Raw genomic sequence first — 57671 nt, forward strand, 5'->3', positions numbered from 1 at the left:
CGTAAAAAGCCGCCAAGACAGCAATGTCATGGAACGCTATATCATCAACACAACTGATGCAAAAATCTTGTGTGAAGGCCGCTCAATTGGTCAACGCATTGGTGCGGGTAAAGTACGTATCGTTAGCAACCTAAACGAGATGGACAAAGTACAAGACGGCGACGTCCTCGTATCAGACATGACCGATCCAGATTGGGAACCAGTCATGAAGCGTGCCTCTGCCATCATCACTAACCGTGGTGGTCGTACCTGTCATGCAGCTATTATCGCCCGTGAGCTTGGTGTACCGGCTATCGTCGGTTGTGGTAATGCCACTGAGCTATTGGTTGATGGTCAAGACGTCACTGTTTCTTGTGCCGAAGGTGATACTGGTTTCATTTATGAAAGCCAAATTGACTTTGAAATACAGACCAACTCTGTTGAATCTATGCCAGATCTTGCCTTCAAGATTATGATGAACGTTGGTAATCCAGATCGCGCCTTCTCTTTCACCCAAATGCCGAACGAAGGTATTGGTCTTGCGCGTCTTGAATTCATCATCAACCGTATGATTGGTGTGCATCCAAAAGCCTTGCTAAACATGAACAGCTTGCCACGTGAGATATCACAAGCAATCCAAGAGCGTATCGCTGGTTATGCTTCACCTGTTGACTTTTATGTTGATAAATTGGTCGAAGGCATCTCAACACTAGCAGTTGCCTTTATGGATCAGCCAGTTATCGTTCGTATGTCAGATTTTAAATCAAACGAATACGCTAACTTGCTTGGTGGTAAGTTATACGAGCCGTCAGAAGAAAACCCAATGTTGGGCTTCCGTGGTGCCAGTCGTTATGTCTCTGATAATTTCCGTGATTGCTTTGAGCTTGAGTGTAAAGCCCTAAAGCGCGTACGTGATGAGATGGGTCTGACCAACGTCGAAATTATGATTCCATTCGTCCGTACCGTTGACGAAGCAGCCCAAGTTATTGAGCTACTCGAGAAAAACGGTCTAAAACGTGGTGAGAACGGCCTACGCATCATTATGATGTGTGAGCTACCAACCAACGCGTTATTAGCAGAAGAGTTCTTAGAACACTTCGATGGCTTCTCTATCGGCTCTAACGATTTGACTCAGCTAACGCTTGGTCTTGACCGTGACTCAGGTATCGTCTCGCATCTATTTGATGAGCGTGACCCTGCTGTTAAGAAGTTACTGTCTATGGCGATTGATGCTTGCCGCAAAGCGGGTAAGTATGTCGGTATCTGTGGTCAAGGTCCATCAGACCATCCAGATCTTGCGTTCTGGCTCATGGAGCAAGGTATCAGCTCAGTGTCATTGAACCCTGATTCAGTACTAGATACTTGGTTCTTCTTAGCTGGTGAAGAAGCAAAGTAAGCCGTAATTTAAGTCACAGCGGTAATTCACACAGTCATTGAAGATACAACCATTAGGGTCTATTTGAAAAATCTTGAATAGACCCTAATACTATGTCTTACAGTAGCGACTTAATATATGACTAACTATGCAGGCAATTATGCAGATTTTCTTAGCTCGAAATAACGTACAAGCCGGTCCATATAATTTGGATCAGCTCAATATTATGCTGGCGTCTGGTGAAGTTTTACTGGATGATTTGATTTGGCACGAAGGCTTAGACCAATGGCAGCGAGTTGGTAACTTGACGAACAATCAAGGGGTTTATCAACCTACTAACATCAGCAGCCCTGAGGTTAATGACTCTATCGTCAATAATGTCACCGTGTTTCCCGAAGATACTGAAACCAGTAGCACTAAAGACGGAAAAAGCGTGTCGTTAGACAGACTATATGGTAAGCCTGAACGTCCAAAAGACAATTCCAAAGCAGATATGACCAGCAACCGTCATCACACACCGCATAATAATGTGTCATTAAATAAAACGGCTGCTAATAAGAATATCACAGCCAAAGATAAAGTCGTTGGCGATGTAGTACTAGCCCCGATCATGTCACGCATATTGGCAACTGCGCTCAATGGCTTATTGTACTTGCTAGCCATCTTTCCACTTGGATTAGCGTTAACCAAAATGGATGTAGACTATAGCAAGTTTCAAAATATCCAAGACATGGATGCCGCTTATCAATATTCAATGACGCTGATGGAGAGCCTTCCTAGCAGCACATTGATGATATCGCAAGTCATGGTTTTTGGCTTGTTTGCTTTACAGTTAGTATTTATCACCATGCGTGGTCAATCACTGGGCAAGCTGATTACAGGTATTCGCGTCGTGGATCAAACCACGCATCGTCTGCCTTCTTTTATCAAGCTCATCGGCACACGTACTTTGCTATTATTCATTATTTACAACTTACTGTTTTCATTCACCAGCTTTTTAGGTTTTGTGATTGTCGCCATTCATTATTATATGGCCTCAAAAAGCCCTGAAAATATCGGCTGGCATGACAAGCTTGCCAAGACGTTGGTGGTAAAAGCAGATAGCAGTCAATTGGTAAAACAGCCCAAAGTAAAATAGCAACGTTTTGAGCGTTTTATCAAAACTAAGTCTTAGATGATGTTAAAAAAGTAGCGTTTCATCGTGGCTTTTTATTAATACAGATCATTGATACAGAGAAATTTACTGTTTTCATGTTTTTATTGGCAGCTACGCAACGATTAACCTTTGTGTTAATCGTTGCGTACTGTTATAATACGGCGCTTTATAAACTAAGCTTTTTTCCTATTATATTTTGTTATATTTGATGGGAATACAGCTTACCTTATAAATCTCCTTGCTATTAACATAGGGTTAATAGCTACTAATCCGTAAGGAGTCATAATGCGACATTACGAACTGGTGTTAATTGTACACCCAGACCAAAGCGACCAAGTGGTCGGCATGGTTGAACGCTATATCAAGTTAGTTCAAGACAACAACGGTGTTATCCATCGTTTAGAAGATTGGGGCCGTCGTCAACTGGCTTACCCAATCAACAAGATTCACAAAGCTCATTACGTTCTTTTCAACATTGAAACTGACGGTGAGACTTTAGCTGAGCTTGAAGAATTATTCCGTTATAACGACGCGATCATTCGTAGTCTAGTTATGCGCCGTGACGACGCTGTCACTGAAGAGTCGCAGTTAGCCAAGAATGCCGATGAAAAACGCGCACGCAAAGCAACTACTCGTCGTCCAGACAGTCGTGAAAACGATAATGACGACAACGACAACAGTGAAGACTAATTAAAGGAGAATACTCATGGCACGTTTCTATCGCCGTCGCAAATTCTGCCGTTTCACTGCTGAAGGCATCACTCACATCGATTATAAAGATGTTGAATTGCTAAAACAGTATATCAGTGATAATGGTAAAATCGTACCAAGCCGCATTACCGGTACATCTACTAAATATCAGCGTCAACTAGCTACTGCTATCAAGCAAGCTCGTTACTTATCGCTACTTCCATACACTGATAACCATCAGGGTTAACCGTTAACTAGGAATGACTCATGCAAATTATTTTGTTACAGCGTATCGTCAACCTTGGTAAACTCGGTGAAACTGTCGATGTAAAACCAGGTTACGGACGTAACTTTCTTATCCCATTGGGCAAAGCTCTACCTGCTAATAAAGCTAACATTGAAAAGTTCGAAACACGTCGTGCCGAACTCGAAGCTGAAGAAGCGAAAGAAGTAGCTGTTGCTCAAGAACGTGCTGATGCATTGACTGACGTTAATGTTATCATGCGTGCTAAATCAGGTGACGAAGGCAAGCTATTCGGCTCTATCGGTACTCGCGATATCGCTGAAGCATTGACTAACTCAGGTCTAGAAGTAGACCGTGCTGAAATCAAGCTACCTGAAGGCACACTACGTCAAGTGGGCGAATATAATGTTGATATTCAACTACATCATGACGTTACTGCTAGCATCTTAGTCACTATCCTATCTGAAGATGGCGATGACCAAGATACAGCTGAAGAAGCTACAGACGAGAATGACAACTATTCTGAAGAGTAATCTTTGAAATAGTTAGACTCAGTCTATAAAAAGCCAGCAACCTTGTGTTGCTGGCTTTTTTTATGTCAATTCATTCAGCGCACACATCGGCTGAATCTCTTAATCCAATGACTCAGCCAACACTTCATAGATCCTAGCATCTGATGCTTGTGCGACATTGAAACGCATAAAATGTTCAGCGTTCTGAGCTTGACTAAAGACATTGCCCGGAGCCAATAACACGCCCTTTGCTAAGCAAGCGTTAGCCAATTTAGCCGCGTTGTTGCCATCAGGTAGCTGACACCAAAGGAACATGCCAGCTTGTGGTAATACACAGGGCACTATACCCAATTTAGCCAATCGCGGTAACGTTTGTGAGCGTGCTTTTGCCAAGCGTAGATGCATAGCATTCATATGTTTGCGGTAACCACTATCTGTCAATGCAGATAAAACCACTGCTGCCGCCAGCTGCCCACCACCAAAACCTGTGGCTATTTTTAAGTCTAATAGACTCTCTACCCAAGCAGTTGGTGCTGCAATATAACCGCAGCGCAATGATGCAGATAAGGTTTTAGAAAAGCTACCGATATAGAATACTTGCGATAAACCATCTAATGCTGCCAACCTAGTTGCTGGAGTAACCTCAAAGTCCGCAAAAATGTCATCTTCAATGATATATAACCCAGCAGATTGTGCCAGTTGCAACACTTTATAGGCTGTGGCTGGTGACAACGTAGCGCCCGTAGGGTTATGTATCGCGGCATTGGTTATATAAAGGCGCGGCTTATGCTCATCTAATACTGCAGCGAATACATCAACATCCGGCCCAGTAGAGGTGTAAGGTACTCCTACCACCTTTACCCGATGTGCTTTTAATAACGCATGAAAATTAAAGTAACAAGGATCATCTACGACTACGGTATCACCTGGTGTCAATAAAAAACGACAAATCAAATCTATGGCCTGTGTACCAGACTCAGTCAACATGACCTGCGACGGTTCCGCGTTTATCCCCAAACCTACCATACGCCTAGTAAGTAGTTGGCGCAATTCTAATAATCCCAATGGCGTGGCATACTCGCTCATCACACTCGCACTGCCCTTCGCCACACTACGCAATCCGCGACGCATACCTTCTTCATATAGCCAGTCAGGCGGTAACCAGCCACATCCTGGCTTTAAAGCATTATCAGAAGTTTCAAGCGATTGCCTCGACACCCATAACGGATCTACGGCTCGATCAAGCTTTGGAGCAATATCTGCCAAGGATAGTGGTGGCGTAGACTCGGCAACGTAAAAGCCAGCACCTGGACGCGAGTATATAATCCCATCAGCTTGCAGCCGCTCATAAGATTCTACGACTGTCGACGGTGAAAAACCGTGATTTTTAGCAGCAGCGCGTACTGAGGGTAAACGTGTACCGGGCATGTAGATGACAGTAGCAATCTTTGCTTTTACATCCGCTATTACCATCTCAATACGAGTTGATCCAATTTTCATATCTCTATTCTCTACCATGCCATTATTTATGCTTTACCAAGTCATGCTTCGCCGAAAAATTTATTATGCTTGGCTACCGTGAGTTGGCTCAAAGTCAGATAAATCTAAAATAGCATTTATCTGGTTTCAATGATCAAACATAGTGATACCAGCCTACCTTTAGTAAATACGCTTAATACTGTATGGGTCATTGACACCAAACAGTTCGGCATAATTGTACTGTATTGTACGTAGATAACCTACCAAACATTTGCTTTAATCAACGTATCAAAAATACAGTGGTAGGTTTATGAAAAACACAACTCAAGGTTGGATGAATGGATTTATCGGTGTCGTTATCTTTGCAGGCTCTTTGCCAGCTACTCGCTTAGCAGTAATGGGGTTTGATCCTCTATTTTTGACTGGAACGCGTGCGACGTTAGCCGCGTTGCTCGCTATCGCCGTCTTAATAATATTCAAACAGCACCCACCCACCAAGGCTGACCTACCCTCTCTAAGTGTTGTCGCTCTAGGTGTGGTCATTGGTTTTCCTTTACTAAGCGCACTGGCTTTACAGCATGTCACCTCGGCACACGCCATTGTATTCTTAGGAATATTACCGCTATTCACTGCTATATTTGCCGTTTGGCGCGGTGATGAACGCCCACCCGCTTTATTTTGGTTATTTGCCCTGTTAGGTAGCACCTTTGTCGCTGGTTACGCGGCTATGAGCAGTAGTCATACGCCTTTGTTGGGAGGCTTGCTAATGCTAGGCGCTGTCATCGCTTGTGCTCTAGGTTATGCAGAAGGCGCACGGTTATCACGCACTCTTGGCAGCTGGCAGGTGATTAGTTGGGCTTTGGTTTTATCATTACCAATGCTACTTCCCGTCACGTGGCTAACGTGGCCAAAGACATTCACAGACATCAACATTACCGCTTGGGCAGGATTATTCTATGTGTCTTTGTTCAGTATGTTTATCGGCTTTTTGTTTTGGTATCGTGGATTGGCATTAGGGGGTATTGCTGCTGTTGGGCAATTACAGTTGCTACAGCCTTTTATGGGTCTTATGCTGGCGGCAGGATTACTACATGAGACCGTTAGTCTTGGCATGGTAATAAGTACATTGGGGGCATTAGCTTGTGTGCTCGGCGCGAAAAAATTTGCGATGTAGGCAGCTTTTATTTATGAAAACCAATCGTTCACTGTTAAAAATCAGATAACATAGAGACCCCTATATGCTTAAGTTTGTATGCTCAATCACTTACTATTGCACCCACTTTTATAATGATATGTTTCAGCAACAAATAAGCTAAAAAACATATACTTAACAATAAGATACTCCTTATTAAAGCCTCTTTATTATTACTAATTATGTTGGTATTATTATTTTATCTTTTTATAAATGAGATAGAACTATATGATAAGCACTGACGATAAATTAATCTGCACACAAGGTAATGACTTTTATTTAGAAGGCGAAGTCTATACTGTAGGTAGAATCGTTAACAATAAGTATTTTCAGTTGCTAACCGGTAGCAACGATGATCATTGGTATGCCACTTTAGGTGACCAAGGGATTTATGTAAGCTTCGACTCTATGACTGCTCAAAGCAGCAAGGCTTGGTTTGATAAAATAGCTTAGTAAAATCCTTATTCCCGTATTTATATATTTTGCCTAAGAAAATTTGTATACGCCTGTCATGCCTTTATAGCCATTTTTTTACTTCCTCAATGACTGTATTCACTCTGTTAGAGAGCGCATGCTGCCGTCTTAACGCAAGGTATAGCGTCTCGCTAACGGCAACTGGCAGATAATGACTGTTGATAAGCTCAGGCTTTGGATAAGCTGCCACTGCATGCGCTGGTAAAACAGTAAAGCCAATTCCCTTACTGACCGGCTCTAAAATTAGACCAATTTGATTAGAAAAGCCTTTTTTCTCAAAATCATTGATATGCTGGAATTGCTCATAATTGGCAGTCAGTAGCATGCCTGCATGATGGGCACCGTCTGGATGATCGATAAAGCCAAGCTCAGTGAGCTGCTCCCAGCTAGGCCCTACCGTGCTCGCTGGCGTCACCAGTATCAACGCTTCTTGCGCCATAGGCTGGCAACTGACTGTCTCATCATCTGAGATATCCGTCATAAAACCAATATCAATCTCGTGATTGGCAAGTGCTCGTTCGATATCAGAATTGGGTGCAAAGCGATAATCAATCACCAATTTTGGATGCTGCTGCTGTAGCGTCAACAGCTTTGGATATAGCTTAAGTCCGACACTTCCCGGTGACATCAACCGTACCAATCCTTCATAAGGTGGATCCTCGCCAATTCGCTGCTCCAGATTGGATAAGCGCTGCAATATATACCCTGCCTCCCCATAGAGCTGCTCACCTGCATTGGTCAATGAGAACTGCTTTCCTTGACGAATCAACAAGTCCGTATCCAACTGCTCCTCTAACTTACGTATGTGCTGGCTCACACCAGACTGCGTCATATATAGACGTTCAGCCGTACGCGTAAAGTGACCAACTTCTGCGAGCGTACAGAAAGTACGCAACCATGTGGTATTAATCATTACATTTCATACTTATTTATATAATATTTGATAATTTTACATAATGACGGTGCGTTTGTATACTGGCCTCACGTTAAACAAGAGTACAGCAAACAGGAGCACAAGCTATGAACAACGTTTATCCAAGAAGCTTTTCGCACATCGGTCTGTCAGTCCCTGATTTGGACGCTGCCGTAAAATTCTATACTGAAGTGATGGGTTGGTACACCATCATGGAACCAACTGAGATTGTCGAAGATGACAGTCCGATTGGTGAAATGTGTACTGAAGTATTCGGTTCTGGTTGGGGTAGCTTCCGTATTGCGCACCTATCTACTGGTGACCGTATCGGTGTTGAGATTTTTGAATTTAAAAGTCAAGAAGATCCTGAAAACAATTTTGAATACTGGAAAACAGGTATTTTTCACTTCTGTGTTCAAGATCCAAATGTTGAAGAGCTGGCTGAGCGTATGGTTGCAGCAGGTGGCAAAAAGCGTATGGAAAAACCACGCTACTACTACCCTGGCGAAAAACCTTACCGCATGATTTATATGGAAGATCCGTTCGGCAACATCGTCGAGATATACAGCCATAGCTACGAGCTTATCTATAGCGAAGGCGCATACTAAGTTCAGTATAAATTTGGCTTATATCCGACTGAAAAACCAATAGCGTACTCATGACCTGAGTGCGCTATTTTTATTTGCGTGCGTTGTCTATCAGTAATCTACTTATGCTCAGTTGCCTTGCGCTCACTTTAAACTATAGTCAAAATACCTCAAAAACGCTACGATACTGCTGATATATCGATATTACTTTTCACTGACTATACTTTAACCGTGTAGCACTGAAGCAATCGTTTACGTAAAAGATGAATGCAGATGATGGCTTTCCACTTATTGAAAATATAAAAATACATCGGCATAAAAAATCCCAGCACAAGGCTGGGATTTTTAGCAAATATCTAAAGCGTGTTAATCATTAGAGTCTACGATTTTTGGTGGACCTGTAAGTAGGTCTTCATCACGGAATTCATTAGCAGAATTGTGCTCTGCTGACTCCTCAGTCGTGAACCATTGCTGATTACGATACAGTATCAAACGATCTCGGCTCAATCCACGTAGCAATGAATACATCATCACAACGATCACAATAGCAAAAGGAAAGCCCGAAACAATAGAGGCCGCTTGCAGTGCACTTAAACCACCTGCTGCCAATAATACAGCGGCGATAACGCCTTCAGCACCTGCCCAAAATAAACGTTGAATCTTTGGTGGATTGGTATCGCCACCTGAGGTCAGCATATCAATAACAAAACTGGCTGAATCTGATGAGGTCACAAACCACAGTACAATCATGACTACAATGAGTAGGTTGACCGCCTCTGTTAGTGGATAAGACTCCATTAACTTAAAGATAGCACTACCGGTATCTGCTTTAACGGCTTCGATAAGACCCGGACTGACAAGGTTAGGATCTGCCGCTGCCATCAGCTCCATATTCACCGCAGAACCACCAAAGGCGGTAAACCACAAGAATAGAATCGTGATAGGAATTAATAAAACCCCTAATATGAACTCACGGATGGTGCGACCTCGAGAGATACGGGCAACAAACACCCCAACAAATGGTGACCAACTAATCCACCATGCCCAATAAAAAATCGTCCATGAGGATTGCCAGTTTTCCTCTCCACTATAAGACTCTGTCCAAAGACCTAGTGGCACAATTTCATGCAAATAGTTACCGATATTTTCTACAAAGCTATTAAAGATGAACTGAGTAGGCCCGAAGATAATCACAAAACTGAGCAATATCACCGTGAAGAATATATTGGTATCACTAAGACGCTTAATGCCTTTATCTAGTCCCATGAACAAGGATAACCCTGCTAGCATAGTGATAAAGCCGATCAAAATAATCTGCACCGTAATATTATTGGGCACACCAAACAGTGTCTCAAGACCAGAGTTAATCTGTAAAACACCAAGACCTAACGTGGTCACTACCCCAAACATCGTACCAAATACGGCAAGCGTATCGACCGTGTGACCCCAACCACCGTAGATTTTTTTACCCAATATTGGATACAGGGTGGAGCGGATAGCCAATGGCAACCCTACTCGATAATGAAAATAAGCCAAGGATAGCGCGACCATGCCATAAAGCGCCCATACATGTAGACCATAATGTAGGAACGAGATGTTCATCGCCTGCTTAGCAGCGGCGACTGTTTCCGCCTCGCCTAATGGTGGAGCCATGAAATGATACAGCGGCTCGGCTGTGCCCCAATAGAGCAGTCCAATACCGATACCTGCTGAAAACAGCATACCAATCCAAGAAACCAGATTGTACTCTGGTCTCTCATTCTGATGACCGAGCCTGATATCGCCATAACGGCTAAATATCATATAAATACTCATGACCAACGTTAAATTGACCACCACAATAAAGAACCAGCCAAAGCGTAAAGAGACAAATGCTTTTGCTTGGTTAAATACCACTTCTGCTTGTTCGTTGAATAATGCCCCAAAGATAATGAAGGCAAGTATCAAAATCGCTGAAGTCAAAAATACAGGTTTACTTACCCGCGGAAAAGGGCCTAATCGGCCAACTTTTACATGATCCATAAGTATATCCCCAAAAAAAGTGCGTAACCATACCAAGGTATGAACGAATTATCAAATATAACGCTTTGTAAACACTGCCAAATGTATAGAAATGGTAGTAACACTTCGGTACTAATTTTCAACAATTCGAATTTAGACTGAATAAATTTAAATATCTTTATCCAATAAAGAAGCCCCAATTTACGAATAAATTAGGGCTCCTATTAAAACAGCTCACATGACTATTTTACTTATTAGTCACCTTTCACTATCTTGGGTGGCCCTTTTAGCAAATGCTCATCAACGAATTCGTTCGCTGAATTATGGTCTGCTGATTCATCTGTGATGAATTGCTGCTGCGCTCGATATAGAATCAAGCGATCGCGACTAAGACCACGTAACAATGCATACATCATAACGAAAATCACTAAGGCAAATGGCAGTCCTGCTACGATAGCCGCCGCTTGTAAGGCAGACAGTCCACCAGCCGCCAGCAAGATAGCTGCGATAACGCCTTCTGTGGTTGCCCAAAACAAGCGCTGTATTTTTGGTGGATTGGTATCGCCACCAGCAGTCAACATGTCAATGACAAAACTGGCTGAGTCTGATGAGGTTACGAACCACAGCATAATCATCACTACAATCAGTAGCGTAATTGGTTTTGCCAATGGATAGTACTCAACCAATTTAAAGATCGCACTACCAGTATCCGCTTGTACCGCTTCAACCAATCCTGGACTGATACCGGACACAGCAGAGGCAAGCTCCATGTGAACAGCAACGCCGCCAAAGGTCGTAAACCAGAAAAACAAAATCATCATAGGAATGAGTAGCACACCAAGTACAAACTCTCTAATCGTACGACCACGAGAGATGCGGGCAATAAAGATACCAACAAATGGTGCCCAGCTAACCCACCATGCCCAATAAAATATCGTCCAACCACTCTGCCAGTCTGTTCCACTATAAGACTCGCCCCACGTACCTAAAGGAACAATCACCGTCAGATAGTTGCCGATGTTTTCAATAAAACTATCAAAGATGAAAAGTGTCGGCCCTAAAATAACCATAAACGCCAATAAGACGATGGTAAAACCAATATTGATATCACTAAGTCGTTTAATACCTTTATCTAGACCCATCAAGACCGAAGCCGCTGCAAGCGCTGTAATGAAAGCGATCAAGCCAAACTGAACCGTAAGACTGTTAGGCGTACCAAACAGCTTTTCGAGTCCAGAATTGATCTGCATCACCCCAAGCCCGAGCGAGGTGACCACACCAAACATCGTACCAAACACTGCCAAGATATCGACAGTATGTCCCCATCGGCCGTAAATTCTTTTGCCGAGCAAAGGATACAAGGTTGATCGAATCGATAAAGGCAAGCCACGACGGAAATGGAAATAGGCTAAAGACAGCGCCACAATCGTATAAATGGCCCAAGCGTGTAATCCCCAATGCATAAATGAGATATTCATCGCTTGCTTTGCAGCTGCTACCGTTTCGGCCTCGCCCATTGGTGGTGCCATAAAGTGATACAACGGCTCCGCTGTACCCCAGTAGACTAGACCAATACCAATACCTGCAGAAAACAACATACCAATCCACGAAAACAGATTGTATTGTGGTCGCTCTGTTTGATTGCCTAGCCGAATATCACCATAGCGACTCATTGCTAAGTAAATACAGAGGGCAAGCGCTGTATTGACTAGGATAATAAAAAGCCAACCGAACTTGTCAGTAATAAAATTTTGTAAAAAACTAAAGAGCGCACCTGCCGTTTCCGTAAACAAAGCGCCAAAAATAATAAATCCGACAATTAACAACGTCGATGTTATAAACACAGGTTTACTCACCCGTGGAAAAGGTCCTAATCTGCCTACTTTTACTTCTTCCATGTGCAAGTCTCAAAATTCAAGGAACATTACCTTAACAAAATAGGCCTTAACTATCAATCAATTACAAAATAAAACTTGATAAAACCTTTAATTTACTCTAAAAGACTTAACAATTTTTTTTAGAATAACTACATAAATATAAAATCAAAATTGGTTTTGTTACGATATTACTTAGGCAGTAGTCTAAGTAATTGCCCCCCATTACCATCTTCCAATGCCCACACTTGCCCATCTACTGCCAGCACACTGCGGATACGTTCGCCCATATCGTAGCGATAGTGTTCAGTAGCGGTATTGCCTTCATCGAAGCCGACTACGATAAGTGCTTTAGAAGATAAGCCACTAATCAGCGCATTGCCTTGCCAACTAGGAAAGTCATTATGACTACCCGCCGCGTATATGCTGATGGAAGATGGAGATATGACTGGCGTCCAAGTAATTTTGGGTGCAGCAAACTCAGGCTTGGTGTCATGATCAGGGATATCAAGACCTGAGTAATTGCGTCCATTGGACACAACTGGCCAGCCATAATTATTACCTTTTTCGATGAGATTGAATTCATCGCCGCCTCTTGGTCCCATTTCATGTGCCCAAAGCTGTCCACTGTCATCAAATGTCATGCCAAGCACATTACGATGACCTATCGTCCAAAACTGCTTGGCGATGTCATTCGTATTGTCCAAAAATGGATTGTCTGCTGGGATAGCGCCGTCAGCATTTAGGCGTATAATTTTACCCAAGTTGACACTCATATCTTGTGCTGGGGTTTTTTCTTGGCGCTCGCCTGAGCTGATATATAGATAGCGTCCATCAGGTGAAAACAGCAAGCGATGGCTATAGTGTCCTTGCCCTTTTACTTTTGGAGATTGCTCCCAGATTGGCATAATGGCTTGTAACGTTGGCGTATCTGTCTCTAGTCCTGAGAGCGTTGCCTTAATGACTTTAGCACCAAATGTATTGCTGTCAACTCCCGTTCCTGCTTCCACATAGCTGAGATACACTGTATTAGACGTAGCAAAATCTGGTGCTACTATGATGTCTCCCAATCCACCTTGGCCACCATAAGCGACTTCGGGAACACCCTCGACCCTCGTTTTGGCACCCGTCGCGGTATCTACAATGAACAGCTCGCCTGTTTTTTGTGTCACCAGCAATCTAGGAGATTTGCTATCTGTACTTGGTAATGCAGCCATAGCCCAAGGCTCATCAAAGGTTGCAATCTCGGCAGTAGTAAAGTCAGGCTTGTCTACGCTGACTTGAGCATCACTAACTTTTACATCGGCTTCAGAGGTTTGCGTCTCTTTGGATTCTGCAGCATCGGGGCTAGTATTTACCGATGAAGGATTGGAGCAAGCCGAGGTGCTGAACAATAAAGCTGCGATGATTAATGGCGATGTCAAAGGTTTGCCTAGACGTTCAATATTGGTTGTCATCATTTTTCCTCTTTATCCAATTTGCACTTATGTTATTAGGGTCTGTTGAACATTCAAATATTAGGACTGCTGATCGCTAAAATTGCCCCAAACTAGGCGTAAACCGATGATAATGTCGAGACCTTAGCTAGGTTTGCAACAACATTTGGGGTGATTTTAGCATCAGCCTTTCAGGGCAGGACTATTTTTTGCCAATACATGGCGAAATTGTCTAACCTAGAACGACTAGGCATCAAAAATTTCACTGCGTATTGTCTAAAAAATAGCCACTGCCAGTTCCATGTTTGAATGTTCAACAGACCCTAGTCACTTATTTATAGCATAGTCCTGATATTTAAATAGTAAAAGAATGGTAGCGCAAAACGCGCCCCTAAACGTAAAAGCCCCTTATCTACGCTCGCAGATAAGGGGTTGAGTTTGAGAGTATAGTTAGCTCATAAAAACTTCAATGCTAGATTGATTAGCTCATTCTTAGCTTATCAAAGGTCAGCTTGTCATCAGAGCCAACATCGACTTTGATGATATCACCAGCGACAAAATCACCAGATAATAACTTCAATGACAATGGATTTTCAATCTCTTGCTGAATGGCACGTTTGAGCGGACGCGCACCATACACAGGATCATAACCGACCGCGACCAACTTATTCATCGCATCCGCTGATAGCTCGATATCCATCTCACGCTCATGCAAGCGCTGACGCAAACGATCCAGTTGGATAGTAGCAATACCTGCCATTTGTGACATACCAAGCGGATGGAAGACCACAATCTCATCGATACGGTTGACGAACTCTGGGCGGAAATGCTGACCAACTGAGTCCATGACCTCCGCTTTGATATCCTCGTAGCTTTCACCGACCATTTCTTGGATTTTATGCGAACCCAAGTTGCTGGTCATAATAATCACGGTATTTTTGAAATCTACCACACGACCTTGTGAATCCGTCAAACGCCCATCGTCCAATACTTGTAGCAAGATATTGAACACATCAGGATGCGCTTTTTCGACTTCATCGAACAATATGACACTATAAGGCTTACGGCGAACAGCTTCAGTCAACGCACCGCCTTCTTCGTAGCCAACGTAACCTGGAGGCGCACCAACCAATCGACTGACACTGTGTTTCTCCATGTATTCACTCATGTCGATACGCACTATCGAATCTTCACTGTCAAACAAGAAGTTTGCCAATGATTTGGTCAGCTCAGTCTTACCGACACCCGTAGGTCCAAGGAATAAGAATGAGCCAGAAGGACGATTGGGATCAGACAAGCCAGCACGGCTACGGCGTACTGCATTTGCTACCGCTTCAACTGCTTCATCTTGACCGATGACCCGCTCATGGAGTTTCTCTTCCATTGCCAGCATTTTTTCACGCTCGCCCTGCATCATTTTGTTGACTGGAATACCAGTCGCGGCCGCAACCACTTCTGCAATCTCGTTGTCTGTGACTTTATTACGTAGCAGTTTTACCCCACTACCTTCGCCTATCTGCTCTTTTTGTTCTGCCAAGTCAGACTCAGTGATACGGCGCTCTAGCTGCGGAATGGTTTCGTATTGCAGCTTGCTCATGGTCTCATAATCGCCTTCACGACTGGCTTTGTCATACGCAATACGGGCTTTATCCAGCTCGTCTTTTAGCTGCTGACTACCTTTGACCAGTGCTTTTTCTGCTTGCCAAATTTCATTGAGATCAGCGTATTCTTTTTCTAGCTCTTCAATTTGTGCATTGAGTGCTTTACGCTCTGCTTGCGCACCTGCATCTTCTTCGTTTTTGAGCACTTCACGCTGCATTTTTAGCTGAATCAAACGGCTATCAAGCTTACCTAACGATTCAGGCTTGCTGTCCATCTCCATCCGCAAGCGACTCGCGGCTTCGTCGATTAAGTCAATCGCCTTGTCTGGCAACTTGCGATCAGTGATATAACGGTGACTCATCCGCGCAGCAGCAATAATGGCGCTGTCTTGAATATCAACCCCATGATGCAGCTCATAGCGCTCTTTGAGACCTCGCAAAATTGCAATGGTGTCTTCAACCGTTGGCTCATCGACCAACACTTTTTGGAAACGACGCTCAAGTGCCGCATCTTTTTCGATGTACTTGCGATACTCATCTAGTGTCGTCGCTCCGACACAGTGTAGCTCACCGCGTGCCAATGCTGGTTTGAGCATGTTGCCTGCGTCCATCGCCCCTTCAGACTTACCCGCACCAACCATCGTATGCAGCTCATCGATGAATAAGATGACGTTGCCTTCTTGCTTGGCCAAATCGCTCAATACGCTTTTGAGGCGTTCCTCAAATTCACCGCGGAATTTTGCACCAGCGATTAGCGCGCCTAAGTCTAATGACAACACTTCTTTACGACGTAGACCTTCTGGCACATCACCATTAATGATTTTTTGCGCTAAGCCTTCGACGATAGCCGTCTTACCAACACCCGGCTCACCAATGAGCACAGGGTTATTTTTGGTACGGCGTGACAGCACCTGAATGGTACGGCGAATCTCTTCATCACGACCGATAACTGGATCTAGCTTTCCAAGCTCCGCCTGCTCGGTCAAGTTGATGGTGTATTTATTTAATGCATCACGCTGATCTTCTGCGTTTTGGTTATTCACCGTATCATCACCGCGTAGCTGCTCAATCACGACTTTTAGTTTGTTTGCCGTCACGCCAGCGCTTTCGAATATCTTTTTGGTTTCGCCTTGTTCAGCGAGTGCCAACATCACCCATTCAGTGGCGATGAAATCGTCGCCTTCTTTTTGCGCTTGCCGATCGGCCAAGTTCAAGATTTTGACTGAATTTGGGTTTAAGTTAACGTCACCTGTCGGCTCCGAAATGGTCGCTTGATTGTCCAATGCCTTTGCGACACCGTTCTTTAACGCTGGAATAGACGCACCTGCTTGTTGGCAGATAGACAAATTAGATCCATCTTGCAGCAATATGGCAAGCAGATGCACAGGATCGATACCTGTATGATCGCGACCTAGGGCTAGGCTTTGTGCTTCTTGAATAGCGGATTGCAGTTTTTGGGTAAATTTCTCAAATCTCATATTCACATCCTTTTATAATTAGTATTTACAGCAGATGCTTTATAGTCTAGCGACTACTGTTATCTGTCATTTATATAAGGTATATATGTTCTTATTTCAAGCCAATTATCAAATAAAACCTTACTATAAGCAATGATATTTAGCTTTGACTATTGATTAATATCATTTAAGTGTATTTTTAAGAGGGATTAAAAGGTATGAAGAGGAAAGCAGTGCTATAAAAAAGCGAGCAGAAGGCCAGTAAAAGTACGACAAAGAATAGAATAAGCGAGTCTGACACCCTATCTGATTGATATAGAATTAAGCCGTATCATTGGAAATTCAATCGCTTTACTCTACGATTTCAATCATGGTGCCTACTTTGACTGCAGCCATGATTTCATCCATCTCATCGTCGGTCACGGCGATACAACCATCCGTCCAGTCGCGTTTTTGATTGAGCCATGCTAAATGACCAAAGCCATTCATCTGACCATGAATCATAATATCACCGCCCGGATTGACACCAAGTGATTTGGCTTGCGCTTTATCAGCCGCATTTGGATAACTAATATGAATGGAGCGATGGGCAATAGAGTTTTCATTTTTATAATCTAAAGTATAGTTGCCTATGGGTGTACGTTCATCGCCTTGTTGCTGCTTGTGTCCTATCGGGCTGTCACCCAATGCAATATGATAAGTACGAATCACATCATCGCCGCTCAATAATTGCAAACGACGTTCAGATTTATCGACAAAGACTTTATCAATAATAACGTTATTAGCAATGGGTTGCTTTTTTTCTACAATATGCTTAACCGCAGCAATGGCACTAGTGCTAATAATAGCAGCAAGGCTAATTCCTATTGCAATCAGTAACCAATTTGCACGCTTGCTAGCATGTGGAAGAAAAAATGACATAGGCTTTAATCCTTATAACCAACGCTCAATAATAGTGAGTCATAATATATCAAAGCACCATGCCAATTTTTGTGAAAACTTCGTGAATCACATCGCAAAAATCTTATTTTTTATAAGAAACTAATATCATTAGACCATACGAATGGCACCATCAAGACGAATGACTTCACCATTTAGGTAGGCATTATCAATAATATGGTTGACCAGTTTGGCAAATTCATTAGGATCACCCAAACGTTTGGGATAAGGCACGCCAGACTCTAATTGCTCACGCGCCTTTTCAGGAATCGAATCCATCATTGGTGTGGCAAAAATACCGGGCGCAATAGTCATCACTCGAATGCCGTGACGTGCCAGCTCACGAGCCAGTGGCAACATCATACCGACGACGCCAGCTTTGGACGATGCATAACTTGCCTGCCCCATTTGCCCGTCAAAGGCCGCAATAGACGCAGTATTAATAATAATACCTTGATCTATGTTCTTTTCTACGTTATTGGCATTAGCCACTCTTTTGGCAATACTAGACGCGACTAAGCGCGCTACGTTAAATGAACCGACCAGATTAATATTAACCCCGCGGCTAAAAGCCTCAAGATCTGCTGAATTGTTTTCGCGATCTAGCAGCTTTTGTACGACAGCGATACCTGCGCAATTAATCGAGCCGTGGATAGCGCCGAACGCTTCTTCAGCAACAGCAACAGCCGCTTGCACCTCCTCACCACTGGTGACATCACAACGTACAAAACGTGCGTTATCTCCCAGCTCGTTGACCAATGCTTGTCCAGCTGATTCATTCAAGTCAGCGATGACGACATTACCGCCTTGAGCGACTAGCGCACGAACCACTGCTTCGCCTAAACCTGATGCACCACCTGTGACCAAAAAGCTGTTTTTTTGAATTTGCATGAATTTTCCTTAATTATTTATTATTTGATATTTTCAGTGTCAGTCTATGTTAATCAGCTTATGTTAAATAGCCTCATCATAAAGAATCTCTATTTTAACGAAATACTATCTAGGGCGTGTCATCATTTAGATTGTGAGGCTTAAAATGAGGAAAATTGCAGCCAAACAAGGAAGAAATTGCCGTAAATATGAACATATTGACAAGATTTCTGACGATGTTTGGCTAAATTTAGCCATTTTAAGACCACTAAATGTATTCATGTGCTAATTGATGACGCGCCCTAATACTATATATTGCAAAACGCCCTTATCCGGCAGATAGACTGCGCAGCAAGAAGCGTTGAATCTTACCACTTGGGGTTTTTGGTAGTTCGCTCACGAACTCGACCTCACGCGGATAAGCATGAGTCGATAGACGCTTGCGCACCAAATCTTTAATTTGCTGAGCGATTTCTTCAGAGCCTTCGATGCCATCTTTTAACACCACATAAGACTTGATTGTATGTCCACGCACTTCATCTGGCACGCCAACTGCTGCTGATTCTGCAACCGCTTCATGCTCTAATACGGTATTTTCGACATCGGTAGGTCCTACACGGTAACCTGCGGTAATAATGATGTCATCATCACGTCCTGAGAACCAATAGCTACCGTCACTATGACGCTCAACCACATCGCCTGTTAAGTAATAATCATCTGCAAAGGCTTGCTTCTCATTCCAGCTGTACCCTTGGAAATAAAACGCGGGCGACTGACTGACCACAACGGCTAATTGCCCTTGCTCACCATCCGGCAGCACGTTCATATCGTCATCTAATACCACTAACGTATGACCTGGTAACGCCATACCCATAGAGCCAACTGGACATTCATGTGCCAGTGCATGATGAGCACAGCACGTCATGCCTGTTTCTGTTTGCCCATATTGGTCTTTCACTTGACACGTCAGATAGGTTTCTACCCAGCTTACGACTTCGGTATTGAGCGTTTCCCCTGCTGAGTTGGCACAGCGTAGAGATAACTTGGCATTGGTATCCTTATGAGCGTCTTCATCAACATTGTCGAAAATGCCGCTAGATTTCATCATTCGGAAGGCGGTTGGTGAAGAGGCCAAATTGGTGATCTGATGCCGCACCATAAAATCACGTGTATTGGCAGCATCAAAGCCCGCTTCATTGAAATACGTGGTAACGCCAAGTAATAAAGGCCCTGTGATTGCATAGTACAATCCATACGCCCAGCCGGGATCAGCCATGTTCCAATAATGATCGTCTTCACGTAGATCAATGGCATAACGCATATACAAGTAAAAGGCAGGTAACGCTGCTAACGGGACGCTCACACCTTTTGATTTACCAACCGTACCTGAGGTGAACATCTGCAAAAATGGCGCATCGGTATCGAGGGATACTGGCTCCATCGTCTGTGGCTGTGCTTCCATAGACTGGCTATAATGATCGTCACCCCATGTCTGAGCATCCTCTATACTGCCGACCAATACCATTTTGGTTTGCTCAGCCAAATCTTCAAACTTGCTGCGGTTATCTAGATTGGTAAATACAACCTTGGTGTCGGCCTTGTCCATCCGATATTTGATCGAATCATAGCCAAAAGCGGTAAATAGTGGCTGGTATACAGCCCCGATGCGCCATGTTGCCAATACGACAGTGAGCAGCTCAGGCGTACGTGGTAGCATAGTCGCTACCTTATCACCCGCTTTTACGCCATACGACTGTAGTAAGTTAGCAATTTGAGCGCTCGCTTTATCAAGCTCACCAAAGCTCATGCGCGTTATATTGCCTGCGGCGTCTTCGTGTACTAGCGCAGCATTGTCAGCGCGGCCATCACGTACATGACGACCACAGCAGGCCATATAGGCATTTAAACGATCATCAACATGCTCGCCAAAGATTTCTGACAGCAGTGTATTCATGTCGAAGTTATTATAATAATCGGTATAATTTTTTGGCGTGACTGAGGCGTCTGTATCAGCGATCGTAGCGGTTTGAGAGGCGGTGTTCATAAGCTAATCCTTTAGCAATAGCAGGTAACGGGTAAAATGGTATTTATGATTGTAAAACGGTCACATCCTATAGACCGTTTCATAGGTTCGTATTTATTATGCTCTATTAGTAACGCATTTTTGCACTTATTTCAATACATAACGTATCATTTTTATTTTTAGGTATGGAGTGTTTAATCATTATTAATTTAATTTAGTGTGCTTAAAAATCCAATCAAGGCTTTCTCTTCACAACTTTGATATTTTTTCGTCCGTCCACGGCGGGCTTGTTTGTAAGGCTCAAAAAACTGCCCTGCCAAAAAACGCTCAATGACAATGGGATGAATATATGAGGCACGACATACGGTCGGTGTATTACCCAGCTCTGCTGCCACGCTTTTTACCATATCAGTGACCAGCTTTTGACGCTCAGCGCTTTCTGGCGCACTGGCAAGTATGCTAGCGCCTGCTATCGTTTGTAGCTCGTCATGTAGATAGCTTGCTGCGAGCACACTTGCCATCCATGTGCGAAAATCCTTTGCACTATATAGTTTGCTCTCGCAGTCCATACCGCTAGTATGCATTCGCAAATAATCATTGATATCGCTACTATCGACGACTTGCTTATGTCCATCGTCATCTAAGTATTTGAATATCTGATAACCCGGCAACTCAGAACATGCCTGCACAATATCTATCAAACGCTCGTCTTGCAGCTCAATATGATGCTCCTTTGCGCTTTTTCCGACAAAATCAAACGCCAATCCAGTGTCCGTTTCGCTCACGTGTTTGCTACGTAATGTGCTCAGCCCATAGCTTTTATTTTGCTTGGCATAGCGACTATTACCGATACGAATCAAGGTGGTCTCAAGTAGCTTAACCACTGCGGCGAGCACATTGGTACGAGACAATGATTCTGCCTCTAAGTCTTTTTCGACCTGTGCTCGTAGATTGGGTAGCGCCTCTGCGAAGCCTATCATCGCATCGAATTTGGCTTGATCACGAATGTTATTCCATGACGGATGATACAAATACTGCTTACGGGATTTTTCATCTCGTCCTGTCGATTGTAGATGGCCTTTTTCATCTTGGCAGATCCAAACCTCTGACCACATTGGCGGTATCACCAACGCATCAAATCGCTGGCGCAACGCTTTATCTTTGACCGTTGCGCCCGTTGCATCACGGTAAGTAAAACCACGACCCCAACGTCTGCGCGCATAACCGGGTTCATCGTCACTCACATAGCGCAGATTAGCGCGGCTGGCAAGATACTCATAATCATGGCGCACATCTCTTATCATTGTTTGCTCGCCTGCCTTAGTCATAGAGTCCTACACCTTTGAAAAGTAATTGTTTTAGCATAATTAACTGCGATTATTTTTGCTGTTTATTTGACACAGACAAAGTGTAATCCTGTGTAAAAACTGCACCATAAAAGGCTTATCAATTATGATTTACTGAGTTATAATTAAACATATGTCCATCAATAAAACTGAGTAAAAACCTATGGAAAATCCTTCTATAAAAATCATGCCATTATCTAATGCAGATTACGACCTTTGGTTAGTGTTGTGGCAACGCTATCTAACATTTTATGAAACCAATTTGCCAATGAGCACGACTGATACAACATGGCGCAATTTGCTAGATAGCAATGTAGATATTTATGGATTTGGAGCATGGCAGGATGATACGCTGGTAGGTATTACCCATGTGGTGCTGCACCCCAATACTTGGAATAGTACCGAATGTTGCTACTTGGAGGACTTGTACGTTGATAAATCTGTACGTGGGCAAGGCGTAGGACGCGCATTGATTGAACAGGTCTATGACTTTGCACGCCAGAAAAACTGTAACCGTGTCTATTGGACCACTCAAGAAGGCAACATTGCAGCGCGTAAACTCTATGATGCAATCGCCACCCAAACGGATATGGTGCAATACCGTAAAAACTTATAATATTGATTAGGACGTGTCTTCAATTCACTTAATAGTCATCCAAATAGGCTAAAGATGGCTAAATTTCTCTCAAAAAATACCCACAAAAAAACGCCAAGCATAAAATACTTGGCGTTGATTGTTCTGATAGAACTAAGACTTAGAGACTATTATTTACCATACACACATAAATAAGCAGTTTCGACTTCTACTTTAACATTGAACTTTTTATCGGCTTCAACGGTAAATTGCTCGCCAGCATTAAAGGTTTGCCACTCGTCACTCTCTGGTAGCTTGACGGTCAGTGCACCGCTGACCACACTCATGGTCTCAAATTTGCTGGTGCCAAACTCATACTCACCAATGGACATGACGCCGACAGTCGCAGGCTTAGTCGCTGTCTGAAAAGCAATAGAAGTTACTTTATCATCAAAATAATTATTAACGCTTGGCATAATTTTTCCTTAAGTAAATTTTGATTAATATTTTAAAACGCTCTTTATAGTCCCGCTTTTAGACTTGCTTCAATAAACTGATCAAGGTCGCCATCTAGTACCGCACCGGTGTTAAAGGTTTCGACGCCAGTACGCAAATCTTTAATACGCGAGTCATCGAGCACATAAGAGCGGATTTGACTGCCCCAACCGACGTCGGACTTGCCATCTTCAACCGCTTGCTGGGATTCCATACGCTTTTGCATCTCTAGCTCATAGAGCTTAGCACGCAACATTTTCATCGCCGTCGCTTTATTACCATGTTGGCTACGCTCGTTCTGACAAGTGACCACCACGCCACTTGGCTCGTGGGTGATACGTACCGCAGAATCGGTGGTGTTTACGTGCTGACCCCCAGCCCCCGATGAGCGATAAGTATCGATACGCAAATCTGCTGGATTGATATCAATCTCGATATTATCATCAATTTCAGGTGAGACAAAAACGGCAGCAAATGAGGTATGACGACCATTATTGCTATCAAATGGTGACTTACGTACCAAGCGATGGACGCCAATTTCGGTACGCAACCAACCAAAGGCATAGTCACCTTTAATCTCAATCGTTGCTGACTTAATACCCGCGACGCTACCTGATGATACTTCTATAACGTCAACCTTGAAGCCATGCGCTTCCGCCCAGCGCGTATACATACGCAGCAGCATCTCTGCCCAATCTTGTGCTTCGGTACCGCCACTGCCTGACTGGATATCTAGGTAGCAGTTATTCGGATCCATCTCACCGCTGAACATCCGGCGGAACTCTAAATCAGCAACGCGTTTTTCAGCATTATCTAGCTCGCTTTGCACGTCAGCAAGCAACGACTCATCTTCTGCTTCTACCGCCAGCTCTAGCATCGCAGACGCATCTTCTAATGTGGTCTCAAGCGAAACGACGACATCGATGACCCCATCAAGATGACTTTTTTCTTTATTAATTTTGGTCGCACGCTCTGGATCGTTCCAAATATCGGGGTTTTCTAATTCTAAATTGACTTCTTCTAAGCGTTCTTGCTTACCATCGAAGTCAAAGATACCTCCGCAAATCCTGCCCACGCTCTGATAAATCTTTAATTTGTTCTTGATACGGATTGATTTCCATAAAGGTTCCTGTTTTTTTAAATAAGTGTCTAACGAATCTACCGCTATTTTAAATGAGATTGATGCTAAACGCTTGGCTAATTATGACTGCCTCTACGTTAACGCGCTTTAAATTGCCTAAATTGACCAGTCTTCCACTGCCCAGCGATGCGCTAACGCATGTGCATGTAGGGCATCATCAGGTGACACACAAATCGCCACATCTGCCCATTCGAGCAACGGAATGTCGTTTTTAGAGTCTGAGTAGGCATAGGTTTTATCAAAGCTCACGCCTACTGATTTTTGCTTATCAAGCCATTTATTAAGATGGTAAATCTTACCTTCTTTAAAGTTGGGCTGGTCTGTTAATTTACCAGTATAGCGTTGGTTTTTTATTTCGAGCGGGGTCGACAACACATTGGCACCTTCAATACCGAAACGTTTGGCAATGGCAGAGACCACAAAATCATTGGTCGCAGAGATAATCACCACATCGTGCCCTTGCTCAATGTGCTGACACAGTACTTCCATCGCTTTTGGGCGAATATGCGGCTCGATTTCGCTTTTGATATAGTCTTCACGCAGCTCATGCAACCGTGCCAATGGCAATGTGGTCAAAAATTGCGCGACAAATTCATTGTATTCTGTGGCATCTAGCGTACCTTCGATATACTGTTCATAAAATGCTTGGTTAGCCGTGCGATATTGCGCCTCATCTACCAGCCCATTATTGACGATATACTCACCCCATAGATAGTCGCTGTCGACATCGAGTAGTGTGTGATCTAAATCAAATAGTGCCAGTTGTTTTTGTGGCTTTGGTTGGTTTTGTGCTGGATTTGCCTGCATGGTGAGACCTTATCGTTGTTTGCTAAAAAATACCAAGAACTGAAGAAAAAATATAAATAGTTTAGGACACGCCCTAATAAGACCGTCAATTAAATCACGGCTCAAACCGAACCAAAACCATCTTATCCCGTTAATCTGGCATCGCTATTTCAGTCAGACCTTCCTTATAAGTCTCACAGAGTTGAGCATAGTGGTGTGCTGACATTTTTAGCATGGCGGCTTGCTCATCGGTCAGCGTCTTGACGACTTTGGCAGGCGCGCCCATCACCAGTGAATTGTCTGGAATAATCTGACCTTCAGTAATCAAGGCTTTGGCCCCAATGAGACAGTTTTTGCCGATTTTGGCATTATTAAGTATCACAGCACCAATGCCAATCAAACTGTTATCACCAATCTCGCAACCATGTAGCATAGCTAGGTGACCAACAGTGACATAATCACCAATGTTGGCTTCGATACCTAAATCAGTATGAATAACGCTGTTTTCTTGCACATTGCTATAATCACCAATATGAATGTGACCAACGTCGCCGCGTATCACTGCACCAAACCAAACGCTGGCTTTATGCCCTAAATATACATCACCGATCACTTGTGCTGAGTCTGCCACCCAACCGTTGAATGGCACTGCAAACTTAGGGGTTTTGTCTAAATATTGATAAATCATAACGATTCCTTGTCATCTTCATTATAGTTATAAAAATTGGGTTTATCGCTGCGCTGTCCATTGTGGCAAAGCCCACTGCTAAAATCCAGCGCTATTAATGGACGCTTGATTTCGAATTTGATAAAAGAAGAAATAACTTATGGCTACTTAGGCTATTTTCTGATTTATTGTTATTGCCTATATAATGACTATTAATCCAAGGAATCGGCTAGCCATAGCACCCTATTTTGTATATAATACGCAAAATCTGTGCCTAAGCGAGCGGACATGATGCAAGTTACCTATTCACTATCTAGTGGGTTTTGTAGTTTTCATCAATAATGTCTTCTCGCTTTTTTGTGGAAAAATTTTGTGTATCGCCCTTTTATTATCTTTATGTGGCAATAGTCAGATACCGTAAATAAAGGGATACGGAGCAATATTTCGACCAGCAAAACATGATGGCACTCACCAATAATAGCGGAGGCAACCCTTGAATTCATCGGCAGAAATACAAGCAATTTTGGCATTAGCAGACGGTACGATTTTTCGTGGTATCAGTATCGGCAGTCTCGGTCATCGTGTCGGTGAGGTGGTTTTTAATACAGCCATGACAGGGTATCAAGAAATCCTAACTGATCCGAGTTATGCGCGTCAGCTGGTCACCCTCACCTATCCGCACATTGGCAATACTGGTACCAATAGCGAGGACACAGAGTCTGGCAATGGTCACAAAGTATGGGCAGATGGTCTTATTATCCGTGATGCCACGATGGTTACTTCAAATTTTCGTAACTCAGAGTCATTAAGCGACTATTTACAAAGTCATAATACCGTCGCTATCGCTGAAATTGATACGCGTCAATTGACTCGTCTACTACGTGATAAAGGCGCTCAAAACGGCTGTATCATGACCGCCTCTAACGGCGAGACTATCAGCACAGATGATGAGCAACAAGCCATTAAACTGGCGCAAGCGTTTGCTGGTATCGAAGGCATGGACTTGGCAAAAGAATGCTGCACTAAAGAGAACTTCGAATGGACAGCGGGTTCATGGGATTTATCAGACACCCTACTCAACCGTGATGCTGTTGGCAGCCACGATAGTGGTACAGGTGGTTTCTTTAAGCAATTAAACACGCACGTTGAGCACAAATTCAATGTGGTCGCTTATGACTTTGGAACCAAAACCAATATCCTACGTATGCTGGTTGATCGCGGCTGCCATGTAACGGTAGTACCAGCACAAACGCCTATCGCAGATGTGTTGGCGATGAATCCAGATGGTATCTTCTTATCAAACGGTCCTGGTGACCCTGCTGCTTGTGATTATGCCATCGATGCGGTGCGTCATATTATTGAACAAACCAATATTCCAACGTTTGGCATCTGCTTAGGTCATCAGCTGGTTGGACTTGCCAGCGGTGCAAACACCATCAAGATGAAAACAGGCCATCATGGCGCTAACCATCCAGTACAAGACTTGGCAACTGGCACGGTTATGATTACCAGTCAAAATCATGGTTTCGCGGTTGATGAAGACACGCTACCAGACAACGTTAAATCTACCCATCGCTCATTATTCGATGGTACTAACCAAGGTATCGAGCTGACTAACAAGCCCGTCTTTAGCTTCCAAGGTCACCCAGAAGCCAGCCCCGGCCCGCATGATTGTGCGCCGTTGTTTGATAAGTTTGCGGATATGATGGCAACTGCTAAATCATGAGAAACTTTATCAAAAATGGCTTTTTGATTGGAATATTAGCAATTAGTTTGTCGGCATGCACTACCACCAAACCAATTGTTGACCATCTTAACCTACAAGATCAGCAGAAATTGACTGTGCCTAATGCTGAGGCAACAAGCAAGCCAGAACTGAGCTTTGAAAACAAAAAAGAGTTATTAGCAGAAAAAATTAGGCTTGCTGATTTTTCTATTAGAGCAATAAGCGATCCTAAGTTTGTTAATGCTCTATTATCTGATGATATTAGCCTAAAAGAAGAAAAACAGTGCGTTTTCAATAATATCGATAGAGAAGCTTTCTATGATCTCTCTAGTAGTATGATTGAAGAGTTAGTAGCTAAGAACCCTGAACATATTGATTTATATTTAGGCAAACTAGATTTACTCATCTCTATCGCTGATACTTTCTATAGTTCTCCAAATGCTATTGAGTTTGATGAGAAGGATTTATCGGCTTCTCCTGCACTGAGTCTTCTCACAAAGAAAGAGGCTTCAGTGTTCAAAGAAATGATTGTAGATGAACGCTATAAAGACTTATTAGTTTCAGTAGGTCAGCCAGTCAAAGAAGATGGTTCTATTTTTGATTCCGCCTCTATGAAATTTTTTCTTTTAGGAGTTTTTGTAGGAGACTCTGAAAATAAGTGCAAGCTTGCACGCTGAATATTTTTAGAGAAAGCATCTTTGAAGATATTATGATTTTGGGTTAAAAAACACAGCACCGTAAAAACTAGGCTTATTACTAAATACCTTGAGAATTCAAACCCGCCAAAATAGGACTTAAAAACACTATGCCAAAACGTACCGACATAAAAAGCATTCTTATCATTGGCGCAGGCCCCATCGTCATCGGCCAAGCATGTGAGTTTGACTACTCAGGCGCGCAGGCGTGTAAAGCACTAAAAGAAGAAGGTTACCGCGTCATCCTGGTCAACTCAAACCCTGCGACCATCATGACTGACCCTGCCATGGCGGATGCCACCTATATCGAGCCGATTACTTGGCAAACGGTTGAGCAAATCATCGCCAAAGAACGTCCTGATGCTATTTTGCCGACGATGGGTGGTCAGACCGCTCTAAACTGTGCACTAGAGTTGGACAAGCATGGCGTATTGACCAAGTACAACTGCGAGTTGATTGGCGCGACCAAAGACTCGATCGAGATGGCAGAAGATCGCAACTTATTTGATAAAGCCATGAAACGTATCGGCCTTGAGTGTCCACGTGCTGAAACCGCTGAAACCATGGAAGAAGCCTTTGCGACCCAAGAAAAAATGGGCTATCCGTGCATCATTCGTCCTTCATTTACGATGGGTGGCTCAGGTGGTGGTATCGCGTATAACCGCGATGAGTTCATCGAGATTTGCGAGCGCGGTTTTGACTTATCACCAAACCATCAGCTACTTATCGATGAGTCACTAATCGGTTGGAAAGAATATGAAATGGAAGTGGTTCGTGACAAAAACGACAACTGCATCATTATCTGTGCGATTGAGAACTTTGACCCAATGGGTGTGCATACAGGCGACTCTATCACAGTTGCCCCTGCACAGACTTTGACGGACAAAGAATACCAAATCATGCGTAATGCGTCATTAGCCGTACTGCGTGAGATTGGTGTGGAAACAGGCGGCTCAAACGTACAGTTCGGTATCAACCCTGATACGGGTCGCATGGTCGTCATCGAAATGAACCCACGTGTATCACGTTCATCAGCATTGGCATCAAAAGCCACTGGCTTCCCGATTGCCAAAATCGCGGCAAAACTGGCGATTGGTTATACGCTAGATGAGTTGCAAAACGATATCACTGGTGGCAAAACGCCAGCCAGCTTTGAGCCTGCGCTTGATTATGTTGTGACCAAGATTCCTCGTTTCAACTTTGAGAAATTCGCTCAAGCAGACAATGTGCTATCAACACAGATGAAGTCAGTCGGTGAAGTCATGGCGATTGGTCGTAACTTCCAAGAGTCGATGCAAAAAGCGTTACGCGGTATGGAAACTGGCAATGATGGATTTGATGAGCAAATTGACTTTGCCGCTATCAAAGACGGTAGCCTTAGTACTGACAAAGCTCGTAGCGAGATTCATAATCGCTTAACCATTCCAACGCCTGAACGCATTTATTATATTGCTGATGCTTTCCGTATCGGTATGAGCGTCGATGAGGTCTTTAACTTAACCAAAATTGACCCATGGTTCTTGGTACAAATCGAAGACATCGTGAAAACCGAAGCGCAAGTTAAAGCGTTAGGTTTTGGCGGCTTAAATGAGAAAAACCTACGTAGCTTTAAACGTAAAGGTTTGTCAGATTTACGTTTGGCTAAATTGCTTGGTATCTCACAAAAACAACTACGCAAAAAGCGTTGGGATTTAAACGTCTATCCAGTCTATAAGCGCGTCGATACCTGCGCGGCAGAGTTTGCCACCAGCACCGCTTATATGTACTCAACGTACGATAGTGAATGTGAAGCCAATCCAACCAATAACAAGAAAATTATGGTCATCGGTGGTGGTCCAAACCGTATCGGTCAAGGCATCGAGTTTGACTATTGCTGTGTACACGCAGCCCTTGCCATGCGCGAAGACGGCTACGAAACCATCATGGTCAACTGTAACCCTGAAACGGTTTCAACCGATTATGACACCTCTGACCGTCTCTACTTTGAGCCAATCACGCTTGAAGACGTGCTTGAAATCGTCCGTATCGAAAATCCTGATGGGGTTATCGTACAGTTCGGCGGTCAAACACCTTTGAAACTGGCCCGTGCTCTTGAAGCTGCTGGCGTCAAAATCATTGGTACGAGTCCTGATGCGATTGACCGCGCAGAAGATCGCGAACGCTTCCAGCACATGATTCAGCAACTGAATCTTATTCAACCAACCAATGCCTTGGCGACGAGCTTAGAAGATGGTTTGGTCAAGGCAAAAGACGTTGGCTATCCATTAGTTGTACGCCCATCATATGTACTTGGTGGTCGCGCGATGGAAATCGTCTACAACGAAGATGAGCTCAGACATTATTTGCGTACCGCGGTACAAGCCTCTAACGAAGCGCCAGTATTGCTCGATCGCTTCTTGGATGATGCCATCGAAGTCGATGTTGACTGTGTCAGCGACGGTACCGATGTGGTGATCGGCGGTATCATGCAGCATATCGAACAAGCGGGCGTCCACTCAGGTGACTCAGCCTGTTCATTGCCGCCTTACTCATTATCTAAAGAGTTATGCGATGTCATGCGCGCGCAAACGGTTGCCATGGCAAAAGAGCTTGGCGTCATCGGTCTGATGAACGTACAGTTCGCGGTAAAAGGCGAAACGGTTTATATCTTAGAAGTAAACCCACGTGCCGCCCGTACCGTACCGTTTGTCTCTAAATGTATCGGTACGTCGTTAGCGCAAATCGCGGCTCGCTGTATGGCTGGCACCTCGCTAGAAGACCAAGGATTTACCACTGAGATTGTTCCGGCATTCTTTGCGGTCAAAGAAGCGGTCTTCCCATTTGCTAAATTCCCTGGTGTTGATCCAATCTTGAGCCCTGAGATGAAATCAACCGGTGAAGTCATGGGTGTGGGCAAAACCTTTGGGGAAGCATTCTACAAAGCGGTCATCGGTAGTAATGAGCGTCTGCCAGGCTTGCCGACTGAAGGCGAAACCAAAACCGTCTTTATCTCGGTGCGTGATAGCGACAAAGCGCAAATCGCTCCAATCGCTCGTCAGCTCGCAGGCTTTGGTTTTAACATCGTCTCAACCACGGGTACGCAAAAGATATTGAGCGACGCCGGTATTGAGTGCAAGCAAATTAACAAAGTCACTGAAGGCCGCCCGCATATCGTTGACGCCTTGAAAAATGGCAAGATCGACCTTATCATCAACACGACTGAAGGTAAGCAGGCACAAGAGGATTCGTTCTCTATTCGCCGTAGCGCGCTACAAGGCAAAGTATTCTATGTCACCACCTTGGGTGCGGCAGATGCGGTTTGTAAATCTTATACGATTGACTTGCCATTTGAAGTTTACAAACTGCAAGATTTGCATGAGCAAGCAAAGACTATTGACGTGGCTGAATAATTTCAGTAGATTAAGCATAACCGTTAGGCTTACTCAATCGCTTATTCGAGACTGATTAATCGTTTTAACATGACAACAGTGCTTAAAGACGATACCTTTGACATGGTAGAACCAAAAAGCAACATGATAGACCCAAAAGCATAGTGGCTAAACTGCGACTATGCTTTTTATTACGTAAGCTTAAGTGCGTATGGTATTGAAATTAATGACTTATAATTGACAGATAATGCATTTGTCAAACACGCTCAACATCACCCTTTTATATTTTATACCCATTGCAATGATCCCAACACCATCTCACTATTCACTAGGAGTAGGAGGTGGTGTGGTGTTATTGGTTTAAGGAAAAAACATGCAACGTTATCCCATGACTCCGCAAGGACACGCGGCTTTAGAAGCCGAATTGAAACAGTTAAAAAGCATCGACCGTCCACGCATCACCGCTTCTATTGCTGAAGCACGCGAACACGGCGATCTCAAAGAAAATGCTGAATATCACGCCGCTCGCGAGCAGCAAGGATTTTGTGAAGCCCGTATTCGTGATATCGAAGCCAAGCTTGGCGGTGCTCAAGTCATCGACCCAGCGACGTTAACGCAAGAAGGTCGTGTGGTGTTCGGTGTGACCGTGGTGATTGAAAACATGGACACCGAAGAAGAAAAGCAATACAAAATCGTTGGTGATGATGAAGCCGACTTTAAAGCGGGCAAGATTTCGGTCAATTCACCGATTGCTCGTGGTCTGATCGGTAAGTTTGAAGGCGATGAAGTGCGTATCGAAACGCCAAAAGGTGTGGTCGAGTACGAATTGATGAAAGTTATCTACGACTAGCGCGTGTCCTCATTTTAAAAATAAGGATAAAAGTCTATTGCTACCTTTATTAACTGTCACTTTTAGACAGCAGCTCTTTTTATAACGACTGAGATAACCACTGAAATAATTATTAAAATAGTCACCAACTGAACAGATCCATCGACTCGCCAAAAACGATACGACTCATACAATGCCGGTTACACAATGCCGCTTTTCTAGTCTATTTGTTTTAGCGCATAATTGTTTGAGTTTGCAGTGTGGCGCATTTTTGCTGCACTTTTTCTGAAAATAATGATGGATTGATAGTTAATACTGGCTATCGTCAGTACTGATACCCTCGTTATTTGGCATACTTTATGGTGTCATTTAACGGGGGTTTTTTATTTAGATGTGATTTATTGTTGTCTTGTAGTTGATTCAATTTAAAAGTAGTACAAGGCAACCGAGTGTCGAGGTATATTTAATGCTTCAAGCGAGGTTAACGCAGTCATACTTTTATAGTGGAGTGACTATACTTACTGTTATTTTTGAGGAGTCTATTATGACCATGAAATTTTGTACACCAACAGCAATAACCCCTACTGTATCGGCACTATTAGCAGGTATAGTACTTGCTGCATCTTCAGCGCATGCTGCACCTGAATTGACTATTAACGCATCTGCTGGCGGTAGCACCACTGTGGTCGAGCAATACTCTGATGGCAAAACAGCCACTATCACTGCGACACCGAACGGTATCACGATGCAGGATGGCATGCCTTATGCGGTGACTCAAGTAACGACTGTACCACGCTATGTGGTTCGCCAAGGTGTTAGTAATGGTATGAACAATACGGTCATTACTCAGGGCAGCACAACCGTCACTAGCGTACCTGTGACCAATCGAGCGACCAATACCGTCTCCAATGTCGACGTTATCACTACGCCCATCAGTACCGTGACCCAAGTATTACCTGTTGCAACTGCTACTCAATTGCCTGTTCTTAATGCACCAGCGACGACAGTTATCACCAATCAACCGGTAAGTAATCAAATAACAATGACTACTTTAGACACTTTACAGCTGACACCAACGTTTAGTACACCAGATGTCGTTAATGCACAAACCAAAGTCATGAAGATATTAAAGAATAAAGACGGTCGTGAAATGGCCGTGCCTGCCAATCATATCGCCCCCGGTGACGTCATCGAATACCACACTACTTATACCAATACCACCGCGCAGCCAGTCAATGACATCAATGCGATGGTGTCATTACCAAATGGCGTGCAGCTGGTGTCATTAAACAGCCCACTACCGACGCTTGCGACAACGGGTGGCGACAGCTATCAGACCATTCAACAAGTGGGCAATACTGTCGTTATCAAAGAAAACTACTCTGGACTAAAATGGAACTTGGTCAACCTTGGTTCTAATGCAGCCCAGACTGTCGTTATACGTGCGAAGGTTCAGTAAAAGTACGCCATAAAAATCATCATCAATAACGCATTGACAATATTGTGGTACAGCATTATAAAAGTTAAGAATTAATAAAGGTCTTACGCGCTATTTTTCTAGCCTGTGAGGCTTTTTTTATATCCGTACCTTATTCATTAACAACCGACCTTTTGCTATAGCGCTATTAATTCAAAACAAATATCTGGTAATTATTTGCATGTATAAACTTACTCCTCTCTATTCATTGGCTTGTATCATTTGCAGCTGTATTGTAAGCGCTACATCTTGGGCTGAAGCTACCGAACCAAAATTTGACACTAGCTTTTATATGTCGAAAATTTGTACTGCATATATGAGTAAAGATGGTCATGAATATTGCGATGATGGTTATATCCTTAAAAGCGAAACCTCTGAAGACGGTCAAGTAAAAGAAACGATGCTTATGGATGGAATGGGTGGCTACGGTTGGAATCATACTTCACTTAAAAAAATCGATAAAGATACTTATCATGTTTATGTTGGCTGCGGCAATCCGTGCGGTGCTAATATGCTATTTGGTCGTGGCGGTGAGGAACAATACTTCGATTTGTATTTTGATATCGATGCAAAAAGCAGATGTACTGTTGAATATGATAATGACAAGAATCTATGGGTTGCCCGTCATTTTTTCTCCGATAAAGAAGTAGCTTTACCTTCAACTCATGGCAATAGTGAATCTGCGATTTATCCCAAGTACGATGTTGAATTTGATAAAAAAGGACATCTGATTGTTAAAAAAAACTTCTCAGAGGAAGTGGTTCAAACGTTGCCTAATCTCTGCTCCTCTAATTAAAAATCTCATGAACAGCACGACAACAGTTGTCGTATAAAATCGACATTTCTCTCATTATTACAGTGACTTACCTTTAGTTTTGATAAAATAATCTTTCATTACTGCATTGGTAAACACCGCTTATGGCAACCATCAATTATGAACGACTACAGGGCAAACTAAACATCTTAGCGGACGCTGCTAAGTATGACGTTTCTTGTTCCTCCTCTGCTGGTACCCGTAAAAACCAAGGCGGTGGCCTCGGTGACGCCTCAGCAACTGGTATTTGCCATAGCTATACCGAAGATGGGCGCTGCGTTAGTTTACTCAAAATTCTGCTGACCAATCATTGCATTTACGACTGCGCTTATTGCACCTCGCGCAAAAGTAATGACACCCCACGCGCAGCTTTTAGTGTTGAGGAAGTCGTTGATTTAACCATGCAGTTTTATCGTCGTAACTATATCGAAGGGTTATTTCTTAGCTCAGGCATCTTTAAAAGCGGCGATTATACGATGGAGCGCTTGGTCGAGGTCGCCAAGATATTACGTACTCGTGAGCGTTTTAACGGCTATATCCATCTAAAAACCATTCCGGGCGCGTCAAAAGAATTGCTGTTAGAAGCAGGGCTTTATGCTGATCGTTTGAGCGTCAATATCGAAATTCCGACCAAATCGGGCTTAGCTTTACTCGCTCCAGAGAAGTCGCATGATGAATTAAAAGCACCAATGGAAACGGTAAAAGAAGAAATCATTACCATCCGTGAGAGCCGTAAAACGCATAAAAAAGCACCGAAGTTTGTGCCAGCAGGTCAAACCAGTCAAATGATCGTTGGTGCCAGTAATGAGACCGATTTGCAGGTCATTCAGCTATCGAGTCATTTTTATAAACAATATGATCTCAAGCGTGTTTATTATTCCGGCTATGTACCGATGCTGTCTGACAGTCGCTTGCCAGCGATTGGAACGCCTGTGCCGATGGTGCGAGAGAATCGTCTCTATCAAGCCGATTGGCTGATGCGTTTCTATGGTTTTGGCGCGCATGAAATCGTCGAACCAGAATCGCCATTTTTGGATTTAGATTGCGATCCAAAATTGGCTTGGGCAATCCGCCATCGTGAGCATTTTCCGGTTAATATTCAAACCGCGACTTATGAGATGATTGTACGCATCCCAGGTATTGGTACCAAGACGGCTAAAAAGATAGTGAAAGCGCGCAAGTTTAATCAGTTAACGCTTTATCATTTAAAAAAGATGGGCGCGGCGGTCAACCGTGCCAAATACTTTATTGCCACCACCGGTAAAAATGAACACCTCGCCCACTTAACCCGCGATAACTTCCGTCAATATGTACTGGCACAAACTCAGACTAAGTATAAAGATCAACGCAGTGGTCAGTTGGCGCTGTTTTAATGAGTACGGTTTTGATTGCCACTATTCTAAATAGGAACATAAATGTCACAACTGATGCAAAGCCATGACTATATTGTCGGTCACTTAACGCCCAGTATTGTGCTTTATGAGCCAAGTTTTGAAGGTTGGCTCAGTGCCGTTTTTTATGTCTATGCCAATCGGTTACAAGAAGATGAATCCCTACAGTTAATTGCTCAAGATTCTTATGTGCCCTCATTGATCTCTGAAGCGAGCAGTGTTGCTACAGATGAAGACCATGCTGAACGCGTATTAACCAAGCTACATAAGCTATTGGGGCGTTCAGGTATGCGCAATATTCTGTGGGGATTTTTATCAGAAAAAGACAATATCGGTACGACATTGTTTCAGGTGATTAAATACGCTATTGACTATCCTAGCCGCCATATTATGGAAGACCTCGGTAACCTGAGTGTTTTGGAGTTAGTACAAACCGTCAAATCCGTCGGTCGTGAGAAGCATCGCATGGAAGCCTTTGTGCGTTTTGAGCATACGACCGATGATATTTATTTTGCCCGTGTTGAGCCTGACTTTAATGTGTTGCCTCTAATCGGAGAGCATTTTCGTCAGCGTTATCAAGACCAGCATTGGGCTATTTACGATCTGACTCGTAACTATGGCATCTATTATGATAAAAGTAATAGTACGCCCAAACGCCCCGCTGCCCTGCAAACGATCACTGACCTTGATGACGCGGTACTACGCAATCCTGCCAGCATCCATAGTCCTGATGAGCAGCGTTATCAAAGATTTTGGCAAGGTTACTTTACCAACGTCAATATCAAAGAGCGCAAAAACCCTAAGTTGCATAAACAGTATCTACCGCAGCGCTATTGGAAATACTTGAGTGAAAAGCAAGTACTGCCCGATGCTGAGCACTTGCGAAAACGACGCTAACGGCTCTTATAGGCTTTTAATCCCAGCATTTATACTTATATATTTTAAAAACCAGCTGTCTGTCATCATCTTTTTATCTTGATGGTTGAGTTTTTAGCGCTTTTAACTGACAATAGCAAATTGATATTACTAACCGGTGACCCACGCTATTATGAAAGTTATGCGCTTACTGTCGTCTTTGAAGCATGATGAATCCGAGCGCGGCATTTTTCATCTTGGGCGTGCATTGGTCAAAAATGAGCACACGTCTATCATTGTCTCAAGCGCTGACGAAGACAATGATTTGGTTAGGCGTCTCAAACGTGATGGCAATATATACCATCAGCTACACATGAATAAAAAATCTTGGCTGTCGTTGCTGCAAGTCTCATCGCTTCGACATCTGATTGAAAAGTACGAGCCTGATGTGATTCATGTACATTCGCGGACACCGGCATGGATATTACATTTGGCACTGCGCCGCGCACGAGTCAGGCGTTTGCCAAAGTTGGTATCGACCATGTATGGTTTTTATCCTATTAATAAATACTCACAAGCGTTGCTCGATGTCGACACGATTATTACGGTGTCTGATAGTGTCACCAACTATCTAAAAAAGGGACTGCGCCGCGAAGATGTCGATCCTACGATCATTAAGCGCATCTACCGCGGTATCGACACCCGTCGCTATCCTTATCGGCACAATCCATCTGTCTATTGGCTACGGCACACTTTCGCTGAATATCCTGAGCTTGAGCATAAAAAGTGGCTGGTGTTTCCGACGGTGATTGGTAACGAATACGGTCAAGAATGGCTCATCGATATATTGGGCAATCTGCAAGAACAGTTTCCTAATATTCATGCCATCATTATGGACGATGATTTTAGAGATGGTGATGTCGCGCATGAAGATTTTCGCCAACGTAGCAATACATTGGAGCTGGCTGAGCGCATTACTTATGTGGGTAGTAAGCGTAATGATATGCGGGAATGGCTATCGGCGGCCAACATCGTCATGGCGCTTGCAAATGAGCCTGAATCTATTGGTATTAATGCCCTACAAGCCATCCACCTAGGCACGCCCGTTATTGGCTGGGATCAGGCAGCATTTAGTGAAATTCTACAGCCGCTCTACCCGCAAGGCTTGGTAAAAAAATACAATGCCAATGCCCTATGCAAAGCCGTTAGGAACCAGCTAGAAAGCGTAACGCGTCCAGAAATGACCAACAAGTTTACGATGCGCGAGATGATCGAAGAAACGCTGGCGGTATATCAAGGTCTGTATGATCATGCACTTGCAGAAGAACAAGCGAAAGCCGATGCTATCGCAGTACGAAGAATCAAAAAAAGTCTCAAAAAACCTGCTAAGCCTATTCTTAATGTCGCCGTCAAAAACGTCGAACCCGTCAATAAAAATGCAACAGTCAAACTGAGCAAAGAAGCGTCTAAAATAGTGGATACAGCAGAGATAGCCGAAGACCATCAAGAGCCATAGACGCCATGTATCATTCAATACATGTAAAAATGGACATGCTCTTTTTGACAGTACATTTTAATTAAAAAAGGCCACTTCAAAAATAGAAGTAGCCTTATCAAAACCAATAAAGTATATAGCATGGGTTTAATACGTCGTTGGTGTATGTGCGCTGACAATGCGGGTCACGCTATCGGTGGGATTGATAAAGGTATGCGGCTGAGTGGTATCAATCACGTAGCTGTCGCCCTGATTTAACAAATAAGTACTTTCTTCGATACGGATAATAATCTTACCTTCGATAACCGTACCAATCTCCTCCCCTTCGTGAGCAATTTTTTCTTCGGTTGAGCTATTGGGTTGATAGGTCTCAATCAAAAACCCTAGGTTTCTTGTCGTACTGCAGTTATATACTTGTTTTAACGACACTCTGCTATTGGGTTCATTGAGCTCTAATAAATCCTTTGGCGTCACAATGACTCTAGCCCTAGGCTCCTTCCACTCGTCGCTAAAAAACGTGGTCAGATCAGAACCTAGTACTGTCAAGATAGCCTTTAGAGTATTGACCGCTGGACTGACCTTATTGCGTTCAATAGAGCTAATAGACGTGTTCGTCAATCCAGACATTTTGGCCAATTTACGTTGCGAGTAACCTTTCGCTAGACGCAGCTGGTTAATCTTTTTGCCAATGTCTTCCTTCAACGACTCATCTGTTTCAGAAGATGACGCCGTGTCAGCATCCATCAGTTCATCATCGATATCATCTATCTCGATATCAACTATATCTTTGTCATCGACACTATTAACATCGCTCTCAATATTATCAATATCAGTGACGGCAGTTTCTGCCTTACTTTTAGTCGTGCTATTCAGTTTGTGGTTCTCTGGCATGGTGAATAAATTCCGTGAATAGAAATTTGGACAAGTTATCTTGCACATAATTTAACTCAGGATGCCATTGTACACCAATCATAAATGGATGTTGCAATAAGCTGATCGCTTCAACCAAGCCATCAGGCGCTGATGCCTCAACCAATAAACGCGCGCCTACTTTATTGATTGCTTGTTTATGTAGCGAGTTAACGTGCCATTTTTCACCAAAGGCGGCAAGCCTGCCATTTGGTTGAATAATCACGTAATGAACTGGCTGATACTGCACTTCAAGTGGCTGAGTATTGTCCTCTAAATGCGGCTCATAAAACCCATCGACTTCACGCCAGTCAGGATGCAGCGTGCCATTAAAATGAACGTTCATCTCTTGTAAACCTCGGCAAACTGCCAACAGAGGCATGTTTCTTTCATCTGCATAAGCCAACAATTTGAAACTCAGCTCATCACGGCCTAAGTCTTGTTTTGCCTCGACGTGCGTCGCGCCATAACGAGTTGGCGCGACATTGCTGTAACTGCCCGTTAATAAAATCCCGTCTACCATTGCGAGCAACGCATCAAAGTTTTCGCTATCGGCAGCTGTGTTCGGCAGCAGTATGGGATTGCCACCATAGAAGTTTACTGCATCGATGTATTTTTGATATACCGCCTGTGCTGGCTGTCCATCAACCATCTTATGACAAGACACAATAGCAATGATAGGTCTGGAATTTTTCATATTATCTTCCCTAGTTATAATGAATAGACTTAATCCATCTATATTATTTATATCCCTTATTTAGCTAAAATTTAACACAATGCCTCACAAAATGTAAACTATAAACTTCATTAATATCGATATTAGTATTAAAAATGCCTTTTTGGGTTATTTTAAGATAATTTTAAATAAAAATTGACAACTATAGTTTTCATCCATATATTGGAAGTCATTACCGATATTACTAAACAGAGATTAACTTTTATTTTTGATAATACTATTAAAAAATTATCTCTAAGTGGCTAATAACATTGATAAAAAATGTCGGCTTTGGTGAAAACGTATCATATTCAGTTGACCATTTATCAAACGCTTATTTATTAAGTATTCGTTATAAATATCACTAACAGCGCATTCAGACCTAATAGCAAAGATGTAGCAGCAACAAACCCAGCAATTCTAAAAATTCATAGGAAGAATAGACATGATGACAACCAATGGAATGGTCAAATCTGCACACAACACAGAATACGTCTATGTTGCAGCAGGTGATATCAATGGCTTGCTTCGTGGTAAGCGCATCCCTTTTGATCAAATGGAAAAAGCAGAAAACGGGGCAATCCGATTACCTCTGTCAATCTTGGGTGTCGATATATGGGGTGCGGATGTTATCGAGTCTTCCCAATGTAATGGCGATATCGATGCCATTGCCCGTCCAACTGGCCGTGCTGCCTATCCCCTTCTCAATACCAGTGCACCCTCATCGCTGCTACCTATTTGGCTGTATACCGAAGACAATGAGCCTTATTACGGTGATGCTCGCCATGTTTTGGACTATATCAGCAAAAAATTCAAAGCATTGGGACTGACGCCAGTGATGGCAACCGAGCTAGAATTTTATTTGGTTGACTATACCGAGGGAGAGACACCTAAGCCTCCCATTCGCCCCAAAAGTGGATTAAGACTGAATAAAACTTCTATTTTAAGTATCAATGACTTATTGCAATTTGATGAATTCTTAGATGAAGTCTATGAGCAATGCAATAAACTCGATATTCCTGCTGATGCAGCACTGGCCGAAAATGGTTGTGGTCAATTTGAAATCAATTTATTACATGTGGACGACCCATTAAAAGCCGCTGACGATGCGATTTTATTTAAACAAGTGGTCAAAGCCGTGGCAGCTCGTCACAAGCTCACCGCTACCTTTATGGCAAAACCTTTTGGTCTACAGTCTGGTAATGGCTTTCATGTGCATTGCAGCTTATTAGACAAAGATGGCAACAACGTCTTCGATGATGGATCAGAGGAAGGCTCAGATATGTTGCGTCACGCGGTCGCTGGTCTGCTAAAGACCATGTCAGATTGCACTCTATTATTTGCCCCACATGTGAATTCTTATCGCCGCTTTACACCCGGTACGCTAGCGCCAAACAATGTGTCGTGGGGTTATGAAAACCGCACCGCAGCCGTGCGTATCCCTGGTGGTGACTCAAAAGCGCGCCGTATCGAGCACCGCGTATCCGGAGCCGATGCCAATCCTTATTTGGTCTGTAGCGCGGTACTGGCAGGCATGTTGTATGGCATCGAAAACAAGCTGGAAGCGCCTGAGCCCATTAATAGCATTACTTACAATGCAGCAGAACTTAAGACCTTGCCACTAGACTGGCTCTCAGCCATCCGTCAGTTTGAAAGCAGTGATATCATTGATTCCCTGTTCCCAAGCGAGATGATTGAGCTGTTGATCGCGGTCAAAAAGCAAGAAGCCAAACGCTTTGCTCAGCAAGTGACCAACCTTGAATACCTCACCTATTTACAGGATGTTTAATATGTCAAATAGCAACGCTACACCGACTACCAGCAAGCCGTCTAATAACACACGCAATATCCCGCATTATTCAGACAAAGGGCAATACCCTGATAGCTATTATGCGGCCAGTCGTAATCCAAAGCCGGATAGACCGACGCTAAAAAATGACATTCAAGTAGAAATCTGTGTGGTGGGTGGCGGCTACAGCGGCCTATCAACTGCTCTGCATCTCATTGAAACCGACCACGAAGTCGTTGTCCTTGAAGGTGCGCAGATTGGTTGGGGCGCATCAGGGCGTAATGGCGGGCAGATCGTCAACGGTCTAAATGCTAGCCTGCAAAAGATCAAAAAATCTTACGGTCAAGAAAATGCAAACTTCGTTGGTCAGCTTGTGACCCGTGGTGGCAAAATCATTCGTCGCTTCGTCGCTGATTATAATATTGACTGCGACCTTAAAGAAAAGAATATCTTTGCCGCATTGAATAATGGTCAGCTAAAAGATCTACAAGAAACGCACGCACTGTGGGAAAGCCATGGTATGCATGACCGAGAAATGCTAGACAAAAATGGCATTCAAGAGCATATAAAATCAGATGCTTATGTAGGCGGCGTCATCGATCACTCTGGTGGACACTTTCATCCACTAAACCTTGCATTGGGTGAAGCAGCAGCTATCGAACAAAATGGCGGCACGATTTATGAGAACACCTTAGTGGTGGATATTGAGTATGCTGACGATGCTATCAAAGTCATCACCGAGTTTGGCACCGTAACTTGTAAGCAAGCGGTGCTGTGCGGCAATGCCTATCTCAATAAAGTCATCCCTAAATTGACTGACCGTGTCATGCCCGTATCGACTCAGATTATCGCCACCGAGCCGCTGGGTGATTTAGCTGATCAGCTCCTCCCAACCGATGTTTGTGTCGAAGACGTTCGCTATATTCTTGATTACTATCGTCTCTCAGCAGACAAGCGCATGTTATTTGGCGGCGGTACGGTCTACGGTGGTCAGGACCCAGCTGATATCACAGCTAAAATCAGACCAAACATGAATAAGATTTTTCCAGAGTTACGCGATGTCAAAATCGACTATGCGTGGAGTGGGAACTTTGCTTTGTCTTTTTCTCGCGTACCACAAATGGGCAAACTACATGAGCGAGTATATTTCGCCCATGGTTATAGTGGTCATGGCGTGACAGGCTCGCACTTATTTGGTCAAATCTTGGCTGATGCCATCAATGGTAAAACCAAAGAGTTCGATGCTTTTGCACAAATTCCTTGGATTCCGTTCCCAGGTGGTCGAGCGCTGCGAGTCCCTTACTCGGTTATGGGCTCATGGTGGTATGCGCTAAAAGATACCACTGGCATGTAAATACATGACCAACCGTGCATAAAAGCGGTCGACATAGACAACGCTTTTATCATGAAAACTACTGTTGCCTTGACCTATCACAGTAATGGATTGCTGTGATGGGGCGCGATAGAAAGTTGATTCCCTACTGTCTATCGCGCGTCAACCATAGAATAGAGCTTGTTTAAAAAAACAATGAGGTTTTACAGGGAGCGTAAATATGAACATGAAGCTCAATGATGCTGTCGAAAGACAGTATCATAATAAGCGAGTATTTCTCACCGTCATAGTAGCCGTCGTCATCTATCTGGCTTTTGCTTGGCTATCTACCAGCCGTGCCCCAGACCAATCTTGGGGTGCCTTATCTTTACTACCAACACTATTGGTATTAGTCACTGCCATTGTCTCTAGGCGACCATTTGAATCCATGATCGCAGGCTGTGTCGCGGGCCTCGTAATGCTCAATCCTTTTGATTTGGTCTCCCCTTTTGCAGACAACATGTCGATGGTGCTGGGTAATGAGACCATTATTTGGATTGTTCTCGTCTGTGGTCTGATGGGTGGTCTTATTCAACTGCTGGAGATTAGTGGGTGTCTAGATGGCTTTAGTGAATGGCTACAAAAAATCATTAAATCGCGCCGTCAGTCATTATTGGCCACCTTTGCTTTGGGCGTGGTGGTTTTCATTGATGATTATTTAAACTGTCTAGCAGTATCTACCTCTGTCAAAAAACTCACTGACGTCTATAACGTTTCTCGTGAGAAGCTTGCTTATATCGTCGATTCAACCGCAGCTCCTATGTGTATTATCGTGCCTATTTCTACTTGGGCAGTCTACTTTGCAGGTCTTTTAGAAGAAAATGGCGTGGCTGGCGATGGTGAAGGTATCGGGCTTTATATCAGCGCGATTCCTTATATGGCGTATGCTTGGTTTGCACTTTTGATTGTATTTTTGGTGGCGTATGGCATTTTGGGTGACTGGGGTCCGATGAAAAAAGCCGAGGCACGTGCCAAAGCCGGTAATCCTGTTCCGGAAGCCTTTGTAGAAGAGCAACTGATCTCAAACGTCCAAGCCAAACGTAAGCTATCGTTCAAAGCCAATATCGCAAACTTTGCTTTCCCAATGATCTTACTGATTGTCTCTACGGTCTACTTCGAAGTCGATCTATTACGCGGTGCATTATTGACCTGTTTTGTGACCGTCGTTGTCTATTGGATGCAAGGCATTTTAAGTTTTGAGACGCAAGTTGAAGCCATTTTCAAAGGCTTCAAAGTCATGCTTTATCCACTCTCAACTGTCATCGGTGGTTTTTTCTTAAAAGCCATCAATGATGAGCTTGGTATGACTTCATATGTGATTGAGGCTATCACGCCTTATATGACGATTATTATTTTCCCTGCCGTCATCTTTGCCGTCATGGCTTTCTTAACTTTTGCCACGTCATCAAGCTGGGGTTTATATGTCCTTGCTATGCCCATTGTCTTTCCAATATCGCTCGCTCTAGGCGTTAGCACCCCACTTATGATTGGCGCATTGTTATCTGCTTCTTCATTTGGTAGTCATGCTTGTTTCTTTAGTGATTCATCGCTACTTGCCGCGCAAGGGGCTGGCTGCTCCCCCATGCAGCACGCTTTTACCCAGTTCCCCTATGCCATGCTCGGTGCGGGCTTATCTGTCGTCACCTTCTTAGGCTTGGGTTATATGATGGCTTAAGCCAACCTTAACGCTATTATTTTAATCATTGATTAGCGGGCAGTGAGAGATTGTTCGTTAGTCAGTCAAAACAAGCCTTTTATATGGTACTCACTAATAAATACGATAAGGATTTAGATCATGCGAAATGTTACCGTTGCTACGACTCAAATGGCATGTGGTTGGGATATACAACAAAATATCGCCACTGCAACTGAGTTGGTCACTAAAGCCGCCAAAGCGGGTGCCAATATCATCTTGCTACAAGAGTTATTTGAGACGCCCTACTTCTGCCAAGTTCATGACTTTGATTACTTTAAGCTGGCGACTTCAGTTGCGGATAATGCGGCCATCAATCACTTCAAACAGTTGGCTAAAGAATTAGAAGTGGTATTACCGATGAGCTTCTATGAAAAATCAGGCAATACCTTTTTTAATAGCGTGACCGTGATTGATGCCGATGGCGAGATACTTGGCACTTATCGTAAAACGCATATACCAGATGGCATTCCTTATGCCGAAAAATTTTACTTTACCCCCGGCGATACAGGATTTAAGGTTTGGCAAACCAAGTATGCCAAAATCGGTGTCGGTATTTGCTGGGATCAATGGTTCCCTGAATGCGCTCGTAGCATGGCATTGATGGGTGCAGAAATACTGTTTTATCCGACTGCGATTGGTGATGAGCCAACATTGGACATCGACTCAAAAGGTCATTGGCAACGCTGTATGCAAGGTCATGCTGCCGCTAATCTCATGCCAGTCGTAGCAGCCAATCGTATTGGCACTGAAACCATCAGCCAAAATGGCAACGACAGCACCATGGCGTTCTACGGTAGCTCATTTATTACCGACGGTCGTGGCGAGATTATACAAGAAGCATCTAAAGATAAAGAAGAGATACTTAGTACGACTTTTGACTTAGATCAACTGGCTATCGAACGGCAGCAATGGGGCGTTTTCCGTGATCGTCGTCCATCGATGTATAACATGTTGCTGACTCATGGATAAGGTTTGTTAACAAGCAAGCTCACTCGCGCTATCGTCAAATAAGGTGCTCTATATGTCATTATTACCGAACCGATTAATCACTGGCTCAACACCACAACAAGACGGCTTTTATATGCCAGCAGAATTTGAGCCGATAGAAAAAATATGGATGGTATGGCCTTACCGTGCTGATAACTGGCAACAGCAAGCCATTCCTGCTCAGAAAGCTTATGCTGATGTCGCATTGGCAATCAACAGATTTTGTGAAGTTGGCGTACTGGTCAATCCTGATGATTATCAATCATGCCGCGATAGTCTACCTGCTAATATCGACGTTATCGCCATGCCTAGTAATGATGCTTGGGCGCGGGATATTGTCCCGACATTTTTAGTCAATGAAGCAGGTGAGCTACGCGCTTGTGATTGGACATTCAACGCATGGGGCGGCGACTATGATGGACTATACTCGCCGTGGGATGACGATGATAAGCTGGCTGAACGCTTATGTGACCATTTAGATATCAAACGCTATCGAACGGATGACTTTGTCATGGAAGGCGGCGCATTTCACGTCGATGGTGAAGGCACGGTTCTGACTACGCGCATGTGTCTGCTAAGCCCAGGGCGCAACCCGCACCTAACCGAAGCTCAAATTGAAGACAAGCTAAAAGCCTATCTCAATGTACAAAAAGTGCTGTGGATTGATGACGGTATTGATCCTGATGAGACTACAGGTCACATTGACGATATCGCTTGCTTTGCGCGCCCTGGTGAAGTGGTTTGCTTGTTTACTGACGACCCTAAGCATCCGTTTTATGAAGCCACGCAAAAAGCCTATGAGCAGCTCTCAAATATGACTGATGCAAAAGGCAGACGTTTAAAAGTCCATAAGCTTTGCTGTACCAAAAACTCTGTCACCTTGCCTGAACATTATGATATTGAACAATCTGATGATGCCAAGGCGCGCTTAACGGGTGACGTCTGTATTGCCTCATATGCCAATTTTTTAATTTGTAATGACGCTGTCATCGTACCGCAATATGATGATATAAATGATGCACTCGCTATCGAGCAGCTTGAAAAAGTCTTTCCTCAACATCAGGTAGTGGGAGTACGAACGAAAGAGATTGTGTTTGGTGGCGGCAATATTCATTGCATTACGCAGCAGCAACCAAAATCATCAATTAAAAGCAGCAACTAAAAGTATTAACTAAAAGCAGCCGCATAAAAATATAGACCCAAATGGATTTTGAACCCAATAATATTTTAAAAAAGGACATAACTATGAGCGATTATCAAGTTAATAACCCAGCCACTGGTGAAGTAGAAGCCACTTACCCTACCGCCACTGAACAAGATATCCAAAACGCTATTGAGCAAGCAAATAATGCTTATCAAGACTGGCAAAAGACCTCGCTTAGCGAACGTAGTGCATTATTAAATAAAATAGCTGACATCTATATTGAGCGCCAAGATGAGCTAGCACGTATCGTTGCCAACGAAATGGGCAAGCCTCTCGCACAAGCAAAGGGTGAGCTCCAACTGGTTGCTCAAATTTATCGCTATTATGCAGATAACGGTGAGCAACTATTAGCACCAAATACCATTGATGTGGATCAAGGTTCTGCCTCAGTAGAAAAGCTCCCAGTTGGCGTTTTACTTGGCATCATGCCATGGAACTACCCGCATTATCAGGTAGCTCGTTTTGTGGCACCAAACGTGATGGCAGGTAACACCATTATCTTAAAACATGCGCCGCAGTGCCCTAGCACCGCAGAAGTTATCGTTGATATTCTAAAAGACGCCGGCTTACCTAGTGGCGTGTATAACAATGTCTTCGCTACCAACGATCAAGCAGCGACTATTATTGAAGACACCAGAGTGCAAGGCGTCTCGTTGACAGGTTCTGAACGTGCAGGACAAGCGGTTGCAAAAGTAGCTGGTGGCGCCCTCAAAAAGGTCGTTTTAGAGCTTGGTGGCTCCGATGCCTTTATCGTTGCGGCGGATGCTGACATCGAGCAGGCCGTACAAGGTGCAATCGTAGGTCGTTTTGGTAACACTGGACAGGCTTGTAATGCTGCTAAACGCTTAATCATCGTCGAAAGCGTGTACGACCAGTTTGTTAAAGGCTTTACCGACGCCGTACGTGGCATGACCCTAGCTGATCCACAAAATGAAGATACTTTCATTGGCCCGATGTCTTCGAAGGCGGCAGCAAATAATTTGCAAGAGCAATTAGACAGTGCTGTCAAAGCCGGGGCAACGGTATTAGTCGAGGGTGGCATCGTTAAAGACAAGCCAGGTGCTTGGTTTGCCCCTGCGGTACTGACAGATGTTGATGACTCAATGGATGTCTATCGTCAAGAGCTATTCGGTCCTGTCGCTGTTATCTACAAAGCGAATGACATTGCGCATGCTATCAAAATTGCCAATGACGTACCATTTGGTCTAGGTGCTTCCATTCAAACTCAAGACGCAGCATTGGCAGCAGAGATTGCTGAGCAATTAGATGTCGGTATGGTGACTATCAACGCGCCTTCTGGTAGTGAGGCCAATACCCCATTCGGCGGCGTTAAACGCTCTGGATTTGGTCGCGAGCTTGGTACCCTTGGTATCACTGAATTTTTAAACTATAAGTTGATTCGTGATAAGTCGTAATCGATAGCGTTTTTCTTAGATAAACAAAAAGCCTAACATTTAATGTTAGGCTTTTTGTTGAATGATCATTGATGAAAAAATATCTTATCGAAAATCTTAGCGCTTAGGTGGGTTATCTTTTAACCACAATTGATTGACAATTTTTAATTCACGCAGCTCTTCTGCCATAATCGACTCACTAATGCCTGGATATTTCACTCTTGCATAGCCATATAATGCAATACCTAAAACAGTCCAACCAAAGAAAATCCACCACTCAATAGCGGTTAGTGCCGATGGCATACCTGGCATATACAACATCAACATACCAATGCTAAGCGCAATCGTGACCATACCGACAAGCTTGCCTGCGGGTATTTTGAATGGACGTACCATATCAGGCTCGCGGTAGCGTAGAACTAAGAATGATATCGCCACACAAGTATAAGCAATCACGATACCAAAACCACCTGCATCTACGATCCACACCAGCATTTTACGACCGAACAATGGCGCTAGTGTCGCCAAACCACCAATTAATAAGATTGCATTTGATGGCGTATTATATTTTGGATGCAGCTTGCTTAAGAAGGCTGGCAACATACGTGCTTTTGACATGGCATAAAGCAGACGACTACCACCGATCAAGAAAGCATTCCAGCTTGATAAGATACCCAGTACACCGCCAATAACCAACAAGATACCTGCCCATTTTCCTTGCCATGCATTGGTCATCGCATCAGCAGTAGCGAGGGTTGAGTTTTCTGCTTGTACCAGTGGCAAAGTCGTGCCCACACTCCAAGCGATACCCACATACCACATCACCGCAACAACGATAGAGAGAATCAAAAACTTGCCAATATTAGGACGAGTCAAATCAATCTCTTCTGCTGCTTGTGGAATGACGTCAAAGCCCACAAACATAAAGGGTACCATCACGATAACAGCCATGACGCCTGCGGCACCGCCAATAAAGGCTGGCGCTTGTATAGAATTTGAACTCTCAGGATTAAATAAGACAGCACCGATGAACAGTAACGTACCAACGAATAAAATGCCCAATACCGCCGTTTTTTGGAACCACGCACTGACTTCCATACCACGAATATTGAGCCAAGTCACAATGATTGAACCCAACATCCCGACGCCCACCCAAGTAGCATAGACGTCCCAACCTGCAATCGTCCAGAGATAGCCTTGGTTATAATTGGGGATAAAATATTCTACGACTGTCGGCAAGGCAACCGCCTCAAAGGCGACCACTGAGAAATACCCGAATAGAATACTCCATGAGCAAATAAAGGACACATTCACCCCAAGCGCTCGATGGGTATAAGTATGCTCACCGCCCGTAATAGGCATAGAGGCCGCCAGCTCAGCATAAGTCACGCCAATCAGTATCACTGCCAAACCACCGATAAAGAACGCTAGCATTGCGCCCCACGTACCGGCAGATAAAATCCAGCCGCCAGCTAAAACCACCCAGCCCCAGCCAACCATAGCACCAAATGCTAAGGCGATAATATCTAGCGTCCCTAACGTTTTTTTTAATTCAGACATAACTTGCTCCTTGTCTGTGTGTCATCCGTGTTAACCCTTTACGGCCACACTATGTTTTGTTTAGTGGGATAGCACCCATCATAATTATCATATATACCTTTTGATCCAAGCTGTTACGTACTACTTGTTCGATATTCAAATAGTACAAACAGCAACGGCGTCTTGACTTGCAAGGCGCCGTTGTAAAAAATGTACTCAAAGCGAGTGCCATAGGGGCAATCTTGCTGCTCTATCAACTATTGGCTCGATACTTATTAAGCCGTTAAGATGCCTTTAATGATATCAAGACCCTCTTGTAGCACTTCATCTTCGACCGTCAGTGGCACCATCACACGAATGGCATTACCATACATACCACAAGACGCTAGTAGCAAACCTTGCTCGAATGATTTTGCTTTCAGATTGTTTGCGGCTGCGGCATCAGGCTTGCCTTCGCTATCGATCAATTCAAACGCTAGCATTGCACCTTTATGACGAATATGACCGATACTGCTTAGGTTCAAGTCCTTTAAGAAAGCTTCGATTTTGTCGCCAATCACCACACTACGCTCAAGCAAGTTTTCTTCTTCGATGACTTCCATGACCGCAAGTGCTGCCACACACGCCAATGGATTGCCAGAATAAGTACCGCCCAAGCCGCCTACTTGCGGGGCATCCATGATGTCAGCACGGCCGATAACCGCAGAGATAGGATAACCACCTGCCAAGCTCTTCGCAGCAGTCATCAAATCAGGCTCAACGCCTAGTTGCTCAGTGGCAAACAACGTACCCGTACGGGCAAAACCACACTGTACTTCATCAAAAATCAAGACGATGCCATGCTCGTCACAGATATCACGCAAAGATTTGGCAAATGATGGTGTCACTTGATGGAAACCACCTTCACCTTGTACTGGCTCGATAATCATCGCAGCCACTTCACTAGGATCGATATCCGCTTGAAAAATCATCTCAAGACTATGCAATGCTTGTGCTTCGGTAACATTCAACTCTTCTGCTGGAAACAACGCATGAAACACAGGACCTGGCATCGGGCCAAAGTTCTTTTTGTATGGCAAGACTTTACCAGTCAAGCTCATACACATCATGGTACGACCATGCCAGCCGCCAACGAAAGAAATGATACCTGGACGACGGGTTTTAGCACGAGCAATCTTGATGCAGTTTTCGACCGCTTCTGCGCCAGTGGTCAAAAAGAACGCTTTTGTCGGACCAGTAATAGGCGCTTTTTCACACAGTTTTTCAGCCAAATCTACATAGCACTCATAGTTGATCATTTGCGCGGCAGTATGCGTAAACTTGTCTAACTGCTCATGCACACGCTGAGTGATTTTTGGATGGCTGTGACCAGTGTTCAATACTGAAATACCGCCAACGAAATCGATATAACGATTGCCTTCCACGTCCCAAACTTCTGAGTTCTTTGCTCTTTCTGCAAAGATAGGAAAGGCAACACCCAACCCTGTTGGTAAAACAGCTTTGCGGCGCTCAAGTAATGATTGATTGGTAGTCGTCATAGAAATGTCCTTTTCTTTGTTCGTAACATAAGTGCCATCTAGTGATTGGCGGTTTATTTAATAGTTAATAGAGATCGAATGGTGTTTATTTGACATAAAACACCACTGATATCTAAAAATTTGTGCTAATTGATGTTTTGCTGATTATTGAGCCAACTAACTATGTTATGGGCTATTAGCTGATATCAGAACACCAGTATTTGGTCGTGACATAGTCTTCGATACCGTATTTTGAACCTTCGCGGCCAAATCCAGACTGCTTTACGCCGCCAAATGGGGCAACTTCGGTAGAAATCAAACCAGTATTGTGACCGATGATGCCGTACTCCAGACCTTCGGTAACGCGCCATGAGCGTGCATAATCGCTACTGTAAAAGTAAGCAGCCAAGCCATAAATAGTATCGTTAGCAGCACGAATAACTTCTGCTTCATCCTTGAACGTAAAGATGGTCGCAATCGGTCCAAAGATTTCTTCAGAGGCGATGTCCATATCACTGCTAATATCTGTAATAACCGTTGGGTTATAAGTCAGTTCTGAAGCGGCGTTGACACTACCACCAGTGACCAGTTTTGCCCCTTTATCCAGCGCATCTTTGAGCAAGGCTTGTACTTTATCTAACGCTTTTTTGTTGATAAGAGGGCCGATATCTACGCCTTCTTCTAAACCGTTACCGACCTTCAACTCAGCGACTTTTTTGACAAAAACGTCTAAAAATTTATCTTTGATACTGTCTTGCACGTATACGCGGTTGGCGCAGACACAGGTCTGACCAGCATTACGATATTTGGAAGCGATTAAGCCGGTAGCGGCTTTTTCGAGATCGGCATCATCAAAGACGATAAATGGCGCGTTGCCACCTAACTCTAACGATAGCTTTTTGATAGTCGGTGCACATTGTGCCATCAGCGTACGGCCTACTTCTGTAGAGCCTGTAAATGACAATTTATGAATGCGGGCATCACCCGTTAAGATCTCACCAATGACCGAAGATTTGCCAGTCACTACTTGAATGACGCCAGCTGGAATACCCGCTTGCTCGGCCAATACGCCTAGCGCCAATGCAGAATAAGGTGTCTCAGTAGCAGGCTTGACGATAATCGTACAGCCTGCTGCTAGTGCAGGAGCAACTTTGCGCGTGATCATCGCCGCTGGGAAGTTCCAAGGCGTGATAGCGGCACAAACACCGACTGGCTGCTTAAGGACAACGTGACGTAGCTGTGCGCTATTGGCAGGAATCACATCGCCGTAGACGCGCTTGCCTTCTTCGGCAAACCAACGGATAAAGCTGTTGGCATAACCTACTTCACCGCGTGACTCAGTCAGCGGCTTGCCTTGCTCAGCGGTCATGATGATGGCCAAATCTTCTTTATTGGCATCGATCAGATCAGCCCACTTTTGCAATAACTCTGCACGCTCTTTGGCGGTTTTTGCTGCCCAATCCGCTTGGACGTCATGAGCATAAGCAACGGCTTCGTTGACATCTTCTGTGGTGAGACTTGGTACGGTACCGATGAGGTCGCCGTTAAAAGGATTGTTTACATCAAGCACAGCGTCATCACTAGCAGCATGCCAGCCGTCTTTAATGAAGCAAGATTGTTTGAGTAAATCTGGATTTGATAGGGTTAGCGTATTTTTTGGCATCGTAACACTCCATGTTGGTCGTGATTTGCGCATTTATTATGAGTAAGCTATTGAACAATATGGCAATTCAAAATGGAAACTAAAAACGATGCCATTTTAAAAAAACGGCAACACCATCCATTGTTAAGCAGCTCATTACAAGAGAATAAAATCAAAACGGTCAGTCAGTAATAATTATTGCTCATCTGTAATTTGTTCAATATACTGAACGTTAATTCTATATATGAGACATCATTATAAGAATGATGCACCACTCTTTGCAACCTTTATTAAGATTATTTTGAATATTATCTTCACTATTTTTATTTTTACTTTCTAATAGGCAACTTATGAGCACAACAGCCGTTCCAGCATTGGACAAAACTTTTCAAATCTTAGATTTAATTACGGCAAGTCAACAACCCTTGACTGCCGCTCATATCGCCAAGCAATTAAAACTGCCGCGTAGCTCAACCCACAATATATTGCAAAGCTTATTGGGCAAGCATGTCATCTATAAAGATAGTGACAGCCGCTTTCACTTAGGCTCCTACTTGATGTATTGGGCTGGCAAGTATGAGCAGCAGCAAGGTGTCATACAGTTATTTAAAGACCTCATCGTCCAACACCCTGTCTTGCTACAACATACTGTGACCTTGTCTAAATTGGATTTGGGCGAAGTTGTTTTTTTAGCTTGTCACGAAACGCCTGCCCCGCTTGGTTTTACCTTCCGTGCTGGTGTGCGCGTACCGGCAGTATTTTCAGCGACTGGTAAAGCGCTGTTGTCTACGCTCTCAATGCAAACCATCGAATCTTTGTATGAAGGTATCTTTCCTCAGCCGCTCACACCAAATGGTGTCGATAACTTTGTAAGCTTATCTGCTGAGTTAAGCGCCATTCATGACAGTCGTATTTCACTCGATGACGGGCAATTACGCGAAGGTATGTACTGTTTGGGTACTTATATTCGCAATGCTTCAGGCAATGCCGTTGCAGGTATGGCGGTTAGCTTTTTGCAGGCAGAATACGAGTCTAAGTATGCTGAGGTGAGTGCTGTACTGATTGAATTGGCGGAACAAATTGAACAGCGTTTGGGTTTTAAGGCGGAGCATTTGGCTTAGCTTTTTGAGCAAAAAATCAAAAAGCTAACTTGGCATTTGATCGATGCCGTTTAAATTGAGGATATGCCCTAAACAATCCCATCCGCTTTAAGCTTGGCTATCATCTCGCTGTCGTAGCCTAAATCAGCAAGCGTGCTATCAGTATGCTCGCTCAACTGGGGTGGCGGCGTACGATAGCTAACAGGCGATGCGGATAGTTTGATAGGATTGCCAAGTGCGCGCACAGGACTGCCTTGCGCGGTGAAATCAACTATCATCTCACGTGCCAGTGCTTGCGGCATGGCCAAGGCTTCAGCCACATTATGAATAGCCCCACACGGAATGCCTGCTTGATCTAAAACCTCTAGCCAGTAAGTGCGTGGTTGCTCAGCAAACTTATTAACCAGCTCGCCACATAGCAGCGTACGATTGACAACACGTTGGGGATTGGTCGCAAAACGGCTGTCGCTATGCCAATCGACACCTAGCACCTCACACAATTTGGCAAACTGGCTGTCATTACCACACGCTAAGATAAAATGCGCTTCACCCTGACCTGCAAATACTTGATAAGGCACGATATTAGGATGCTGGTTGCCCAGTCTTGGTGGCACTTTACCTGAAGCCAAATGGTTCATACCCACATTAGCTAACATCGCTAGCGCACTGTCAAGCAGTGCTACATCAACGTGTTGACCAAGTCCAGTATTTTGACGTGCTAGCAGTGCTGCTTGAATGCCAATCGTCAGCTGCAAGCCTGCAAACAAATCGACGACTGCCACACCAACCTTATGCGGTTCGCCATCACTCGGACCTGTAATGCTCATTAGCCCTGACAACCCTTGGACAATATAGTCGTAACCTGGGCGTTTGGCATCGGGTCCTGTCTGCCCAAAACCCGTCAATGACGCATAAATCAGACGTGGATGGTCTTGTTTGAGACTGTCATAATCCAAGCCGTATTTTTTAAGACCACCGACTTTAAAATTCTCGACCAAAATATCACTGTCAGCGATGAGCTGTTTGATAATGGTCTGCCCTGCTGGCGTGGTGATATCTACCGTCAGTGATTTTTTATTGCGGTTAATAGTGGCGTAGTAAGCGGACGTATCATCGCTGAATGTTGGCGGTGCCCAATGGCGCGTTTCATCACCGATATGAGGACGCTCAACTTTAATGACTTCGGCACCAAGATCAGCAAGCACTTGGGTACAAGAAGGCCCTGCCAGTACTCTCGATAAATCGAGCACCTTGATACCATGCAATGCGCCCTCTGGCATATTAGCCATATCAGTCATAATAATCCCTTATTGTGTCGTGTGTTCTTTGATTTTTTGATCATAAAATTGTTCTTCATCATTTAGCTGCTTAACGGTTAAATCATGAAGAACAACTGAAAAACGTACGCTACTGCCTATAAATGCTTTGTAAAAAGCAAAACAATAACGTACGTAATAAAATACAGTTGTACCAAACACTTTTAACTTAAAATCAGTTTAAAAGAATGCTTGAATACCTGTCTGCGCACGACCTAGGATGAGCGCATGGATGTCATGCGTGCCCTCATAAGTGTTGACAGCTTCCAAGTTCATCACATGACGAATGATATGGAACTCATCAGAGATACCGTTACCGCCATGCATATCACGAGCGATACGAGCGATATCAAGCGCCTTGCCGCAGTTATTACGCTTAATAAGTGAGATCATCTCAGGCGCGGCGTTGTCTTCATCCATCAAACGACCAACACGTAATGCCGCTTGTAGACCTAAGGTAATTTCTGTCTGCATATTGGCCAGCTTTAACTGTACCAGCTGCGTTGCTGCCAATGGACGACCAAACTGCTTACGATCGAGCGTGTACTGACGAGCCGCTTTCCAGCAGAACTCAGCCGCACCCATCGAACCCCAAGCGATACCATAACGGGCTTTGTTCAAGCAGCCAAATGGCCCTTTTAGACCACGGATATCTGGAAAAGCATTGGCTTCAGGGACGAATACTTTGTCCATGACAATCTCGCCCGTGACTGAGGCACGTAATGAGAATTTGCCTTCAATTTTCGGTGCTGACAGACCTTTCATACCTTTGTCTAAAACAAAACCGCGAATCTCGCCAGCATCATCTTTTGCCCAAACGACAAATACATCGGCGATAGGACTGTTGGTAATCCACATTTTATTACCTGTCAACTCATAACCGCCATCGACTGCGCGCGCACGAGTAGACATTGATGACGGATCAGAACCCGAATCTGGCTCAGTCAGACCGAAGCAACCGACATATTCGCCTGAAGCAAGCTTAGGCAAATAACGCTCTCTTTGTTCTTCGGTGCCATATGCCCAAATAGGATGCATCACTAGGCTTGACTGCACGCTCATCGCAGAGCGGTATCCGGAGTCAACGGCTTCCACTTCCTTGGCAATCAGACCATAGGCAACACTGGATAAACCAGCACAGCCGTAACCTTCGATAGTCACGCCAAGTAAGCCCATTTCACCCATTTGACGCATGATATTACGATCGAAATTTTCATTGCGATTGGCCTCAACGATGCCCGGCATCAGCTCTTTTTGAAAAAACTGACGGGCACTGTCCGTGACCATGCGTTCTTCTTCAGTGAGCTGGTCGCGTAATAAAAAAGGATCTTCCCAATCAAAGCGTGGGCTGGTAGATGTTGCCATGTGGATCTCCTTGATATCAGTCATCCTGACTGACGAGTAGTGATTGATACATCAATTGGTTTAACAAGTCATTGACTTCGTTATTCCGCTGTGCGAAACTTAGTTTCATAATTTAAAACCATTTAAGCAAAATTTAGCCACGCTGTAAACCTTTATAAAAAAAAGATGAGTATAAAATGACAACACCCTTATCGACAGCTACGCCGCTACTGAGACGAATGCATGGAACAATGAGCCAAAGCAAGGAGGATAATGACCGACAATTTGTGACGGCACTGGGTCGCGGATTGATATTGCTGGCCGCTTTTGAGCATCATGAACGACTCACCCATCAGCAATTGTGTCAGATGACAAATCTACCAAAAGCGACCGTTACTCGCCTTATCCATACGTTGACCACGCTTGGGTTTTTACGTACGAATGAATACGGACAGTATCAATTGGGCAGTAGTGCTGTACGGCTAAGCGCCACCGCGTGGAGTCGCCATGATATGGTCTCGTATGCTGAGCCACTATTACGGCAATTCGCCAGCAGCAATGAAGTATCGGTGAATTTGGCAACCGAAGTCGAAGGTGAAATGCGCTATCACGCCTGCTGTCGTAGCCCTGCACGCTTATCGGTCAATTTACAAGTTGGCTCAGCCGTACCCGTTGCACGTACTGCT

The 57671-nt window shown here is 43.9% G+C and carries 47 protein-coding genes (2 of these 47 cut by a window edge); 26 read left to right on the plus strand and 21 right to left on the minus strand.

The genetic code is table 11. The annotated features are described in order from the left end of the window. The 5 genes from ppsA to rplI form a co-directional block, all read left to right on the plus strand. Window positions 1–1375: the 3' portion of a phosphoenolpyruvate synthase gene (gene ppsA, locus J5X94_RS02045; protein WP_189581369.1), read on the plus strand. It extends 1010 nt beyond the left edge of the window; only the last 1375 of its 2385 coding nucleotides appear in the window; its start codon lies beyond the left edge, outside the window; the stop codon is at window positions 1373–1375. 127 nt (window positions 1376–1502) lie between these two features. Then, on the plus strand, window positions 1503–2492 hold the full coding sequence (locus J5X94_RS02050) for an RDD family protein (protein WP_210539683.1): 990 nt from the start codon (window positions 1503–1505) through the stop codon (window positions 2490–2492). A 303-nt stretch (window positions 2493–2795) separates the two neighbouring features. Continuing rightward, window positions 2796–3200, plus strand: coding sequence for a 30S ribosomal protein S6 (gene rpsF / locus J5X94_RS02055; RefSeq protein WP_010198801.1), 405 nt, complete (start codon window positions 2796–2798; stop codon window positions 3198–3200). A 16-nt stretch (window positions 3201–3216) separates the two neighbouring features. After that, on the plus strand, window positions 3217–3447 hold the full coding sequence (gene rpsR / locus J5X94_RS02060) for a 30S ribosomal protein S18 (protein ID WP_010198808.1): 231 nt from the start codon (window positions 3217–3219) through the stop codon (window positions 3445–3447). 20 nt (window positions 3448–3467) lie between these two features. Further along, window positions 3468–3977, plus strand: a complete 510-nt coding sequence (rplI, locus tag J5X94_RS02065) for a 50S ribosomal protein L9 (RefSeq protein WP_010198811.1) — start codon at window positions 3468–3470, stop codon at window positions 3975–3977. A 99-nt stretch (window positions 3978–4076) separates the two neighbouring features. On the opposite strand, the gene J5X94_RS02070 is transcribed toward rplI, so the two are convergent. Then, window positions 4077–5456, minus strand: coding sequence for a PLP-dependent aminotransferase family protein (locus J5X94_RS02070; RefSeq protein WP_210539684.1), 1380 nt, complete (start codon window positions 5454–5456; stop codon window positions 4077–4079). Between the two features lie 289 nt (window positions 5457–5745). Here J5X94_RS02070 and J5X94_RS02075 point away from each other — a divergent pair, with 289 nt between their 5' ends. Next, window positions 5746–6609, plus strand: a complete 864-nt coding sequence (locus J5X94_RS02075) for a DMT family transporter (RefSeq protein WP_210539686.1) — start codon at window positions 5746–5748, stop codon at window positions 6607–6609. A 246-nt stretch (window positions 6610–6855) separates the two neighbouring features. Continuing rightward, window positions 6856–7080 (plus strand): hypothetical protein, encoded by a 225-nt coding sequence (locus tag J5X94_RS02080; protein WP_201593412.1) that lies wholly within the window; start codon window positions 6856–6858, stop codon window positions 7078–7080. Window positions 7081–7144: 64 nt separating this feature from the next. Here the strand turns inward: J5X94_RS02080 and J5X94_RS02085 are convergent, their stop codons facing one another. Beyond that, entirely contained in the window at window positions 7145–8014 is an 870-nt protein-coding gene (locus J5X94_RS02085) for a LysR family transcriptional regulator (protein WP_210539688.1), read from the minus strand. A 107-nt stretch (window positions 8015–8121) separates the two neighbouring features. Between J5X94_RS02085 and J5X94_RS02090 the strand changes: the two genes are divergently transcribed. After that, window positions 8122–8622 carry a lactoylglutathione lyase family protein gene (locus J5X94_RS02090; protein ID WP_210539691.1) on the plus strand — a complete coding sequence of 167 codons (501 nt, stop codon included), beginning with the start codon at window positions 8122–8124 and terminating at the stop codon, window positions 8620–8622. Window positions 8623–8967: 345 nt separating this feature from the next. Here J5X94_RS02090 and J5X94_RS02095 read toward each other — a convergent pair whose 3' ends face one another. The 8 genes from J5X94_RS02095 to J5X94_RS02130 all read right to left on the minus strand — a co-directional run bounded on the left by J5X94_RS02095 (window position 8968) and on the right by J5X94_RS02130 (window position 22130). Continuing rightward, window positions 8968–10623: a BCCT family transporter gene (locus J5X94_RS02095; protein ID WP_010198721.1), complete on the minus strand. Its 1656-nt coding sequence runs from the start codon at window positions 10621–10623 to the stop codon at window positions 8968–8970. A gap of 233 nt (window positions 10624–10856) precedes the next feature. Next, window positions 10857–12500 carry a BCCT family transporter gene (locus J5X94_RS02100; protein WP_189581353.1) on the minus strand — a complete coding sequence of 548 codons (1644 nt, stop codon included), beginning with the start codon at window positions 12498–12500 and terminating at the stop codon, window positions 10857–10859. Between the two features lie 167 nt (window positions 12501–12667). After that, complete coding sequence (locus tag J5X94_RS02105) at window positions 12668–13933, minus strand: PQQ-dependent sugar dehydrogenase (RefSeq protein ID WP_210540042.1); 1266 nt, start codon at window positions 13931–13933, stop codon at window positions 12668–12670. A 460-nt stretch (window positions 13934–14393) separates the two neighbouring features. Further along, window positions 14394–16991 carry an ATP-dependent chaperone ClpB gene (clpB, locus tag J5X94_RS02110; protein ID WP_210539693.1) on the minus strand — a complete coding sequence of 866 codons (2598 nt, stop codon included), beginning with the start codon at window positions 16989–16991 and terminating at the stop codon, window positions 14394–14396. Window positions 16992–17321: 330 nt separating this feature from the next. Continuing rightward, window positions 17322–17891 (minus strand): L,D-transpeptidase family protein, encoded by a 570-nt coding sequence (locus J5X94_RS02115; protein ID WP_210539694.1) that lies wholly within the window; start codon window positions 17889–17891, stop codon window positions 17322–17324. A 129-nt stretch (window positions 17892–18020) separates the two neighbouring features. Then, window positions 18021–18800 carry an SDR family NAD(P)-dependent oxidoreductase gene (locus tag J5X94_RS02120; RefSeq protein WP_210539696.1) on the minus strand — a complete coding sequence of 260 codons (780 nt, stop codon included), beginning with the start codon at window positions 18798–18800 and terminating at the stop codon, window positions 18021–18023. A 307-nt stretch (window positions 18801–19107) separates the two neighbouring features. Beyond that, window positions 19108–20823, minus strand: coding sequence for an AMP-binding protein (locus tag J5X94_RS02125; RefSeq protein WP_194618806.1), 1716 nt, complete (start codon window positions 20821–20823; stop codon window positions 19108–19110). A 188-nt stretch (window positions 20824–21011) separates the two neighbouring features. Continuing rightward, entirely contained in the window at window positions 21012–22130 is a 1119-nt protein-coding gene (locus J5X94_RS02130) for a DNA topoisomerase IB (protein ID WP_210539698.1), read from the minus strand. Window positions 22131–22311: 181 nt separating this feature from the next. Between J5X94_RS02130 and J5X94_RS02135 the strand changes: the two genes are divergently transcribed. Then, window positions 22312–22764, plus strand: coding sequence for a GNAT family N-acetyltransferase (locus J5X94_RS02135; protein ID WP_210539700.1), 453 nt, complete (start codon window positions 22312–22314; stop codon window positions 22762–22764). A 149-nt stretch (window positions 22765–22913) separates the two neighbouring features. Here J5X94_RS02135 and J5X94_RS02140 read toward each other — a convergent pair whose 3' ends face one another. The 4 genes from J5X94_RS02140 to J5X94_RS02155 form a co-directional block, all read right to left on the minus strand. Continuing rightward, window positions 22914–23198 (minus strand): pyrimidine/purine nucleoside phosphorylase, encoded by a 285-nt coding sequence (locus J5X94_RS02140; protein ID WP_210539703.1) that lies wholly within the window; start codon window positions 23196–23198, stop codon window positions 22914–22916. Between the two features lie 44 nt (window positions 23199–23242). Beyond that, window positions 23243–24338 (minus strand): peptide chain release factor 2 gene (gene prfB, locus J5X94_RS02145; protein WP_141629700.1). Its coding sequence is split into 2 segments (ribosomal slippage): window positions 23243–24265 and window positions 24267–24338, totalling 1095 coding nucleotides; the frame shifts between segments, so codons are not numbered across the junction. A gap of 116 nt (window positions 24339–24454) precedes the next feature. After that, entirely contained in the window at window positions 24455–25165 is a 711-nt protein-coding gene (locus J5X94_RS02150; protein ID WP_210539705.1) for an HAD family hydrolase, read from the minus strand. 130 nt (window positions 25166–25295) lie between these two features. Beyond that, window positions 25296–25832, minus strand: coding sequence for a gamma carbonic anhydrase family protein (locus tag J5X94_RS02155; protein WP_210539707.1), 537 nt, complete (start codon window positions 25830–25832; stop codon window positions 25296–25298). A gap of 472 nt (window positions 25833–26304) precedes the next feature. Here J5X94_RS02155 and carA point away from each other — a divergent pair, with 472 nt between their 5' ends. The 9 genes from carA to J5X94_RS02200 all read left to right on the plus strand — a co-directional run bounded on the left by carA (window position 26305) and on the right by J5X94_RS02200 (window position 38482). Then, entirely contained in the window at window positions 26305–27537 is a 1233-nt protein-coding gene (gene carA, locus J5X94_RS02160; protein ID WP_210539709.1) for a glutamine-hydrolyzing carbamoyl-phosphate synthase small subunit, read from the plus strand. Then, window positions 27534–28214 (plus strand): hypothetical protein, encoded by a 681-nt coding sequence (locus J5X94_RS02165; protein ID WP_210539711.1) that lies wholly within the window; start codon window positions 27534–27536, stop codon window positions 28212–28214. The genes carA and J5X94_RS02165 overlap by 4 nt, the downstream gene beginning before the upstream one ends. Before the next feature lie 128 nt (window positions 28215–28342). Beyond that, entirely contained in the window at window positions 28343–31621 is a 3279-nt protein-coding gene (carB, locus tag J5X94_RS02170; protein WP_210539712.1) for a carbamoyl-phosphate synthase large subunit, read from the plus strand. A gap of 352 nt (window positions 31622–31973) precedes the next feature. After that, window positions 31974–32450 carry a transcription elongation factor GreA gene (gene greA, locus J5X94_RS02175; RefSeq protein WP_189581294.1) on the plus strand — a complete coding sequence of 159 codons (477 nt, stop codon included), beginning with the start codon at window positions 31974–31976 and terminating at the stop codon, window positions 32448–32450. 523 nt (window positions 32451–32973) lie between these two features. Then, window positions 32974–33888 carry a hypothetical protein gene (locus J5X94_RS02180; RefSeq protein ID WP_210539714.1) on the plus strand — a complete coding sequence of 305 codons (915 nt, stop codon included), beginning with the start codon at window positions 32974–32976 and terminating at the stop codon, window positions 33886–33888. A 334-nt stretch (window positions 33889–34222) separates the two neighbouring features. Beyond that, window positions 34223–34702 (plus strand): hypothetical protein, encoded by a 480-nt coding sequence (locus J5X94_RS02185; RefSeq protein ID WP_210539716.1) that lies wholly within the window; start codon window positions 34223–34225, stop codon window positions 34700–34702. 122 nt (window positions 34703–34824) lie between these two features. Beyond that, window positions 34825–36093: a putative DNA modification/repair radical SAM protein gene (locus J5X94_RS02190; protein WP_210539718.1), complete on the plus strand. Its 1269-nt coding sequence runs from the start codon at window positions 34825–34827 to the stop codon at window positions 36091–36093. Between the two features lie 42 nt (window positions 36094–36135). After that, on the plus strand, window positions 36136–37008 hold the full coding sequence (locus J5X94_RS02195; protein WP_210539721.1) for a TIGR03915 family putative DNA repair protein: 873 nt from the start codon (window positions 36136–36138) through the stop codon (window positions 37006–37008). Between the two features lie 151 nt (window positions 37009–37159). Further along, window positions 37160–38482, plus strand: coding sequence for a glycosyltransferase (locus tag J5X94_RS02200; protein ID WP_228293113.1), 1323 nt, complete (start codon window positions 37160–37162; stop codon window positions 38480–38482). Window positions 38483–38608: 126 nt separating this feature from the next. Here the strand turns inward: J5X94_RS02200 and J5X94_RS02205 are convergent, their stop codons facing one another. Beyond that, window positions 38609–39352 carry a cupin domain-containing protein gene (locus J5X94_RS02205; protein WP_189581282.1) on the minus strand — a complete coding sequence of 248 codons (744 nt, stop codon included), beginning with the start codon at window positions 39350–39352 and terminating at the stop codon, window positions 38609–38611. After that, a complete protein-coding gene (locus tag J5X94_RS02210) occupies window positions 39327–40067 on the minus strand; it encodes a gamma-glutamyl-gamma-aminobutyrate hydrolase family protein (RefSeq protein ID WP_189581279.1) in 741 nt (246 codons plus the stop codon). The genes J5X94_RS02205 and J5X94_RS02210 overlap by 26 nt, the downstream gene beginning before the upstream one ends. A gap of 463 nt (window positions 40068–40530) precedes the next feature. On the opposite strand from J5X94_RS02210, the gene J5X94_RS02215 reads away from it, so the two are divergent. The 6 genes from J5X94_RS02215 to J5X94_RS02240 all read left to right on the plus strand — a co-directional run bounded on the left by J5X94_RS02215 (window position 40531) and on the right by J5X94_RS02240 (window position 48548). Further along, window positions 40531–41874 (plus strand): glutamine synthetase family protein, encoded by a 1344-nt coding sequence (locus J5X94_RS02215; RefSeq protein ID WP_189581276.1) that lies wholly within the window; start codon window positions 40531–40533, stop codon window positions 41872–41874. Between the two features lies 1 nt (window position 41875). After that, window positions 41876–43228, plus strand: coding sequence for an NAD(P)/FAD-dependent oxidoreductase (locus tag J5X94_RS02220; protein ID WP_228293114.1), 1353 nt, complete (start codon window positions 41876–41878; stop codon window positions 43226–43228). 199 nt (window positions 43229–43427) lie between these two features. Further along, window positions 43428–44921 (plus strand): Na+/H+ antiporter NhaC family protein, encoded by a 1494-nt coding sequence (locus J5X94_RS02225; RefSeq protein ID WP_189581273.1) that lies wholly within the window; start codon window positions 43428–43430, stop codon window positions 44919–44921. 117 nt (window positions 44922–45038) lie between these two features. Further along, window positions 45039–45911 carry an N-carbamoylputrescine amidase gene (gene aguB / locus J5X94_RS02230; RefSeq protein ID WP_210540048.1) on the plus strand — a complete coding sequence of 291 codons (873 nt, stop codon included), beginning with the start codon at window positions 45039–45041 and terminating at the stop codon, window positions 45909–45911. Window positions 45912–45963: 52 nt separating this feature from the next. Next, on the plus strand, window positions 45964–47091 hold the full coding sequence (aguA, locus tag J5X94_RS02235; RefSeq protein WP_210539723.1) for an agmatine deiminase: 1128 nt from the start codon (window positions 45964–45966) through the stop codon (window positions 47089–47091). A gap of 83 nt (window positions 47092–47174) precedes the next feature. After that, complete coding sequence (locus J5X94_RS02240) at window positions 47175–48548, plus strand: NAD-dependent succinate-semialdehyde dehydrogenase (protein ID WP_210539726.1); 1374 nt, start codon at window positions 47175–47177, stop codon at window positions 48546–48548. Between the two features lie 96 nt (window positions 48549–48644). Here the strand turns inward: J5X94_RS02240 and J5X94_RS02245 are convergent, their stop codons facing one another. The 3 genes from J5X94_RS02245 to J5X94_RS02255 form a co-directional block, all read right to left on the minus strand. Then, the gene (locus J5X94_RS02245; RefSeq protein ID WP_010198643.1) at window positions 48645–50087 is read right to left on the minus strand and encodes an APC family permease; all 1443 of its coding nucleotides are present in this window, start codon (window positions 50085–50087) and stop codon (window positions 48645–48647) included. 254 nt (window positions 50088–50341) lie between these two features. After that, window positions 50342–51604 carry a 4-aminobutyrate--2-oxoglutarate transaminase gene (gabT, locus tag J5X94_RS02250; protein WP_210539729.1) on the minus strand — a complete coding sequence of 421 codons (1263 nt, stop codon included), beginning with the start codon at window positions 51602–51604 and terminating at the stop codon, window positions 50342–50344. Between the two features lie 175 nt (window positions 51605–51779). Further along, window positions 51780–53246, minus strand: a complete 1467-nt coding sequence (locus tag J5X94_RS02255; protein ID WP_210539730.1) for an NAD-dependent succinate-semialdehyde dehydrogenase — start codon at window positions 53244–53246, stop codon at window positions 51780–51782. A gap of 329 nt (window positions 53247–53575) precedes the next feature. Here J5X94_RS02255 and J5X94_RS02260 point away from each other — a divergent pair, with 329 nt between their 5' ends. Continuing rightward, window positions 53576–54346 carry an IclR family transcriptional regulator gene (locus J5X94_RS02260; protein ID WP_210539732.1) on the plus strand — a complete coding sequence of 257 codons (771 nt, stop codon included), beginning with the start codon at window positions 53576–53578 and terminating at the stop codon, window positions 54344–54346. A 68-nt stretch (window positions 54347–54414) separates the two neighbouring features. On the opposite strand, the gene J5X94_RS02265 is transcribed toward J5X94_RS02260, so the two are convergent. Together J5X94_RS02265 and J5X94_RS02270 are read right to left on the minus strand one after the other, a co-directional pair. Further along, entirely contained in the window at window positions 54415–55623 is a 1209-nt protein-coding gene (locus J5X94_RS02265) for a CaiB/BaiF CoA transferase family protein (protein WP_210539734.1), read from the minus strand. A 198-nt stretch (window positions 55624–55821) separates the two neighbouring features. Further along, window positions 55822–57006, minus strand: coding sequence for an acyl-CoA dehydrogenase (locus tag J5X94_RS02270; protein ID WP_010198628.1), 1185 nt, complete (start codon window positions 57004–57006; stop codon window positions 55822–55824). A 230-nt stretch (window positions 57007–57236) separates the two neighbouring features. Here J5X94_RS02270 and J5X94_RS02275 point away from each other — a divergent pair, with 230 nt between their 5' ends. Further along, window positions 57237–57671: the 5' portion of an IclR family transcriptional regulator gene (locus J5X94_RS02275; RefSeq protein ID WP_227679671.1), read on the plus strand. 339 nt of this gene lie beyond the right edge of the window; only the first 435 of its 774 coding nucleotides appear in the window; its start codon is at window positions 57237–57239; its stop codon lies off the right edge, out of view.

The organism is Psychrobacter sp. K31L, from assembly GCF_017942195.1.
Classification (GTDB): domain Bacteria; phylum Pseudomonadota; class Gammaproteobacteria; order Pseudomonadales; family Moraxellaceae; genus Psychrobacter; species Psychrobacter glaciei.

Coding starts and splice junctions, on each gene's coding strand:
- J5X94_RS02050 (WP_210539683.1), top strand. CDS start 1,503: ATGCAGGCAATTATGCAGATTTTCTTAGCTCGAAATAACGTACAAGCC.
- rpsF (WP_010198801.1), top strand. CDS start 2,796: ATGCGACATTACGAACTGGTGTTAATTGTACACCCAGACCAAAGCGAC.
- rpsR (WP_010198808.1), top strand. CDS start 3,217: ATGGCACGTTTCTATCGCCGTCGCAAATTCTGCCGTTTCACTGCTGAA.
- rplI (WP_010198811.1), top strand. CDS start 3,468: ATGCAAATTATTTTGTTACAGCGTATCGTCAACCTTGGTAAACTCGGT.
- J5X94_RS02070 (WP_210539684.1), bottom strand. CDS start 5,456: ATGAAAATTGGATCAACTCGTATTGAGATGGTAATAGCGGATGTAAAA.
- J5X94_RS02075 (WP_210539686.1), top strand. CDS start 5,746: ATGAAAAACACAACTCAAGGTTGGATGAATGGATTTATCGGTGTCGTT.
- J5X94_RS02080 (WP_201593412.1), top strand. CDS start 6,856: ATGATAAGCACTGACGATAAATTAATCTGCACACAAGGTAATGACTTT.
- J5X94_RS02085 (WP_210539688.1), bottom strand. CDS start 8,014: ATGATTAATACCACATGGTTGCGTACTTTCTGTACGCTCGCAGAAGTT.
- J5X94_RS02090 (WP_210539691.1), top strand. CDS start 8,122: ATGAACAACGTTTATCCAAGAAGCTTTTCGCACATCGGTCTGTCAGTC.
- J5X94_RS02095 (WP_010198721.1), bottom strand. CDS start 10,623: ATGGATCATGTAAAAGTTGGCCGATTAGGCCCTTTTCCGCGGGTAAGT.
- J5X94_RS02100 (WP_189581353.1), bottom strand. CDS start 12,500: ATGGAAGAAGTAAAAGTAGGCAGATTAGGACCTTTTCCACGGGTGAGT.
- J5X94_RS02105 (WP_210540042.1), bottom strand. CDS start 13,933: ATGACAACCAATATTGAACGTCTAGGCAAACCTTTGACATCGCCATTA.
- clpB (WP_210539693.1), bottom strand. CDS start 16,991: ATGAGATTTGAGAAATTTACCCAAAAACTGCAATCCGCTATTCAAGAA.
- J5X94_RS02115 (WP_210539694.1), bottom strand. CDS start 17,891: ATGTCATTTTTTCTTCCACATGCTAGCAAGCGTGCAAATTGGTTACTG.
- J5X94_RS02120 (WP_210539696.1), bottom strand. CDS start 18,800: ATGCAAATTCAAAAAAACAGCTTTTTGGTCACAGGTGGTGCATCAGGT.
- J5X94_RS02125 (WP_194618806.1), bottom strand. CDS start 20,823: ATGAACACCGCCTCTCAAACCGCTACGATCGCTGATACAGACGCCTCA.
- J5X94_RS02130 (WP_210539698.1), bottom strand. CDS start 22,130: ATGACTAAGGCAGGCGAGCAAACAATGATAAGAGATGTGCGCCATGAT.
- J5X94_RS02135 (WP_210539700.1), top strand. CDS start 22,312: ATGGAAAATCCTTCTATAAAAATCATGCCATTATCTAATGCAGATTAC.
- J5X94_RS02140 (WP_210539703.1), bottom strand. CDS start 23,198: ATGCCAAGCGTTAATAATTATTTTGATGATAAAGTAACTTCTATTGCT.
- J5X94_RS02150 (WP_210539705.1), bottom strand. CDS start 25,165: ATGCAGGCAAATCCAGCACAAAACCAACCAAAGCCACAAAAACAACTG.
- J5X94_RS02155 (WP_210539707.1), bottom strand. CDS start 25,832: ATGATTTATCAATATTTAGACAAAACCCCTAAGTTTGCAGTGCCATTC.
- J5X94_RS02165 (WP_210539711.1), top strand. CDS start 27,534: ATGAGAAACTTTATCAAAAATGGCTTTTTGATTGGAATATTAGCAATT.
- carB (WP_210539712.1), top strand. CDS start 28,343: ATGCCAAAACGTACCGACATAAAAAGCATTCTTATCATTGGCGCAGGC.
- greA (WP_189581294.1), top strand. CDS start 31,974: ATGCAACGTTATCCCATGACTCCGCAAGGACACGCGGCTTTAGAAGCC.
- J5X94_RS02180 (WP_210539714.1), top strand. CDS start 32,974: ATGACCATGAAATTTTGTACACCAACAGCAATAACCCCTACTGTATCG.
- J5X94_RS02185 (WP_210539716.1), top strand. CDS start 34,223: ATGAGTAAAGATGGTCATGAATATTGCGATGATGGTTATATCCTTAAA.
- J5X94_RS02190 (WP_210539718.1), top strand. CDS start 34,825: ATGGCAACCATCAATTATGAACGACTACAGGGCAAACTAAACATCTTA.
- J5X94_RS02195 (WP_210539721.1), top strand. CDS start 36,136: ATGTCACAACTGATGCAAAGCCATGACTATATTGTCGGTCACTTAACG.
- J5X94_RS02200 (WP_228293113.1), top strand. CDS start 37,160: ATGAAAGTTATGCGCTTACTGTCGTCTTTGAAGCATGATGAATCCGAG.
- J5X94_RS02205 (WP_189581282.1), bottom strand. CDS start 39,352: ATGCCAGAGAACCACAAACTGAATAGCACGACTAAAAGTAAGGCAGAA.
- J5X94_RS02210 (WP_189581279.1), bottom strand. CDS start 40,067: ATGAAAAATTCCAGACCTATCATTGCTATTGTGTCTTGTCATAAGATG.
- J5X94_RS02215 (WP_189581276.1), top strand. CDS start 40,531: ATGATGACAACCAATGGAATGGTCAAATCTGCACACAACACAGAATAC.
- J5X94_RS02220 (WP_228293114.1), top strand. CDS start 41,876: ATGTCAAATAGCAACGCTACACCGACTACCAGCAAGCCGTCTAATAAC.
- J5X94_RS02225 (WP_189581273.1), top strand. CDS start 43,428: ATGAACATGAAGCTCAATGATGCTGTCGAAAGACAGTATCATAATAAG.
- aguA (WP_210539723.1), top strand. CDS start 45,964: ATGTCATTATTACCGAACCGATTAATCACTGGCTCAACACCACAACAA.
- J5X94_RS02240 (WP_210539726.1), top strand. CDS start 47,175: ATGAGCGATTATCAAGTTAATAACCCAGCCACTGGTGAAGTAGAAGCC.
- J5X94_RS02245 (WP_010198643.1), bottom strand. CDS start 50,087: ATGTCTGAATTAAAAAAAACGTTAGGGACGCTAGATATTATCGCCTTA.
- gabT (WP_210539729.1), bottom strand. CDS start 51,604: ATGACGACTACCAATCAATCATTACTTGAGCGCCGCAAAGCTGTTTTA.
- J5X94_RS02255 (WP_210539730.1), bottom strand. CDS start 53,246: ATGCCAAAAAATACGCTAACCCTATCAAATCCAGATTTACTCAAACAA.
- J5X94_RS02260 (WP_210539732.1), top strand. CDS start 53,576: ATGAGCACAACAGCCGTTCCAGCATTGGACAAAACTTTTCAAATCTTA.
- J5X94_RS02265 (WP_210539734.1), bottom strand. CDS start 55,623: ATGACTGATATGGCTAATATGCCAGAGGGCGCATTGCATGGTATCAAG.
- J5X94_RS02270 (WP_010198628.1), bottom strand. CDS start 57,006: ATGGCAACATCTACCAGCCCACGCTTTGATTGGGAAGATCCTTTTTTA.